73 protein-coding genes and 1 other RNA gene (1 of these 74 cut by a window edge) are annotated in these 56,365 nt (G+C 24.1%); 13 read left to right on the top strand and 61 right to left on the bottom strand.

Features of this window, described 5'->3' with window-relative positions; translation table 11 throughout:
* From H0H59_RS01805 to menB, 5 genes are all read right to left on the bottom strand, one after another.
* Window positions 1-1,020 (bottom strand): AMP-binding protein (locus H0H59_RS01805; RefSeq protein WP_317167909.1); only part of this gene is annotated, 1,020 nt, incomplete at its 3' end.
* Window positions 1,002-1,967 carry an enolase C-terminal domain-like protein gene (locus H0H59_RS01810; protein WP_238785010.1) on the bottom strand — a complete coding sequence of 322 codons (966 nt, stop codon included), beginning with the start codon at window positions 1,965-1,967 and terminating at the stop codon, window positions 1,002-1,004. The genes H0H59_RS01810 and H0H59_RS01805, both read right to left, overlap by 19 nt.
* 132 nt (window positions 1,968-2,099) lie before the next feature.
* Window positions 2,100-2,795, bottom strand: a complete 696-nt coding sequence (locus H0H59_RS01815) for a metal-dependent hydrolase (RefSeq protein WP_185861932.1) — start codon at window positions 2,793-2,795, stop codon at window positions 2,100-2,102.
* A 9-nt stretch (window positions 2,796-2,804) separates the two neighbouring features.
* Window positions 2,805-3,707, bottom strand: coding sequence for a 1,4-dihydroxy-2-naphthoate octaprenyltransferase (menA, locus tag H0H59_RS01820; RefSeq protein WP_185861933.1), 903 nt, complete (start codon window positions 3,705-3,707; stop codon window positions 2,805-2,807).
* Window positions 3,704-4,534 (bottom strand): 1,4-dihydroxy-2-naphthoyl-CoA synthase, encoded by an 831-nt coding sequence (gene menB / locus H0H59_RS01825; RefSeq protein ID WP_185862424.1) that lies wholly within the window; start codon window positions 4,532-4,534, stop codon window positions 3,704-3,706. Before menB ends, menA begins: the two co-directional genes overlap by 4 nt.
* 61 nt (window positions 4,535-4,595) lie before the next feature.
* Here menB and H0H59_RS01830 point away from each other — a divergent pair, with 61 nt between their 5' ends.
* Window positions 4,596-4,997, top strand: a complete 402-nt coding sequence (locus H0H59_RS01830) for a hypothetical protein (protein ID WP_185861934.1) — start codon at window positions 4,596-4,598, stop codon at window positions 4,995-4,997.
* Here the strand turns inward: H0H59_RS01830 and nhaD are convergent.
* From nhaD to rplM, 39 genes are all read right to left on the bottom strand, one after another.
* The gene (gene nhaD, locus H0H59_RS01835) at window positions 4,980-6,251 is read right to left on the bottom strand and encodes a sodium:proton antiporter NhaD (protein WP_185861935.1); all 1,272 of its coding nucleotides are present in this window, start codon (window positions 6,249-6,251) and stop codon (window positions 4,980-4,982) included. The two genes, H0H59_RS01830 and nhaD, sit on opposite strands and share 18 nt — an antisense overlap.
* A gap of 19 nt (window positions 6,252-6,270) precedes the next feature.
* Window positions 6,271-7,551: a phosphopyruvate hydratase gene (eno, locus tag H0H59_RS01840; RefSeq protein WP_185861936.1), complete on the bottom strand. Its 1,281-nt coding sequence runs from the start codon at window positions 7,549-7,551 to the stop codon at window positions 6,271-6,273.
* Window positions 7,544-7,987 (bottom strand): 50S ribosomal protein L17, encoded by a 444-nt coding sequence (gene rplQ, locus H0H59_RS01845; protein ID WP_185861937.1) that lies wholly within the window; start codon window positions 7,985-7,987, stop codon window positions 7,544-7,546. The genes eno and rplQ overlap by 8 nt, the downstream gene beginning before the upstream one ends.
* Window positions 7,988-7,999: 12 nt before the next feature.
* Window positions 8,000-8,998, bottom strand: coding sequence for a DNA-directed RNA polymerase subunit alpha (locus H0H59_RS01850; protein WP_185861938.1), 999 nt, complete (start codon window positions 8,996-8,998; stop codon window positions 8,000-8,002).
* A 26-nt stretch (window positions 8,999-9,024) separates the two neighbouring features.
* Window positions 9,025-9,636, bottom strand: coding sequence for a 30S ribosomal protein S4 (gene rpsD / locus H0H59_RS01855; RefSeq protein ID WP_185861939.1), 612 nt, complete (start codon window positions 9,634-9,636; stop codon window positions 9,025-9,027).
* A gap of 16 nt (window positions 9,637-9,652) precedes the next feature.
* Window positions 9,653-10,036: a 30S ribosomal protein S11 gene (gene rpsK / locus H0H59_RS01860; RefSeq protein WP_185861940.1), complete on the bottom strand. Its 384-nt coding sequence runs from the start codon at window positions 10,034-10,036 to the stop codon at window positions 9,653-9,655.
* A gap of 8 nt (window positions 10,037-10,044) precedes the next feature.
* Window positions 10,045-10,425 carry a 30S ribosomal protein S13 gene (gene rpsM, locus H0H59_RS01865; protein WP_185861941.1) on the bottom strand — a complete coding sequence of 127 codons (381 nt, stop codon included), beginning with the start codon at window positions 10,423-10,425 and terminating at the stop codon, window positions 10,045-10,047.
* Between the two features lie 9 nt (window positions 10,426-10,434).
* Entirely contained in the window at window positions 10,435-10,551 is a 117-nt protein-coding gene (gene rpmJ, locus H0H59_RS01870) for a 50S ribosomal protein L36 (RefSeq protein WP_185861942.1), read from the bottom strand.
* A 13-nt stretch (window positions 10,552-10,564) separates the two neighbouring features.
* A complete protein-coding gene (infA, locus tag H0H59_RS01875) occupies window positions 10,565-10,780 on the bottom strand; it encodes a translation initiation factor IF-1 (protein WP_014726678.1) in 216 nt (71 codons plus the stop codon).
* 43 nt (window positions 10,781-10,823) lie between these two features.
* Window positions 10,824-12,215 (bottom strand): preprotein translocase subunit SecY, encoded by a 1,392-nt coding sequence (gene secY / locus H0H59_RS01880; RefSeq protein WP_185861943.1) that lies wholly within the window; start codon window positions 12,213-12,215, stop codon window positions 10,824-10,826.
* Window positions 12,212-12,691, bottom strand: a complete 480-nt coding sequence (gene rplO / locus H0H59_RS01885) for a 50S ribosomal protein L15 (RefSeq protein ID WP_185861944.1) — start codon at window positions 12,689-12,691, stop codon at window positions 12,212-12,214. Before rplO ends, secY begins: the two co-directional genes overlap by 4 nt.
* Window positions 12,684-13,199 (bottom strand): 30S ribosomal protein S5, encoded by a 516-nt coding sequence (gene rpsE, locus H0H59_RS01890; protein ID WP_185861945.1) that lies wholly within the window; start codon window positions 13,197-13,199, stop codon window positions 12,684-12,686. Before rpsE ends, rplO begins: the two co-directional genes overlap by 8 nt.
* Before the next feature lie 9 nt (window positions 13,200-13,208).
* On the bottom strand, window positions 13,209-13,532 hold the full coding sequence (rplR, locus tag H0H59_RS01895; protein WP_185861946.1) for a 50S ribosomal protein L18: 324 nt from the start codon (window positions 13,530-13,532) through the stop codon (window positions 13,209-13,211).
* A gap of 12 nt (window positions 13,533-13,544) precedes the next feature.
* Window positions 13,545-14,090 (bottom strand): 50S ribosomal protein L6, encoded by a 546-nt coding sequence (gene rplF, locus H0H59_RS01900; protein ID WP_185861947.1) that lies wholly within the window; start codon window positions 14,088-14,090, stop codon window positions 13,545-13,547.
* 15 nt (window positions 14,091-14,105) lie between these two features.
* Window positions 14,106-14,489 carry a 30S ribosomal protein S8 gene (gene rpsH, locus H0H59_RS01905; protein WP_185861948.1) on the bottom strand — a complete coding sequence of 128 codons (384 nt, stop codon included), beginning with the start codon at window positions 14,487-14,489 and terminating at the stop codon, window positions 14,106-14,108.
* A gap of 16 nt (window positions 14,490-14,505) precedes the next feature.
* Window positions 14,506-14,775 (bottom strand): 30S ribosomal protein S14, encoded by a 270-nt coding sequence (gene rpsN / locus H0H59_RS01910; RefSeq protein WP_185861949.1) that lies wholly within the window; start codon window positions 14,773-14,775, stop codon window positions 14,506-14,508.
* A gap of 6 nt (window positions 14,776-14,781) precedes the next feature.
* Window positions 14,782-15,333, bottom strand: coding sequence for a 50S ribosomal protein L5 (rplE, locus tag H0H59_RS01915; protein WP_185861950.1), 552 nt, complete (start codon window positions 15,331-15,333; stop codon window positions 14,782-14,784).
* Window positions 15,330-15,557 carry a 50S ribosomal protein L24 gene (gene rplX, locus H0H59_RS01920; protein WP_185861951.1) on the bottom strand — a complete coding sequence of 76 codons (228 nt, stop codon included), beginning with the start codon at window positions 15,555-15,557 and terminating at the stop codon, window positions 15,330-15,332. The genes rplE and rplX overlap by 4 nt, the downstream gene beginning before the upstream one ends.
* An 11-nt stretch (window positions 15,558-15,568) precedes the next feature.
* Entirely contained in the window at window positions 15,569-15,940 is a 372-nt protein-coding gene (rplN, locus tag H0H59_RS01925) for a 50S ribosomal protein L14 (RefSeq protein ID WP_185861952.1), read from the bottom strand.
* A 2-nt stretch (window positions 15,941-15,942) separates the two neighbouring features.
* Complete coding sequence (gene rpsQ / locus H0H59_RS01930) at window positions 15,943-16,227, bottom strand: 30S ribosomal protein S17 (protein ID WP_185861953.1); 285 nt, start codon at window positions 16,225-16,227, stop codon at window positions 15,943-15,945.
* Complete coding sequence (gene rpmC, locus H0H59_RS01935; protein WP_185861954.1) at window positions 16,228-16,419, bottom strand: 50S ribosomal protein L29; 192 nt, start codon at window positions 16,417-16,419, stop codon at window positions 16,228-16,230. It abuts the gene before it with no gap.
* Window positions 16,416-16,847 carry a 50S ribosomal protein L16 gene (gene rplP, locus H0H59_RS01940; protein ID WP_185861955.1) on the bottom strand — a complete coding sequence of 144 codons (432 nt, stop codon included), beginning with the start codon at window positions 16,845-16,847 and terminating at the stop codon, window positions 16,416-16,418. Before rplP ends, rpmC begins: the two co-directional genes overlap by 4 nt.
* Before the next feature lie 15 nt (window positions 16,848-16,862).
* The gene (gene rpsC, locus H0H59_RS01945) at window positions 16,863-17,579 is read right to left on the bottom strand and encodes a 30S ribosomal protein S3 (RefSeq protein ID WP_185861956.1); all 717 of its coding nucleotides are present in this window, start codon (window positions 17,577-17,579) and stop codon (window positions 16,863-16,865) included.
* 3 nt (window positions 17,580-17,582) lie between these two features.
* Complete coding sequence (gene rplV, locus H0H59_RS01950) at window positions 17,583-17,945, bottom strand: 50S ribosomal protein L22 (RefSeq protein WP_185861957.1); 363 nt, start codon at window positions 17,943-17,945, stop codon at window positions 17,583-17,585.
* A 15-nt stretch (window positions 17,946-17,960) separates the two neighbouring features.
* Window positions 17,961-18,245 (bottom strand): 30S ribosomal protein S19, encoded by a 285-nt coding sequence (gene rpsS, locus H0H59_RS01955; RefSeq protein WP_185861958.1) that lies wholly within the window; start codon window positions 18,243-18,245, stop codon window positions 17,961-17,963.
* Window positions 18,246-18,251: 6 nt separating this feature from the next.
* Window positions 18,252-19,076 carry a 50S ribosomal protein L2 gene (rplB, locus tag H0H59_RS01960; protein WP_185861959.1) on the bottom strand — a complete coding sequence of 275 codons (825 nt, stop codon included), beginning with the start codon at window positions 19,074-19,076 and terminating at the stop codon, window positions 18,252-18,254.
* A 5-nt stretch (window positions 19,077-19,081) separates the two neighbouring features.
* Window positions 19,082-19,366: a 50S ribosomal protein L23 gene (gene rplW, locus H0H59_RS01965; RefSeq protein WP_185861960.1), complete on the bottom strand. Its 285-nt coding sequence runs from the start codon at window positions 19,364-19,366 to the stop codon at window positions 19,082-19,084.
* 34 nt (window positions 19,367-19,400) lie between these two features.
* Complete coding sequence (gene rplD, locus H0H59_RS01970; RefSeq protein ID WP_185861961.1) at window positions 19,401-20,030, bottom strand: 50S ribosomal protein L4; 630 nt, start codon at window positions 20,028-20,030, stop codon at window positions 19,401-19,403.
* Window positions 20,005-20,652, bottom strand: a complete 648-nt coding sequence (gene rplC / locus H0H59_RS01975; RefSeq protein ID WP_185861962.1) for a 50S ribosomal protein L3 — start codon at window positions 20,650-20,652, stop codon at window positions 20,005-20,007. The genes rplD and rplC overlap by 26 nt, the downstream gene beginning before the upstream one ends.
* 2 nt (window positions 20,653-20,654) lie before the next feature.
* Window positions 20,655-20,960: a 30S ribosomal protein S10 gene (gene rpsJ, locus H0H59_RS01980; RefSeq protein WP_012840772.1), complete on the bottom strand. Its 306-nt coding sequence runs from the start codon at window positions 20,958-20,960 to the stop codon at window positions 20,655-20,657.
* A gap of 2 nt (window positions 20,961-20,962) precedes the next feature.
* Entirely contained in the window at window positions 20,963-23,065 is a 2,103-nt protein-coding gene (gene fusA, locus H0H59_RS01985) for an elongation factor G (RefSeq protein WP_185861963.1), read from the bottom strand.
* Between the two features lie 14 nt (window positions 23,066-23,079).
* Window positions 23,080-23,556, bottom strand: coding sequence for a 30S ribosomal protein S7 (gene rpsG, locus H0H59_RS01990; RefSeq protein WP_185861964.1), 477 nt, complete (start codon window positions 23,554-23,556; stop codon window positions 23,080-23,082).
* 3 nt (window positions 23,557-23,559) lie between these two features.
* Window positions 23,560-23,934, bottom strand: coding sequence for a 30S ribosomal protein S12 (rpsL, locus tag H0H59_RS01995; protein WP_185861965.1), 375 nt, complete (start codon window positions 23,932-23,934; stop codon window positions 23,560-23,562).
* A 66-nt stretch (window positions 23,935-24,000) separates the two neighbouring features.
* The gene (map, locus tag H0H59_RS02000; protein WP_185861966.1) at window positions 24,001-24,828 is read right to left on the bottom strand and encodes a type I methionyl aminopeptidase; all 828 of its coding nucleotides are present in this window, start codon (window positions 24,826-24,828) and stop codon (window positions 24,001-24,003) included.
* 17 nt (window positions 24,829-24,845) lie between these two features.
* A complete protein-coding gene (gene gpmI / locus H0H59_RS02005) occupies window positions 24,846-26,363 on the bottom strand; it encodes a 2,3-bisphosphoglycerate-independent phosphoglycerate mutase (RefSeq protein WP_185861967.1) in 1,518 nt (505 codons plus the stop codon).
* A gap of 19 nt (window positions 26,364-26,382) precedes the next feature.
* Window positions 26,383-27,198, bottom strand: coding sequence for a translation elongation factor Ts (gene tsf / locus H0H59_RS02010; RefSeq protein ID WP_185861968.1), 816 nt, complete (start codon window positions 27,196-27,198; stop codon window positions 26,383-26,385).
* Window positions 27,195-27,923 carry a 30S ribosomal protein S2 gene (rpsB, locus tag H0H59_RS02015; RefSeq protein ID WP_185861969.1) on the bottom strand — a complete coding sequence of 243 codons (729 nt, stop codon included), beginning with the start codon at window positions 27,921-27,923 and terminating at the stop codon, window positions 27,195-27,197. Before rpsB ends, tsf begins: the two co-directional genes overlap by 4 nt.
* A gap of 13 nt (window positions 27,924-27,936) precedes the next feature.
* Window positions 27,937-28,326, bottom strand: coding sequence for a 30S ribosomal protein S9 (gene rpsI / locus H0H59_RS02020; protein WP_394798648.1), 390 nt, complete (start codon window positions 28,324-28,326; stop codon window positions 27,937-27,939).
* A gap of 3 nt (window positions 28,327-28,329) precedes the next feature.
* Window positions 28,330-28,776, bottom strand: coding sequence for a 50S ribosomal protein L13 (gene rplM, locus H0H59_RS02025; RefSeq protein WP_185861970.1), 447 nt, complete (start codon window positions 28,774-28,776; stop codon window positions 28,330-28,332).
* A 198-nt stretch (window positions 28,777-28,974) separates the two neighbouring features.
* On the opposite strand from rplM, the gene dnaK reads away from it, so the two are divergent.
* On the top strand, window positions 28,975-30,870 hold the full coding sequence (gene dnaK / locus H0H59_RS02030; protein WP_185861971.1) for a molecular chaperone DnaK: 1,896 nt from the start codon (window positions 28,975-28,977) through the stop codon (window positions 30,868-30,870).
* Window positions 30,871-30,890: 20 nt separating this feature from the next.
* Here the strand turns inward: dnaK and H0H59_RS02035 are convergent, their stop codons facing one another.
* The 4 genes from H0H59_RS02035 to rsfS form a co-directional block, all read right to left on the bottom strand.
* Window positions 30,891-31,556, bottom strand: a complete 666-nt coding sequence (locus tag H0H59_RS02035) for a phosphatidylserine decarboxylase family protein (protein WP_185862426.1) — start codon at window positions 31,554-31,556, stop codon at window positions 30,891-30,893.
* Between the two features lie 2 nt (window positions 31,557-31,558).
* Window positions 31,559-32,392: a phosphatidate cytidylyltransferase gene (locus H0H59_RS02040; RefSeq protein WP_185861972.1), complete on the bottom strand. Its 834-nt coding sequence runs from the start codon at window positions 32,390-32,392 to the stop codon at window positions 31,559-31,561.
* A gap of 16 nt (window positions 32,393-32,408) precedes the next feature.
* Window positions 32,409-34,349, bottom strand: coding sequence for an ATP-dependent zinc metalloprotease FtsH (gene ftsH / locus H0H59_RS02045; protein WP_394798649.1), 1,941 nt, complete (start codon window positions 34,347-34,349; stop codon window positions 32,409-32,411).
* A 66-nt stretch (window positions 34,350-34,415) separates the two neighbouring features.
* Window positions 34,416-34,727 carry a ribosome silencing factor gene (rsfS, locus tag H0H59_RS02050; RefSeq protein ID WP_185861973.1) on the bottom strand — a complete coding sequence of 104 codons (312 nt, stop codon included), beginning with the start codon at window positions 34,725-34,727 and terminating at the stop codon, window positions 34,416-34,418.
* A gap of 105 nt (window positions 34,728-34,832) precedes the next feature.
* On the opposite strand from rsfS, the gene H0H59_RS02055 reads away from it, so the two are divergent.
* Complete coding sequence (locus H0H59_RS02055) at window positions 34,833-35,591, top strand: biotin--[acetyl-CoA-carboxylase] ligase (RefSeq protein WP_185861974.1); 759 nt, start codon at window positions 34,833-34,835, stop codon at window positions 35,589-35,591.
* Here the strand turns inward: H0H59_RS02055 and H0H59_RS02060 are convergent.
* On the bottom strand, window positions 35,581-37,344 hold the full coding sequence (locus H0H59_RS02060; protein WP_185861975.1) for a YidC/Oxa1 family insertase periplasmic-domain containing protein: 1,764 nt from the start codon (window positions 37,342-37,344) through the stop codon (window positions 35,581-35,583). The two genes, H0H59_RS02055 and H0H59_RS02060, sit on opposite strands and share 11 nt — an antisense overlap.
* Complete coding sequence (locus tag H0H59_RS02065) at window positions 37,341-38,978, bottom strand: CTP synthase (protein WP_185861976.1); 1,638 nt, start codon at window positions 38,976-38,978, stop codon at window positions 37,341-37,343. Before H0H59_RS02065 ends, H0H59_RS02060 begins: the two co-directional genes overlap by 4 nt.
* A gap of 127 nt (window positions 38,979-39,105) precedes the next feature.
* Between H0H59_RS02065 and ffs the strand changes: the two genes are divergently transcribed.
* Together ffs and clpX are read left to right on the top strand one after the other, a co-directional pair.
* Window positions 39,106-39,206, top strand: an RNA gene (gene ffs, locus H0H59_RS02070) — signal recognition particle sRNA small type.
* 50 nt (window positions 39,207-39,256) lie between these two features.
* Complete coding sequence (gene clpX / locus H0H59_RS02075) at window positions 39,257-40,483, top strand: ATP-dependent Clp protease ATP-binding subunit ClpX (protein ID WP_185861977.1); 1,227 nt, start codon at window positions 39,257-39,259, stop codon at window positions 40,481-40,483.
* On the opposite strand, the gene obgE is transcribed toward clpX, so the two are convergent.
* From obgE to lpdA, 3 genes are all read right to left on the bottom strand, one after another.
* Window positions 40,480-41,460 carry a GTPase ObgE gene (gene obgE / locus H0H59_RS02080; protein WP_185861978.1) on the bottom strand — a complete coding sequence of 327 codons (981 nt, stop codon included), beginning with the start codon at window positions 41,458-41,460 and terminating at the stop codon, window positions 40,480-40,482. The two genes, clpX and obgE, sit on opposite strands and share 4 nt — an antisense overlap.
* A gap of 8 nt (window positions 41,461-41,468) precedes the next feature.
* Window positions 41,469-42,044, bottom strand: coding sequence for an adenylate kinase family protein (locus tag H0H59_RS02085; RefSeq protein ID WP_185861979.1), 576 nt, complete (start codon window positions 42,042-42,044; stop codon window positions 41,469-41,471).
* 88 nt (window positions 42,045-42,132) lie between these two features.
* Complete coding sequence (gene lpdA, locus H0H59_RS02090) at window positions 42,133-43,524, bottom strand: dihydrolipoyl dehydrogenase (RefSeq protein WP_185861980.1); 1,392 nt, start codon at window positions 43,522-43,524, stop codon at window positions 42,133-42,135.
* Between the two features lie 109 nt (window positions 43,525-43,633).
* On the opposite strand from lpdA, the gene fsa reads away from it, so the two are divergent.
* Window positions 43,634-44,293: a fructose-6-phosphate aldolase gene (gene fsa, locus H0H59_RS02095; RefSeq protein WP_185861981.1), complete on the top strand. Its 660-nt coding sequence runs from the start codon at window positions 43,634-43,636 to the stop codon at window positions 44,291-44,293.
* Here the strand turns inward: fsa and H0H59_RS02100 are convergent.
* From H0H59_RS02100 to H0H59_RS02120, 5 genes are all read right to left on the bottom strand, one after another.
* Window positions 44,265-44,594, bottom strand: a complete 330-nt coding sequence (locus H0H59_RS02100; protein ID WP_185861982.1) for a hypothetical protein — start codon at window positions 44,592-44,594, stop codon at window positions 44,265-44,267. The two genes, fsa and H0H59_RS02100, sit on opposite strands and share 29 nt — an antisense overlap.
* Window positions 44,591-45,115 carry an outer membrane protein assembly factor BamD gene (gene bamD / locus H0H59_RS02105; protein WP_185861983.1) on the bottom strand — a complete coding sequence of 175 codons (525 nt, stop codon included), beginning with the start codon at window positions 45,113-45,115 and terminating at the stop codon, window positions 44,591-44,593. Before bamD ends, H0H59_RS02100 begins: the two co-directional genes overlap by 4 nt.
* A complete protein-coding gene (locus tag H0H59_RS02110) occupies window positions 45,115-45,612 on the bottom strand; it encodes a ferritin (protein WP_185861984.1) in 498 nt (165 codons plus the stop codon). Before H0H59_RS02110 ends, bamD begins: the two co-directional genes overlap by 1 nt.
* A gap of 1 nt (window position 45,613) precedes the next feature.
* Window positions 45,614-46,507 (bottom strand): 4-hydroxy-tetrahydrodipicolinate synthase, encoded by an 894-nt coding sequence (dapA, locus tag H0H59_RS02115; protein WP_185861985.1) that lies wholly within the window; start codon window positions 46,505-46,507, stop codon window positions 45,614-45,616.
* Window positions 46,508-46,623: 116 nt separating this feature from the next.
* Window positions 46,624-46,893 (bottom strand): RNA recognition motif domain-containing protein, encoded by a 270-nt coding sequence (locus tag H0H59_RS02120; RefSeq protein ID WP_185861986.1) that lies wholly within the window; start codon window positions 46,891-46,893, stop codon window positions 46,624-46,626.
* 155 nt (window positions 46,894-47,048) lie between these two features.
* On the opposite strand from H0H59_RS02120, the gene pncB reads away from it, so the two are divergent.
* The 7 genes from pncB (at window position 47,049) to groL (ending at window position 53,746) form a co-directional block, all read left to right on the top strand.
* A complete protein-coding gene (gene pncB / locus H0H59_RS02125) occupies window positions 47,049-48,239 on the top strand; it encodes a nicotinate phosphoribosyltransferase (protein WP_185861987.1) in 1,191 nt (396 codons plus the stop codon).
* 64 nt (window positions 48,240-48,303) lie between these two features.
* Window positions 48,304-49,650 carry a tRNA (N6-isopentenyl adenosine(37)-C2)-methylthiotransferase MiaB gene (gene miaB / locus H0H59_RS02130; RefSeq protein ID WP_185861988.1) on the top strand — a complete coding sequence of 449 codons (1,347 nt, stop codon included), beginning with the start codon at window positions 48,304-48,306 and terminating at the stop codon, window positions 49,648-49,650.
* Between the two features lie 35 nt (window positions 49,651-49,685).
* Entirely contained in the window at window positions 49,686-50,936 is a 1,251-nt protein-coding gene (locus H0H59_RS02135; RefSeq protein WP_185861989.1) for a sigma-54 interaction domain-containing protein, read from the top strand.
* Window positions 50,926-51,405, top strand: coding sequence for a hypothetical protein (locus H0H59_RS02140; RefSeq protein ID WP_185861990.1), 480 nt, complete (start codon window positions 50,926-50,928; stop codon window positions 51,403-51,405). The genes H0H59_RS02135 and H0H59_RS02140 overlap by 11 nt, the downstream gene beginning before the upstream one ends.
* A gap of 15 nt (window positions 51,406-51,420) precedes the next feature.
* Entirely contained in the window at window positions 51,421-51,666 is a 246-nt protein-coding gene (gene secG, locus H0H59_RS02145; protein WP_185861991.1) for a preprotein translocase subunit SecG, read from the top strand.
* Window positions 51,667-51,785: 119 nt separating this feature from the next.
* Complete coding sequence (locus tag H0H59_RS02150) at window positions 51,786-52,064, top strand: co-chaperone GroES (RefSeq protein ID WP_185861992.1); 279 nt, start codon at window positions 51,786-51,788, stop codon at window positions 52,062-52,064.
* A 35-nt stretch (window positions 52,065-52,099) separates the two neighbouring features.
* A complete protein-coding gene (gene groL / locus H0H59_RS02155) occupies window positions 52,100-53,746 on the top strand; it encodes a chaperonin GroEL (protein WP_185861993.1) in 1,647 nt (548 codons plus the stop codon).
* Between the two features lie 90 nt (window positions 53,747-53,836).
* Here groL and H0H59_RS02160 read toward each other — a convergent pair whose 3' ends face one another.
* The 3 genes from H0H59_RS02160 to H0H59_RS02170 form a co-directional block, all read right to left on the bottom strand.
* Complete coding sequence (locus H0H59_RS02160; protein WP_185862428.1) at window positions 53,837-54,316, bottom strand: KdsC family phosphatase; 480 nt, start codon at window positions 54,314-54,316, stop codon at window positions 53,837-53,839.
* 78 nt (window positions 54,317-54,394) lie between these two features.
* Window positions 54,395-54,787 (bottom strand): DUF3276 family protein, encoded by a 393-nt coding sequence (locus H0H59_RS02165; protein ID WP_185861994.1) that lies wholly within the window; start codon window positions 54,785-54,787, stop codon window positions 54,395-54,397.
* Window positions 54,788-54,872: 85 nt separating this feature from the next.
* On the bottom strand, window positions 54,873-56,365 hold the 3' portion of the coding sequence (locus H0H59_RS02170) for an ABC transporter ATP-binding protein (RefSeq protein WP_185861995.1). 229 nt of this gene lie beyond the right edge of the window; 1,493 of the gene's 1,722 nt are visible here — the last part of the coding sequence; its start codon lies off the right edge, out of view; it ends in the stop codon at window positions 54,873-54,875.

Genomic DNA, 56,365 nt, shown 5'->3' on the forward strand with positions numbered 1-56,365 from the left:
TTTTCCAAGTGAATTTTCTATAAAATGAGAAATAAAAAAAATATTTTTAGGTTTATAAAATTTTTTTTTACCATTAAAAATAAATTCTGGAATTTTTAATAAAAAAGGAGGTCCTTCTATAATTAATATTATTTTTTCACCTAAAATTTTATCTGGAATTGAGGATATAAAAAATCGTTTATGACAAGGAATAAAAGAACTTATTTCTTTTTCTATTAATTCAGGAATAATTTTAATTCCTCCACTATTAATCATATTATCATATCTACCTATCCAAGTAAACATATTTTCAGATATCATCTGAACAATATCATTTGTTTGAACAAATGAATGCATAGAATATGGAGAAAAAATACCTAAACAATTTCTTTTATCAATACTCAAATGTACATCTTGAAATGATTTATAATAAATAGATTTATTAGATTTATTAATTTTTTTTAAAGCTATATGACCTAATGTTTCTGTCATTCCATAAGTTGAATAACAAATTGTTGAAATATTTTGTAATTTTTTTTCCAAAAAATTAGAGATAGAACATCCTCCTATTAATAAAATTTTAATATATTTTAAATATTTTAAACTAAAAAAAACTTGTAAAGGAACCATTGAAACAATATCAAAATATTCTTTTATATCCTTTAAAGGATTAGATGATGGAGGAATACAATATATTTTCCATTTAAAAATAATAGCACGAACTAAAAACATTTTAGATGCTATAAAATCTGGAGATAGACATAATAATCCTTTAATTTTTTTTTCTTTTAATTTTAAAAACTCTACAGTTCTTATAGCTCTTTCATACATATGTTTTTTTTTAAAAAATATTGTTTTAGGAAATCCTGTTGTTCCGGAAGTTGAAATTGCTAATTCAGAATTATTATCATACCAACTATTTAAAAAAGAAAAAATTGCATTTTTCCAAAAAAAATTTTTTTTATTTGGTTCGATCGAAAAATTTTTTTTATAAGAAAAATCTATCCACATTTTTTTATTTATTATATTTTTATTTTCCATTTTATAAATGGATTGTACCAAAGACTCCCTTCTTTAATTTCTAAAGGAGAACACCAATTGTTAATATATAAAATTCCTGTACTTAATCCATGAACATTTTTATTTTTATATTTTTTTTTTATAAAAAAAGTCCATTGTGCAATAGCATTCATTCCAATATTACTTTCTAAAGAAGAACTAATCCACCATTTTATTTTTCTTTTATTAGCTTCTAATATCCATTCTTTAGAGCCCTTAAATCCACCATGAATACTAGGTTTTAATACTATATATTGAGGATTAATAAAATCTAATAATTTTTTTTTTTCTTTTAATTTATTTATTCCATTTAATTCTTCATCTAATACTATAGGAATTTTTGATTCTTTACATATTTTAAACATATCTTTCCAATTTCCAGATAATATAGGTTGTTCTATTGAATCAATTATATTTAACTCATAAAGTTTATTTAAATAGAATAAAGCATCTTTAGTATTTTCGAAACAACCATTTGCATCTATACGTATTTTTATAAATGGATATTTCTTTTTTATTTTTTTTATAATAAAATATTGATAATAAAAAAATTTTTTATTAATTTTTATTTTTAAAAATGAAAATCCTTCAAAAATTATATTTTCTATATCTTTTATAGCATTTCTTTTTTTGAAAGAATTTAACCATATTAATCCATTTATGGGAATCCCTTTTTCTCCATTAAAAAATTCAGAATTATATAATATAGGAAATTTATTTTTTAAACTTAAAAAAGCTTGTTCTAATCCAAATAAAATACATGAATATGAAATATATTTATAATAATAATATATTTCCGTTTTTTTTAAAAAAATTACTTTTTTAGAAAGTATTTCTAATTCTTTTTCAAATTTTTTTAAATTTTTTAAAGCTCCTTTATCTAATAATGGATTACATTCTCCTATTCCAATTTTATTATTTTTTTTCAATATAATAAACCAAATAGTATTTTTTTTAAATATTCTATTAGAATTAAATATTTTTTCCCTTAAAAAAAAAGTTTTTTTTCTTAAAAAAAAAATATTTTATTTTCATTCATTCCATTATTAAAATTCATAATTTTAAATGTATATACTTTTCCCCATTTCTAATAAAATTAATTCTTTTCCCTTTTCATAAAAATTTTTTTTTGCTTGTTTTTTATTTATTTGAATAGCTTCAAAAGTATTATAATGAACTCCTAATATTTTTTCACATTTTAAAAAATCAGAAGCAATTATTGCTTCTTCTATATCCATAGTATATCTACCACCTATTGGTAAAATAGAAAGTTTTAATTTACCAAAATTAGGAATAATATTCATCTCATAAATTAAAGATGTATCTCCTGATATATATAAATTACCTTCATCTGTATGTAAAAGAAACCCTCCAGGATTTCCTCCATAAGTTCCATCATTAAAAACACTAGAATGAGCTGCCCAAATATATTTTAATTTTCCAAAAGGAAAAGAAATAAAAGAACCATAATTAATTCCATATGTTTTTATTCCTTTTTTTTCAAAATAATTAGATATTTCATAATTAGATATTACTAAAACATTATTGAATTTACGTGTTAATAACTCTACATCACATACATGATCATAATGTGCATGTGTCAATAATATATAATCAATTTTTTTAAAATTATTAATATATTCTAAATAATCTATTTTATTATAAATAGGATTTTTAGAAAAAAAAGGATCTATTAACAAATATTTTTCATGTATTTTTAATAAACATGTACTATGAGAAAAAAAAGTAATTTTCATGATAAAATTTTATAAAAATCCAACACCGATGCTTAATACATATAAAAAAATAATTATAACTAATTTTTTTAATTCTGAATTAAACAATTTTTTTTTATTTATATAAATTATTTTTTTAATATGAAATATTAAAAAAATAATAATTAAAATAAATAAAATACATTGATAAATAGTTTTTTTATTCAAAAAAACAAAAATACATCCTAATAAAATTGAAATAAATATAATAATAATATGATATAATTTTGCATATTTTATTCCTAACCATACAGGTATAGTATATTTTTTATTTTTACAATCATTATCCATATCTCTCATATTATTAATATTTAAAACAGCTACATTTAATAAACCTACAGATAAAGATAATAAAAACATATCCATATGTAAAGTATGAGTATATAAAAAATAACTTCCTTCTACCGAAAAAATTCCAAAAAAAATAAAAACAAATAAATCACCCATTCCTACTATATATCCGTAAGGATTATATCCTATAGAATATTTTATAGAACTATATATGCAAATAACTATTCCTATAAAATATAAAAAAAAAATAAAAATATTTTTACATGATATAGCTTGAAAAATTAACAATAATCCTGATATAAAAGATAATATAGAAAATAAATAAATAGCTTTTTTCATTTCTAAAAAAGAAATAAATCCGCATTGAATTGTCCTTTTTGGACCTATACGTTTAAAATTATCTACTCCTGTAATACTATCTCCATAATCATTAGAAAAATTAGCCAATATTTGCAATAATAAAGCAGTAATAAAACATAAAACATACGTAATAAAATCTACATTTGTTCTAGATTTAGATATAAAAAAACTTAAAGTAATTCCAGAAACCGATAAAGGTAAAGTATGAAAACGAGCTGCATAAAACCAATATTTTAATTTCATAAAAATTTTGGAAATTTTTTAAAATTTGGATCTCTTTTTTCTAAAAATGCTTTTTTACCTTCCTCTGATTCTTCCATTAAATAAAACATTAAAGTAGCATCTCCCGCCAATTGCATTAATCCATGTTGTCCATCTAATTCTGCATTTAAAGAACGTTTGATCATCCTTAAACTCATAGGACTTTTTTCCTGTATTATTTTACACCATTCAATCGTTTTTTTTTCCAATTCTTTTTGATTTACTACTTTATTAACCAATCCCATATTTAAAGCTTCTTTAGCCGTATACTCCTTACATAAAAACCACATTTCTCTTGTTTTTTTTTGACCAATATGACGAGCTAAATAAGAACATCCAAATCCTCCATCAAAAGAACCAACCTTAGGTCCAACTTGACTAAAAGTTGCATTATCAGATGCAATAGTCAAATCACAAACAACATGTAAAACATGACCCCCTCCAACTGCATATCCATTAACCATAGCAATAACAGGTATAGGAATTTCTCGTATTTTTTTATAAAAATCTAAAATATTTAACCTAGGGATTCCATTATTATCCAAATAACCTCCTAATCCTCTTGTATTTTGATCTCCACCAGAACAAAAAGATTTTTTACCAGATCCTGTAATAATCAATACATCTATATCTTTTCTATTACTACATATATCTATAGCATTTATCATTTCTTTTACTGTTTTCACACGAAAAGCATTATGACACCATGGTCTATTTATTTCTATTTTAGAAATTCCTTCCCAAAATAAAAACAAAATATCTTCATATTCCTTAATTGGAATCCAATTTATTTTTACGATAGAACTCATAATAAAATGAATTAAAAATTGATGTTTATTTTTACAAAATAAAATAAAAAAATTTATTATTATGTTCCGTAACATATTATCAGTATCTATAGGAGTAATAATAAGTATTACTGAAATACTTTTTTCTATTCAATTTATAAAAAGATGGTTTATAAAAATACAATTAATCCCATTAAAAAAATTAAAATATATTTTTGAAAAAGCACCTAATGAATTTTTTTTATTACTAATTTTATTTTATGCTTTTAGTGCTTTATTAGGTGGAATAATAACTGCATTTTTTGCAAAAAATGCAAAAAAAGCTTATGCTATATTAACTGGATTTATTCTATTTTTTATAGCCTTATTTCATATATTTTTATATACATTTCCATTATGGTTTAAAATGATAATACTCACTATTTTTTTACCTTTTTCATATTTAGGAGGAAATATTATAGAATTTTTACAAAGAAAAAAATAGAGAAATTAATAAATAAAAAAATCCAGAAATATAACCAATAAAAGCTATCCAACTAATTTTTTTTAAATACCAAAAAAAATTTATTTTCTCCATTCCCATAGCTGCTAATCCAGCAGCAGATCCTATAAGAAAAATACTTCCTCCTGTTCCAGATACATAAGCTATAAAATGCCATAAATCATGATCTTTTGGATAAGAAAACATAGAAATACTAGCAGCTACTAAAGGAACATTATCTATAATAGAAGAAATTAATCCAAATATAAACGTTGTTATTTTCCATGTATAAACTCTTTCATTCATCCAATGAGATAAATCATATAATATTCCCATAGATTCTAAAGAAGAAACAGAAAGTAAAATTCCAAAAAAAAATAAAATACTGGAAATATCTAATTTTCTAAAAATTTCATCTATAGATAAAATGGATTCTGATTTATATTTTGTATATACTATACAAAGAAGAATTCCTAGAGAAAACATCATTCCCATATATGGTGGGGATCCTGTAATAGTTTTAAAAATAGGAACAAATAACATTAAAAGTAAACCTATTTTTAACATAAAAAAACCATTTTTAATGTTTTCTTTTGAGGTTTTGTTTTTTTTTATATTAATGGATCCATTAAAAATAGGCATATAAGATGCTATAAAGGTAGAAATAAACATACACAAAATAGATGGAATGAATATTTTTTTAAAAAGATGCATTGTGGTTACTTTATTAGAAATCCATAACATTGTAGTGGTGATATCCCCTATTGGAGACCAAACTCCTCCGGCATTAGCAGATATAATAACTATTCCTAAATAATATAAACGTTCTTTATAATTAGAAACTGTTTTTCTTAAAAGAGATATTAAAACTATAGTTGCGGTAAGATTATCTATTATGGCAGATAATAAAAAAGAAACTAAACTTATTTTCCATAAAAATTTCCGTTTTTTTTTTGTATAAAAAAATTCTTTTAAAGCTTCAAATCCAGAATATTTTTCAACAACGGAAATAATAGACATAGCACCAATTAAAAAAAAAACAATTTCAGATGTTTTTCCTAAATGAAGTAATAATAAATATTTAGGATCTTTTTGAACTATGGAATAGTGATCTAAATCATAAACAGGGAAATTGAAAAACATAATTAATGACCAACAAAGAGTCGCCATTAAAATAGATGGAATGACTTTATTTAAAGAAAATAAATTTTCAAAAGTAATAAATAAATATCCTAAAATAAAAACTAAAATAATCATTTATTTTTATTGGAAAAACTTAATTCCATCCTGAATAAGAAGAATATTTTCCCAAAATATTTTCAATACGTAATAATTGATTATATTTTGAAGTTCGTTCAGAACGACAAATAGAACCTATTTTTATTTGTTCTATATTAAATGCAACAGCAAGATCTGCTATAAAAGTATCTTCAGTATCTCCAGAACGATGAGAAATAATATTTTTATACTTATTTTTTTTAGCTAAATGAATTGTTTCAATTGTTTCTGTTAATGTTCCTACTTGATTTACTTTTATAAGAATAGAATTTGCAATTTTTTTTTCTATTCCTTTATTTAATTTATTTACTTGAGTAACAAAAAGATCATCTCCTACTAATTGAATTTGATCTCCTATTTCGTCCGTTAATAATTTCCATCCATCCCAATCATTTTGATCCATTGCATCCTCAATAGATATAATTGGATATCTTTTAATTAAATAAGATAAATAATGAATATGTTCTTCTCTAGTTTTTTTTGAATTTTTTATTTTTTTTTCAAATTTAGAATAATCATATTTATTATTTGAATAAAATTCAGAAGCGGCACAATCTATCGCTATTCCTATTTCATCATAAGGTTCATAATTAGACATATGTATAGCTTCTAATATATGATCTAAAACATCTTCTATTCCATTAAAATTGGGAGAAAATCCACCTTCATCACCAACACTTGTTGATAAACCTTTTTTTTGTAAAAGATTTTTTAGTTGATAAAAAACTTTATGCCCCATTTGTATTGCTTCTAAAAAAGAATTAGCTTTTATAGGAACTATCATAAATTCTTGAAAAATTATAGGAGCATTAGAATGTTTTCCTCCATTAACAATATTTATTAAAGGGGTAGGAAGTTTGTATGTATAAACTCCTCCTATATATTTGTAAAGAGGAATTTTTAATTCATTAGATGCAGCTTTTGCTGTTGCTAATGAAATTCCTAAAATAGCATTAGATCCTAATCTTTTTTTATTAATTGTTCCATCTAATTCTAACATTAATTTATCAATACGAACTTGATCTAAAATTGATTTTCCAATTAATTCAGGAGCAATAATTTTATTAACATTTTGAACAGCTTTAAGCACTCCTTTCCCAAAAAAAATATTTTCTTTATTGTCACGTAATTCAAAGGCTTCATTTTTTCCTTTTGAAGCTCCAGATGGAATAGATGCACGTCCTAATATATTTTTATCTGTTATAACATCTACTTCTATTGTTGGATTTCCTCTTGAATCTAATATTTGTCTAGCTTGAATTTTTTTAATTTTACTCATTATTCATTGTTTTTTTTGTCGACTTTTTTTTTCGACTACGTCTTATAAATTTTATTGTTTTTTTAGATGTATAAATTTCATTAAAATCTACTAATTCAATGAAAGAAAGAGGTGCTTGATCTCCAAAACGAAATCCAGTTTTTATAATTCTAGTATATCCACCAGGACGGATACGTACTTTTTCAAAAATGTTATTAAATAATTCTGATACCGCTATTTTATCTCTTAAATATGAAAAAATATTTCTTCTTGAATGAGTCGTATTTATTTTTGATTTTGTTATAATAGGTTCTATATATTTTTTTAAAACTTTAGCTTTAGCTAAAGTAGTAAAAATTCTTTTTTTTTTAATTAAAGAAGAAGCTAAATTGGAAAGAATAGATTTACGATGTCCATATTTTCTTCCTAAAGGATTATTTTTTCTTCTATGATTCATTATATTTAAATTCTATTCTTTATTTAATTTATATTCTGATATATTCATTCCAAAATATAATTCTTTTTCTTTCATTTTACTTTCTAACTCCTCCAAAGATTTTTTTCCAAAATTTCTCATTTTTAACATATTACTTTTATTACAATTAACTAAATCTGCTATAGTTTTTATAAATGCAGTTTTTAAACAGTTTTTTGTTCGAACAGATAAATCCATATCACTTAATTTAGATTTTAATAATGTTCTCATTCGTAAAAAATCTTCATCATATTTTTTATTTTTTCTAATTTCTTCTTGTTTCTTTTTTCCTATTTTTTCATATGAAAAAATAGAAAAATATTGAATTAATATTTTGGAAGCTTCCATTAAAGCTATTTTTGGACAAATAGATCCATCTGTTTTTATTTCTAATGAAAGATTTTCAAAATCAGTTTTTTGTCCTACACGACAATTTTCTATTGTATATTTTACATTTTTAATAGGGGTATAAATAGAATCTATAGAAATAAATCCAATAATATCATTACTATTTTTTTTATTTTCTTCTGCAGGAAGATAACCTCTTCCTTCCTCAATTGTAAAACTTATTTCTAAAGGAACAGATTCATTTTTGTTGCAAATAATTAAATTTTTGTTTAAAATTTTAAATCCAGAAATGAATTTATTTAAAATTTCTCCTGTTACTTGTTTTTCATGATTAATAGAAACATTAACTGTTTCTTTATGAATTCCTGGAATTTTTCGTTTTAAACGAATTTTTTTAAAATTTAAAATTATTTCTGTAACATCTTCTACTACTCCTTCTATAGTAGAAAATTCATATTTTACTCCTTTAATTCTAATAGAAGTAACGGCAAATCCTTTTAAGGATCCTAATAATACTCTTCTTAACGCATTTCCCAATGTAATTCCATATCCAGGTTCTAATGGTTTTAAATGAAAAATTCCTTTATTATCTGAAAATTCAGACATTGCAATTCTATCAGGTTTTACAAAATCTAGAATAGCCATAATGAATATGTGTTTAAAATTAACTTCTATTTAGAATAAAGTTCAACAATTAATTGTTCTTTAATATTTTCAGGGATTTGTGTTCTTTTTGGAATAATTTTAAATATTCCAAACATATTTTTTTCATCCAAAATTAACCATTCTACCAATGGTAATCCCTTTTTTTTCTGCATAGAATCTAATATTAATGGATGTTTTTTAGATTTTTCTTTTATTCCTATTTTATCTCCTGGTTTTAATCTAAAAGATGGAATATTCACAATATAATCATTTACTACAATATGTCTATGAGAAACAATTTGACGTGCAGAAGAACGAGATGGAGCAAATTTTAATCTAAAAACTATATTATCAAGACGACTTTCACATGCTTGTAATAATAATTCACCTGTAATTCCTTTTTTTCTAGAAGCTTCAACAAATAATCTTTCAAATTGACGTTCTAATATACCATAAGTATACTTTGCTTTTTGTTTTTCTATTAATTGTATAAAATATTCTGAACGTTTTCCTCTTCTACGATTATTTCCATGTTGTCCAGATGGATATTTTCTTCTTTCAAAATACTTATCTTCTCCATAAATACATTCTCCAAATCTTCTAGAAATTTTAGTTTTTGGACCTATATATCTTGCCATATTATGTTAAAATATATTAAACTCTTCTCCTTTTAGGAGGACGACATCCATTATGAGGTAATGGAGTTATATCTTTAATTATTGTTACTACTATTCCAGAATTACTTAATGCTCGTATAGCTGCATCTCTACCTGATCCTGGACCTTTTACTTTTACTTCTACTTTTTTTATTCCTGCATCTAATCCTTTTTTTGCTACATTTTCTGCAGCCATTTGAGCAGCATATGGAGTATTTTTTTTAGATCCTTTAAAATTCATTTTTCCAGCAGAAGACCATGCTATTACTTCACCTTTTTTATTTGTTAAGGTAATAATAATATTATTAAAAGTAGATCTAATATGAGCTTCGCCCAAAGGATCTACAATAACTGATTTTTTTTTACTAGATAATTTTGCCATAAAGATTTTTATTTTGTAACTTTTTTCTTATTTGCTACAGTTTTTTTTCTTCCTTTTCTAGTTCTACAATTATTTTTTGTTTTTTGACCTCTTAATGGCAATCCTTTTCTATGTCTAGTTCCTATATAACAACCTATATCCATTAAACGTTTAATATTAAATTGAATTTCAGATCTTAGTTCTCCTTCAATTTTTATATAATTAGATATATATTTTCGTATCTTACTAAGATCATCATCAGACCATTCTTCTACTTTTTTATTTTCATCTATACCAACAAAGTGTAAAATATTTTTTGATAAACTTTTTCCTATTCCATATAAATAAGTAAGACCAATTACACCTCTTTTATATATTGGAAGATCTATTCCAGAAATTCTAACTGACATAAATAGAAACTAACCTTGTTTTTGTTTAAATCTAGGATTTTTTTTGTTAATAATGCGTAAACGTCCTTTTCTATTAACAATTTTACAATTTACAGTTCTTTTTTTTAAAGAAGCTCTTACTTTCATAATATATATATTTTTAATATCTATAAGTTATTCTTCCTCTTTCTAAATCATAAGAAGACATTTCTAATCTAACTTTATCTCCTGGTAATATTTTTATATAATGCATTCTCATCTTTCCAGATATATGAGCTTTAACAATACAACCATTTTCCAATTCAACACGAAACATTGCATTGGGAGATGATTCAATAATGGTTCCATCTACTTCAATATGCTTTTGTTTAGCCATATATGTTACAAATAATTATAAAATAATAATATACATATAAAAATTATAATTTAGTATATCTATTACTACGATTTTTCATTATCATTAATCCATCATAATGATAATTTAATAAATGAATGTTTACTTGTTGTGAAATGTCTAAAATAACTCCTACCACTATTAATAATGAAGTTCCACCATAAAATAATGAAAAATTTTGAGTAATACCAATTCTAAAAACTATAGATGGTAATATAGCTATGATAGATAATAAAATAGCACCAGGTAATGTAATTTTTGATAATATATTATCTATATATTCAGCAGTTTCTTTTCCAGGTTTAATTTTTGGAATATGTCCTCCATTTCTTTTCAAATCATCAGCCATTTGATTTACTGGAATAGTAATAGCAGTATAAAAAAAAGTAAAAATTATAACCAATATAGAAATAGTTAAATTATACCATAATCCATAAATATCTTGGAAAAGATGAAAAAAATTTTTTATTTTAATATTTTTTATATAATCAGAAAATGTTAATGGAAAAAGCATAATAGCTTGAGAAAATATAATTGGCATAACTCCCGCTGCAGTCATTTTTAATGGAATATATTGATGTTTTCTATGTCTCAATTGAGAATCTAATCCAAAAGATTTATAGTGAGAAACATATTGTATCGGAATTTTTCTAATAGCTTGAATAATTAAAATAGAAAATAAAATTACTAATAACCATAATAAAAATTCTAAAAATAAAATTATTAATCCTCCATTTCCAATTTCTAATTTACTAAAAATTTCCTTACTTATAGCACTTGGAAAACGAGCGATTATTCCGGACATAATAATTACAGAAATTCCATTTCCTATTCCTTTATCTGTAATTTTATCTCCCAACCACATTGTAAATAATGTACCAGAAGTTAGAATAATTATTCCTATAACCCAAAATATACTTTTACCATAAAAAGTATTTATATCAATTAAATAAGTAGTATTGGAAGATACTGAAGTAAATGGAATAAATTGTTGAGTTAAAGAAATAAGATATACAGGGGCTTGTATTAAGCATATTATTACTGTTAACCATCTTGTAATAAAACTAATTTGTTTTCTTCCACTTTCTCCATCTCTCTGTAATCTTTGTAAATAAGGAATAATAATACACATTAATTGTATTATAATAGAAGCAGATATGTAAGGCATAATGCCTAGAGCTAAAACAGAAGCACGATTAAAAGCTCCACCAGTAAAAGAAGATAAAATTTGCATTAATCCTTTAGATCCAGAATGAAATTTTTCCATAAAATCACTAATTCCTAAAGGATTAATTCCTGGAATAGGTATATAAGCACCAAAACGATATACTAATAATAAACTGAAAGTTATTATTATTTTTTTTTTTAATTCTTTGATGGTTAATATATTATGAATATTTTTTAAAAAAATATTCATAATATATTTTTATAAAAAAAAGCTTCTCCTCCTACTTTTTTAATAGAAAATAAAGCTTTTTTACTAAATTTATATGCATATATTTTTAATGGAGAACGAAGTTCTCCTCTACCTAAAATTTTGATTAAATCATTTTTTTTAATCAAATTATTTTTTAAAAAAATTTCTTTATTAAGAATATTTTCTTTTTTAATTCTTCCTTTATCAATATAATTTTGTATAATATCCAAATTAATTCCAATAATTTTTTTTTGTTTTTTTCTAAATCCAAATTTAGGACTTCTTCTTTGAATAGGCATTTGTCCACCTTCAAAACCTATTTTTTTAGAAAAACCAGATCGTGATTTTGCTCCTTTATGTCCTCTTCCACAAGTTCCTCCTTTTCCAGACCCTTGTCCTCTTCCTAATCTTAATTTTTTTTTTCTAGATCCATTATTTGGAGATAGTTCTCCTATTTTTATAAAATTTTTATCCATTATAAACTTCATTAATACTAATTCCTCTTTGTTTTGCTATGATATAAACATCTCTCATTTTGCTTAAAGCTTTAATAGTAGCTTTAATAACATTATGATGATTAGAAGATCCTTTTGATTTTGATAAAACATTTCTTAATCCTACAGCTTCAAGAACAGCTCTTAAAGGACCTCCAGCTATAATTCCAGTACCATTGGAAGCTGGACGAATAAGAATATGTGCTCCTCCATATTTTGCTTCTTGTTCATGAGGAATAGTCCCATTAGAAATACATACTTTACAAATATTTCTTTTAGCTTGTTCTCCTGCTTTATGAATAGCATCTGGTGCTTCTTTAGATTTTCCAAAACCATAACCTACTATTCCATTTTCATTTCCTTTTATTACGATAGCACTAAAACTAAAATACCTTCTTCCTTTGGTTACTTTGCAAACTCTTGTAACACCAACTAATTTTTCTTTTAATTCTAATCCAGTATATTTTATTTTTTTTTCTTTATCAAACATTACTTTTATCTAAAATTTCAATCCAACTTTTCTAATTCCATCAGCTAATGATTTTATTCTACCATGATATAAATATCTACCTTTATCAAATACTAATTTTTTTATTTTTAATTTTTTGGCTCTATTCCCTAATAATTCTCCTACTTCACTAGATAATTCCATTTTTGTTTTTTTATATTTATGAAATATTTTTTCTTTTGAAGAGGAATAAGTTAAAGTTTTTCTAGATATATCATCAATAATTTGTGCATATATTCCTTTATTACTTCTAAAAACAGAAATTCTAAGTCTATTTGGTTCTCCAAAAATTTTTTTCAATCTTTTTTTTTTCATAGTAAAAATTATTTATGCCGATTTTCCTGTTTTTCTACGAACTTCTTCTTTAAAATATCTTACCCCTTTACCTTTATAAGGTTCTGGAGATCTTAAAGATCTAATTTTAGCTGCTATAATTCCCAAAAGTTGTTTATCATGAGATTTTAAAATAATTATAACATTTTTTCCTTTTTCTGATTGTATAGTTATATTAACTTCTTCAGGAAGTTGCATCATAATATTATGAGAAAATCCCAAATTTAGATCCAAAATATTTCCTTCGTAAGAAGCTCTATATCCAATTCCTACTAATTCTAATTTTTTTAAAAATCCATGAGAAACTCCTATAATCATATTATTAATCAAAACACGATATAACCCATGTAAAGATTTACTTTTTTTATCTTTTTTATTTCTAACAATTAACAATTTATTTTCTTTTAAAATAAATTGCAATTTATTAGAAATTTTTAAATTTAAAAATCCCAAATTCCCTTTTACTAATATTTTATTTTCAATTATTTTAACATCCACATTTTCAGGAATAAAAATAGATTTTTTTCCAATTCTAGACATAGAAAAAATTATTTATTAATAGACATAACATAAAATTTCCCCTCCTATTTTTTTTTTTCTAGCTTGTTTATCCGTTATAACACCATTAGAAGTAGAAATAATAGCAATACCTAATCCATTTAATACACGAGGTATGTTTTTATATTTACAATATTTTCTTAATCCTGGTTTACTTATTCTAGTTATTTTTTGAATAACAGAAATTTCTTTTTTATAATATTTTAAAGCTATTTTAATTATTTTTTTTTTAGTTTCTATTTTATATCCTAAAATATATCCATTATTTAATAAAACATTAGCAATTTCTTTTCTTATTTTAGAATAAGAAGCTTCCAAAAGTTTATGCTTTACTAAGCAAGAATTTCTAATTTTAGTTAAAAAATCAGCAATTGTATCCATATAAAATTTATAATTTTTACCAACTAGCTTTTTTTACTCCAGGAATGAGTCCTTGAGAAACTAAACTTCTAAAAATAATTCTAGAAACTCCAAATTTACGCATATATCCTCTACATCTTCCAGTAATAGAACATCTATTTCTTAAACGAACAGGAGATGCATCTCTAGGTAATTTTTGTAGCAATTCATAATCTCCTGATTTTTTAAGTATTTTTCTTTTATTTGCATATTTAAGAACTATTTTTTCTCTCTTTTTTTGTCTTGCTTTAACTGATTCTTTAGCCATTTTTATTTATTTTTTTTTAAAAGGAATTCCAAAAAAAGATAAAAGTTTTTTAGCTTCCCTATCACTTTTAGCAGAAGTAACAAATGTTATATTCATTCCCATATTCTTTTTTATTTTATCAATATTTACTTCAGGATAAATTAATTGTTCTACTATCCCCATATTATAATTTCCACAACCATCAAAACTATTTTCTTTCAAACCATTAAAATCTCTTACTCTAGGTAAGGATACAACAATAAGTCTTTCCAAGAATTCAAACATTTTTATTCTACGTAAAGTAACTTTAACTCCTATAGGCATTCCTTTTCTCAACTTAAATCCAGATTCATCATGTTTAGAATAACAAAAAATAGCTTTTTGTCCTGTAATATCTGTTATTTCTTTTATAGAAAAATCTATAATTTTTTTATCTAAAACAGATATTCCAATTCCTTGATGAATTACTATTTTTTTTAATTTAGGAACCTCCATTACAGAATGATATCCAAATTCTTTTATTAAATCTGAAACTATTTTTTTTTTATAAAATTTTTGTAATCTAGGTTCGTAAATCATTTTTCTTTTTCTTTAACTTTTTTTAAGTTAGATATATGAATAGGAGCTTCTTTTTTTAGTATACCTCCTTTAGGATTTTTTACATTTGGTTTAGTATGTCTTTTAACAATATTATATCCACGAACAATAGCTTTATTTTTTTTAGGAAAAATTTTTATGACGACTCCTTCATTTCCTTTATAATTTCCAGATAAAATCAATACTTTATCTTCTTTTTTGATCATATTATTTTTTTTTACAAAACTTCTTGTGCCAAAGATATAATTTTCATATACTCTTTTTCTCTCAATTCTCTAGCTACTGGCCCAAATACTCTTGTTCCTATCATTTCTCCAGCTGTATTTATTAATACACAAGCATTATCATCAAAACTTATATAAGAACCATCTTTTCTTTTTGTCCTATTTTTTATTCTAATTACCACCGCTTTATATATTTGACCTTTTTTAACAGTATTTCCACCAGATACAGCCATTTTAACAGTAACAACTATAGAATCTCCTAATGAAGCATATCTTTTTTTAGTTCCACCTAAAACTCTAATTACCAAAACCTCTTTAGCACCTGTATTGTCTGAAACTTTACATATAGATTCTTGTTGTAACATAATTATTTAGATTTTTCTAAAATAGAAATTAATCTCCAACATTTTTTTTTACTCATAGGACGAGTTTCCATTATACTTACTTTATCTCCATTTTTAGAAATATTTTTTTCATCATGAACCATGTATTTTTTTTTCTTTATAATACTTTTTTCATAATATTTATGTTTCACTTTCTTAATTTCATAAACCATAACTGTTTTATCCATATTATCACTTATAACGATTCCTTGTCTTTGCTTTCTAATATTTCGAAATTTTTTTATAATAGGTTTATGTTCATCTATCATTTATAATTTATTTTTTTTATTTAGTTCTGTTTTTAATTTTGCTATATTTTTTCTTAAAAATCTTATTTCCATAGGATTTTTATACATTTTTAAACAATGATCAAATTTTATTTTTTGATAGTCTTCTTCGTAAATTTTAATTTTTTTAATTAAATCATTTATAGATAAAGTTTTAATATATGAATTTTTCATTTTTTTATTTCATTAGAAAAATCATTAGAAAAAATAAACCTCATTTTTATAGGAAGTTTTTGAGCGGCTAATCTTAAAGCTTCTTTAGCTACATTCATTTCTACTCCATCTATTTCGAATAATATTCTTCCAGGTTTTACCACAGAAACCCAAAATTCTACAGGGCCTTTTCCTTTTCCCATACGTACTTCTTGTGGTTTTTTTGTAGCTGGTTTATCCGGAAAAATATTAATCCATAATTTTCCTTCTCTTTTCATATATCTAGTAGCAGCAACTCTTGCTGCTTCTAATTGTCTAGAAGTAATCCAAGCTCCTTCTAAAGCTTTAATTCCATACAATCCTCTTGAAAGAAAAATTCCTTTCTTAGAATTTCCACGAATTCTTCCTTTTTGTTTTTTTTTATATTTTGTTTTTTTTGGTTGTAACATAATAAAAATTTCCCACTATCCTCTATTATTTCTTTTTCTATGAGTATGAGAATGAATAGTTTTATAATTTCTTTGTTTTTTATGTATTCCCAATAATGGGGATAATTCTCTTTTTCCATATACTTCTCCTTTCATAATCCATACTTTTACTCCTATACTTCCATAAACAGTATGAGCTACTTCCATATGATAATCAACATCTGCACGAAAAGTTCCAAGAGAAATTCTACCTTCTTTATAAGTTTCACATCTAGCCATTTCTGAACCATTTAGTCTTCCTGAAATTTGAATTCTTATCCCTAGAGCATTCATTCTCATAGCGGAAATAATAGATAATTTAATTGCTTTTTTATAAGAAATACGATTTTCTAATTGTCTAACTAAACCTTTAGATACTAATGATGCATCCAATTCTGGTCGTTTTACTTCAGATATATTAATTTGAACTTCTTTTTTAGTAAGTTTTTTTAACTCTTTTCTAACCGTATCTACTTCATCTCCACCTTTTCCTATAACAAGAGCTGGCCTTGATGTTCTAATAGTAATAGTAATAAATTTTAACGTTCTTTCTATAAAAATACGAGAAACTATACCTTTTGGTAATCTAGCTTCTATATATCTTCTTACTTTAAAATCTTCTTGTATTCTATCTTTATAATTATTACACCAACTTGATTGCCAACCTTTTATAATCCCAAGACGATTAACAATTGGATTCGTTTTTTGTCCCATAAATTAGATTTCTTTTTTTTTCTCTAAAAAAACTACAACATTACTTGATCTTTTTCTGATTCTATGACCTCTTCCTTGAGGAACAGGACGTAATCTTTTTAGGGTTTTCCCTTGATTAACTATAATTTTTTTTATATATAAATTTGTAACATTGGATTCATCATATTCTTTTTTCCAATTAGATAATAAAGAAAAAAGCAATTTTTTTAAATAAAAAGATATTCTTTTTTTACTACTATATGTAAGTATCTCCAAAGCTTTTTGTATATTTTTATTACGAATTAAATCAACAACTAATCTCATTTTTCTTGGAGAACTTCTAATTCCATTCAAAGAAGCTGAAACTGTATTTATTTGTTGTTTCATATCTTTGATATATTTTTAATTTTTAACTTTTAATTTATTTTTAGATCCAGAATGTCCTCTAAAAATACGAGTTGGAGCAAATTCTCCTAATTTATGTCCAATCATATTTTCTGTAATATATACATTAATAAATTGTTTTCCATTATGTACTGCAAAAGTTTGTCCTACGAAATCTGGTAAAATTGTAGAAGGCCTAGACCAAGTTTTAATAATATTTTTTTTTTCATATTTTATATTATTCATTACTTTTTTATACAATTTTATAGCCACGTATGGCCCTTTTTTTAAAGATCTTGCCATGATAATTTATTTTTTTCTTCTTTGTAAAATATATTTATTAGAATATTTTTTTTTAGAACGAGTTCTAAATCCTTTAGAAGGATTTCCTTTTCTATCTCTAGGTATTCCTCCAGAAGCTTTTCCTTCTCCACCTCCCATTGGATGGTCTACGGGATTCATTGCAACTCCTCTAGTTCTAGGCCTTCTTCCTAAATGTCTTTTTTTACCTGCTTTTCCATATTTTTCTAGCTGATGATCAATATTAGAGACCACTCCTATCGTAGCCATACAAGAAGTCATAACCATTCTAATTTCCCCAGAAGGGAGTTTAATAGTAGCATATTTATCATCTTTTGCAAATAATTGAGCAAAAGAACCTGCACTCCTCGCAATTCTAGCACCTTGACCTGGTCTAAGTTCTATACAGGAAATATGAGTTCCCAAGGGGATTTCACTTAAAAAAGTGGAATTTCCTACATAAAAAGGTATATTTTTACCAGAAAGAATTTTTTGTCCTACTTTTAATCCATTCATTGCTACAATATATTTTTTTTCTCCATCTTTATAATGAAGCAAAGCTATAAAAGATGATCGATTAGGATCATATTCTATAGATTTTATAACAGCAGGAATTCCAAATTTTTTTCTTTTAAAATCGATTATTCTATATTTTTTTTTATGTCCTCCTCCAAAATAACGCATAGTCATTTTTCCACGATTATTCCTTCCTCCAGATTTACATTTACCTTTAGTTAAATGTTTTTCAGGATGAGAAGTAGTAACAGAATTAAAAGAATTTACTATTCTAAAACGTTGACTAGGTGTTATTGGTTTTAATTTTTTAATTGACATTAAATTTATTTTTTCTCAAAAAAATCAATTTTTTGATTTTCATTAAATTGTACAATAATTTTTTTTATTCTATTAGTTTTTCCATAAAGAAATCCTTTTTTAGTGTATTTAGATTTGTCTTTTTTTGGATAAATCATAGTTCGAACATTTTTTACTGAAAATCCAAATATTTTTTTTATTTCTTTTTTTATTTGAATTTTATTGCAATCGATGTGGACAGAAAAAATATAACAATTTTTTTTATTTCCTTTGGAAGATTTATCTGTAATAAAAGGTTTTATTAAATTCATAATCTACATAATCTATTTTACAAATTTTTAATAATTATTTAGACAAAAACTTATGAAGTTGTTTTAAGGAATTCTCAGAAAAAATAACATATGGAAAACTTAATAGTGAAAAACAATCTAATTCATATACATTTAATAATTTAAAATTTTCTAAATTTCTAGATGATAAATATAGATTTTTATTCTTTTCTCCAAGAACCATTAATGATTTTTTATTTTTCAATTGTAAAGATTGTAATACTTCTAAAATAAATTTAGTTTTAGGTTTACTCAATTCAATATTTTCTACTATTTTTATTTCATTTTGTATTAATTTCTGCTCAAGAATAAATTTTTTTACTCTATTTTTAGTACATTTATTTAATTTGATCAAATATTTTCTTGGTTTTGGTCCAAAAACTCTTCCCCCTCCCCTAAAAATAGGATTTTTAATATCTCCTTTTCTAGAACCTCCAGTTCCTTTTTGTCTATGCAACTTTCTAGTACTTCCGGATATTTCCCCTCTTTCTTTAGATTTATGTGTTCCTTGACGTTGAGCAGATAAATATCTTTTTATTTCTAAATACATAGAATGATTATAAGATTTTTTTAAAAAAAAATCATCATTAAATTCTACTTTTTTAGTAGTGTCATTTCCCTTAATATCTAAAATTTTTAATTTCATTTTTTTTCTTAATCATTAAATATGAATTTTTATTTCCTGGAACTGCCCCTTTCAAAATTATAAGATTCTTAGAAGAATCTATTTTTAAAATTTTTAAATTTTTAACAGTTACATTTTTTCCTCCCATTTTTCCAGCCATTTTTTTACCTTTAAAAACACGAGAAGGATCTGATCCAGCTCCAATAGATCCAGGAGCTCTTGAACGATTATGTTGACCATGAGTTCTTTCACCAACACCTGAAAAATGATGTCTTTTTACTACTCCTTGAAATCCTTTTCCTTTAGAAATTCCTTTTATATCAACTAATTCTCCTTCTTCAAAAAAATTTATATTAATTAAATTCCCTAAATTAAAATGAGAAAGATTATTCTCTCTAAATTCTAATAATTTTTTTTTTGGAGATAATCCTGCTTTTTTGAAATGACCTAATAAAGATTTATTAGTTTTTTTTATTTTTTTATCATCAATTCCTAATTGAATAGAAAAATACCCATCATTTTCTATTGTTTTTATTTGAACTACATAACAAGGACCTATTTGTATAACAGTACATGGGACGTTTTCTCCATCGTCTAAAAAAATATTTGTCATTCCTATATTTTTACCTATTAATCCTGACATTTTTATACTTTTATTTCCGCTTCAACTCCACTAGGTAATTCTAACTTCATTAAAGCATCTACTGTTTTAGAAGAAGCATTATGAATTTGCAAAAGTCTTTTATGAGTAGGAAGAAAAAATTGTTCTCTTGATTTTTTATTAACATGTGGAGACCGCAATACCGTAAATATTTTTTTTTCAGTAGGTAAAGGAACTGGGCCATTCAATACTACTCCCGTAGGGAGTACTGAATTTACAATTCTTTCAGCTGATTTATCTAATAAATTATAATCATAAGACTTTAATTTAATTTTTATATCATGACCCATAACTATTTTGTTTTTTTATTACGGTTTTTTTTTTCTATAATAATATTATCTATGACATTTGAAGGAACTGTATCATAATGAGAAAACTCCATTACTGAAGTACCTCTACCAGAAGAAAGTGTTCGCAATACTGTTACATATCCAAACATTTCAGATAATGGAACCAAAGACTGAATTACCTTTATATTATTTCTGCTACTCATATTTTGAACTATTCCTCTTCTACGATTTAAATCTCCTATAACATCACCCATATTTTCTTCTGGAACAGTAACTTCCAATTTCATAATTGGTTCTAATAAAACAGGTTTAGCCTTTTTAGCAGCTTCTTTAAACCCTAATTTTCCTGCTATTTCAAAAGAAAGTTGATCAGAATCTACAGAATGATAAGATCCATCTAAAATAGTAATTTTAGCATTTTCTATTTCATATCCAGATAAAGGCCCATTTTTCATCATCTCTTTACATCCTTTTTCTATAGGTGCAATATATTCTTTAGGAATATTTCCTCCTTTTATTTTATTAATAAAGATCAATCCAGATTTATCAATATCTCCTGGCTCTAATCTAAACAAAATATCCGCATATTTCCCTTTACCTCCTGTTTGTTTTTTATAAATCTCTCTATGCTCTACTATATCTGTTAAAGCTTCTTTATATTCTACTTGAGGGTTACCTTGATTCACTTCAACTTTAAATTCTCTTTTCATTCTATCTACAATTATTTCTAAATGAAGTTCTCCCATCCCATAAATAATAGTTTGACCTGTATAATCATCTATCCTTACTTGAAAAGTTGGATCTTCTTCCATTAATTTATATAAAGCTAAACTCATTTTATCTATATCTGATTTATATTTAGGTTCAATTGCAACTCCTATTACTGGTTCAGGAAATGATATATTTTCTAATAAAATTGGATATTTTTCATCACATAAAGTATCTCCTGTTTTAATATCTTTAAACCCTACTACAGCCGCAATATCACCAGCTCCAATTTTATTTATTGGATTTTGTTTATTTGCATGCATCTGATATATTCTAGAAATACGTTCTTTACTACCAGATCTAGAATTAAAACTATAAGATCCAGATTCAATTTTTCCAGAATAAACTCTAAAAAAAGCCAAACGACCTACAAATGGATCAGTTGCTATTTTAAAAGCTAAAGCTGAAAATGGTTCATTATCATTAGGTTTTCTAGTTTCTTTTTTTTTATTTATAGGATTTATTCCTACTACATCTTTTACATCTAAAGGAGATGGTAAATATCTACATATAGCATCCAATACCGCTTGTACTCCTTTATTTTTGAAAGACGATCCACATAAAATAGGAATAACTTTCATTTTTATTGTATTCTTTTGCAAAGAAAGAATAATATCATCCTCTGAATAGTTATTAACTAAAAATTTTTCCATAATTACATCATCATGTTCAGATAAAATTTCAATTAAATGGTTATGATGATTATTCACCACTTTTTTCATTTCATTTGGAATAGGAATTTCTCTATATGTCATCCCATAATTTTTATCATCCCATATTATAGCCTTATTATATATCAAATCGATCACTCCAACAAAATTATCTTCATTTACAATAGGAATTTGTAATGGGACTGAATTAGCACCTAAAATTTTTTGTATTTGAGAACATACATTAAAAAAATCAGCTCCTTGACGATCCATTTTATTTACAAAAGCAATTCTAGGTATTCCATATTTATCTGCTTGTCTCCATACTGTTTCTGATTGAGGTTCAACCCCATCTACAGCACTAAATAAAACGACCATCCCATCTAAAACCCTCATTGATCGTTCCACTTCTACAGTAAAATCAACATGTCCTGGAGTATCTATAATATTAATTTGATATTTTTTATTTTTATACATCCATTCGCAACATGTAGCAGCAGAAGTAATAGTAATTCCACGCTCTTGTTCTTGCTGCATCCAATCCATAGTTGCTGCACCATCATGAACTTCTCCTATTTTATGATTTATCCCTGTATAAAATAAAATTCTTTCTGTTGTAGTAGTTTTTCCTGCATCAATATGTGCTGCTATACCAATATTTCTCGTATATTTTAAATCTTTTGTCATAATAATAAAAATACCTAAAATCTAAAATGCGAAAAAGCTTTATTCGCTTCAGCCATTTTGTGAATATTTTCTTTTCTTTTTACAGCTTCTCCTTGTTCTTGAAAAGCTGCCCATATTTCAAAAGCTAATTTATTTGCCATAGTTTTTTCATTTCTAATAGATGCACAAGATATTAATAATTTTATTGCTTTTGTTATTTTACTATTAGATGAAATAGGAACAGGTACCTGAATATTAGAACCCCCCATACGACGACTTCTAACTTCTATATGAGGCATTACATTTTTTAATCCTTCTTTCCATATTTCTAATGCTGATTTTTCCTCTTTTTCCTTAATTTCATTTATTTTATTCATTGCATTATAAAATATTTTATATGCTACATTTTTTTTACCATTTTTCATTAAATGATTAACAAAACGTGTAACAAGGGAATCATTAAATTTAGGATCAGGAAAATAATTTTTTACTTTTTTTCTTACTTTTCTCATTATTCATTTTTTAGTTATTTTAGCCCCATATTTACTTCTACTTTTTTTTCTTCCATTTACCCCAGCTGTATCACGAGCACCTCGTACTATTTTATATTTTACTCCTGGTAAATCTTTTACTCTACCACCTTTAACAAGTACAATGGAATGTTCTTGAAGATTATGACCTTCTCCTATTATATAACTAATAACTTCTCTTCCATTTGTAAAACGTACACGAGCTACCTTTCGCATAGCTGAATTTGGTTTTTTTGGAGTTGTCGTATAAACTCTGGTACAAACTCCTCTTTTTTGAGGACAAAATTCTAATGCAATAGATTTTCTTTTTTTTATAACTGAACTACGACCTTTTCTAATTAATTGTTGTATAGTAGGCATATTCTATATTTAAAACGCAAATTATGTTATTTAATAAAAAATTACAATTTAATTAATAAATTAAACTCAAAAATTATCAATATTAATTTTTCTATTTTGAAAAATCTTTTCTTCTAAAGAATTAATATTTAGTTTTTCATATATATAACGAAAAGTAGAAAGTAAACATGGGTATCCATCAACAATAGCAACATTATGTTCATAATGAGCAGATTTTTTTTTATCTAAAGTAGTAACTGTCCATCCATCTTTATGAAAAACAATTTTAGATGAACCTATATTAACCATAGGTTCTATAGAAAGAACGAATCCATTTTTTAATTTTATCCCATCTCCTTTTTTTCCAAAATTTGGAATTTGAGGTTCTTCATGCATTTTTTTTCCAATACCATGACCAACCATATCTTTTACCACATTATATCCATTCTTTTCAATATAAGATTGTATAGAAAAACCTATATCTCCAATACTATTTCCACTTTTACATTTAGAAATTCCAATATAAAGAGACTTTTTAGAACAATTAAGAAATTTTCTTATTTTTTTTGAAACATTTCCCACTTCAAAAGTATAAGCATGTTCTCCATAAAATCCATTCATATAAACTCCACAATCTATAGATAAAATATCCCCTTCACGTAAAGAAAATTGATTAGGAATTCCATGAACTACTTGATAATTAGGAGAAACACACAAAGTATTTGGAAAATCATATAATCCTAAAAAAGCAGGAATTCCCCCATTATCTCGTATAAAACTTTCTGCAAGTTTATCTAAATAAAGAGTATTTACGCCAGGTTTAACTTCTTTAGCTAACATACCTAATGTTTTAGAAGCTAAAAAAGCACTTTTTTTAATTAAAATGATTTCTTCAATAGTTTTTACCTGTATCAAAATACAATTATTTTTTATTATTTTTTTATAATCATAGAATTTCCATTCATAATACAAGGAATAGGCAATTTCATTAATTGTAGAATTGTAGGAGCTACATCAGATAAATTTCCAATTTTTTTTAAAAAAATATTTTTTTTTTTATCTAAAATAATAAAAGGAACTAAAGATAAAGTATGAGCTGTATGAGGACTACCATCTGGATTAATCATATAATCGGCATTTCCATGATCTCCTACTATAATAACTGTATATGAATTATTTATTGCTTGTTGAGAACAAATTTTAGTACATTTATCAACAAATTCACAGGCTTTTATTGTTTCTTTCATTTTTCCAGTATGTCCTACCATATCTGGATTTGCAAAATTCAAACAAATAAAATCTGATTCCTTTCTTTTTAACTCAGGAATAATTTTATCTACAATTTTTTTTGCACTCATTTCAGGTTTTAAATCATAAGTAGGAACTTTAGGAGATTCACATAATATTCTCATTTCTTTATCAAAAGGAATTTCTCTTCCTCCTGAAAAAAAAAAAGTAACATGTGGATATTTTTCTGTTTCAGCAATACGAATTTGTTTTTTACCTTCTTTTTCTAATACTTCTCCTAAAGTATCTGATAAACATTTTTTATTAAAAATAACATCAATATTTTTATATTTTGGATTAAAAGAGGTCATAGTTATATAACGAAATAAATTTAATTTTTTATAAAAAAAATTATTATGATATCCTATTAACAGCTCTGTTATTTGTCTTGAACGATCCGGACGAAAATTAAAACAAAAAACTACATCTCCATTTTCAATTTTTGAAATAGGAATATTTTGATCATCAACAATTATAAAAGGAGATAAAAATTCATCTGTTTCTCCTTTATCATAAGATTTTTCTATAGATAAAAAAATATCTTTAGTATAAGTCCCTTTTGAATAAACCATCGCATCATATGCTTTTTTAGTTTTTTCCCATCTATGATCACGATCCATAGAATAATATCTTCCAATAACAGAGGATAATTTTCCAACGTATTGTTTAGTTTTTTTTAAAAGTTCTTTAATATAAAAAATACTTTTTTTTGGAGATGTATCTCTTCCATCTGTGAAAATATGTATAAAAATATTTTTTATTCTTTTTTGATAAGCAATTTTAAGTAAAGCAAAAAGATGATTCATATGAGAATGAACCCCACCATCTGATAATAATCCAATTAAATGAATTTTTTTATTATAAATATTATCAAATATTGTGCTAATTTTTTTTTTAAAAATACCACTTTGAATAGAAATATTTATTTCTTCTAAACTTTGAATTGTTTTCCGTCCAGATCCTAAATTTATATGTCCAACTTCAGAATTTCCCATTTGACCTTTAGGTAACCCAACATAAGATTCTGAAGCATTTAATTTACTAAAAGGATAATTTTTACAACAAAAATCAATAAATGGAGTAGATGCTTGTTTTATAGCAGAAGAATAATTATTTTTAGAAATTCCCCAACCATCCAAAATTATTAATATTAATTTATTCATTAGTATATTATTCTTTTTTTTAAATACTTACTCTTTTAAAAAAAGTTATTTTTATACTATTATTACATTGATTTAAATATTCTTGAATAGTTATTTTTTCATTTTTTATAAATTTTTGATGAAGAAGAGTATTATCAAATACAAATTTTTTCATTTTCCCTTTAATCATTTTTTTTATTACATTTTCTGATTTTATTTCTTTTTTTACTTGATTTTTAATAATTTCAATTTCTTTTTTTATTAAAAAATTTGGAATATTATCTTCATCTATAGCTATGGGATTCATAGCTGCGATATGCATTGCTATATTTTTAGCCATAGATATATTTATTTTATCAGAAAAACCAACTAAAACTCCAATTTTATTATTGTAATGTGTATAATTCATCACAAACGTAGAATCTATTCTATCAAAAATTTTTAACTCTAATTTTTCTCCTACAACTCCTATTTTATGTACAATCATTTTTTTTATACTATTTTTTTCATCAAAAAAACTAGATAAAAAATCTTCTTTATTTTTGTATGATAATGATTTTTTAGATAAAATAGATAAAAAATTCAAAAATTCGTTATTCTTTGAAAGAAAATCCGTTTCACAACTTAGTCCTATAATAGTTCCATAAGAATAATCAAAATTTATAGTAGAAATAATAGCACCATATTCCATTTTTGAAAATGGTCTATTTATTGCTATTTTTTCTCCTTTTTTCCTTAAAATATGAATAGCTTCATCTATCTTCCCATTGGAAGTAATTAAAGCTTTTTTGCAATCCATAATCCCAATTCCTGTTATTTTTCTAAGTTTATAAATTTGAGATGCAGAAACTTTCATGATAATTTTTTATTTATAAAATTTTTTTCTTCACGTTCATTTTTATTTATGGTAATTCCATCTTGAATTGCTTTTGTTACAAATTTTAAAATAATATCTATAGATTTGGATGAATCATCATTAGAGGGAATAGGATAATGAATTTCATTAGGATTTGTATTAGTATCTACCATTGCAAAAATAGGAATATTTAATTTTTTAGCTTCTGTAAAAGCTATTTTTTCTTTATTTGGATCTACTAAAAAAATACCACCTGGGATATGGGTCATATTAGAAATACTTCCTAAATTTTTATATAATTTATTATATAATCTATTAACTAATAATTTTTCTTTTTTAGATAAAGTATTAAAAGTTCCATTTTTTTTCATTTTTTCTATACTATTCATTTTTTTAACGGATTTACGAATAGTTGTAAAATTAGTAAGGAATCCACCTAACCATCTTTCTGTTATACAAGGCATATTTATGCTTTTAGCATAAAAATATACTTTTTCTTTAGCTTGAGCTTTTGTTCCAACTAATAATATTTTTTTTCCAGTTATTGCTATTTTTTTTAATCCTTCACAAGCTTCTTTTAATTTTAAAATTGTTTTTGATAAATCTATAATATGAATTCCTCCTTTTTTCATAAAAATAAAAGAACGCATGTTAGGATCCCATTTTTTTGCAATATGTCCAAAATGAACTCCAGCTTTTAATAAATCTTCAGTATTAATTTTCATTTATAGTTTTTTTTTATCGTTTTGAAAATTGATATTTTTTTCTTGCTTTTTTCTGACCAAATTTTTTTCTCTCTACTTCTCTAGAATCACGTGTTAATAATCCTTCAGATTTTAATCTACTTCTATATTTTATATCAATCTTACAAAGCACACGAGATATTGCTAGACGTATTGCTTCTGCTTGACCATGAAATCCACCGCCAAAAACTTTAATATTTATATCAAACTGATCTAATTTATTTACAATTTTTATTGGATATAAAATTTTTTGATGAACATATTTTGGAAAATACTGATCTAATTTTTTAGAATTAATAGTAATTAATCCATTTTCTAATTTTTTTATTTTTAAATATATACGTGCAAGAGACCTTTTCCTTCTTCCTATTGAATGATATATCATAATTTAATTTGATTTGAATAAAATAGGTTTTTGAGCTTGATGATTATGTTCTGATTTTTTATATACGTGAAGATTTTTAAAAATTAAACGTCCTAAACGATTTTTTGGTAGCATTCCCTTTACAGCTCTGTATATCAAATTTCTTGAATCTTTATTAAATAAATGTTTAACAATAATTGTTTTTTTTCCTCCTGGATATCCAGTATGGTAAATATATTTTTTTTTATCCCATTTTTTTCCAGTAAGTTTAATATAATTGGAATTTATGACTATCACATGATCTCCACAATCTACATGTGGAGAAAAAAAAGATTTATGTTTACCTATTATAATTGAAGCAATTTTAGAAGAAAATCTGCCAAGAATTTGATTAGTTGCATCCATTATTATCCATGATTTTTCTATAGATTTTTTTTTAGCTGAAGCCGTTTTAAAACTTAATGAATCCATAGTAATTTATTTTATTTTGTAATATAAGAAATTTTAAAAAACTTTAAAAAAAGACTTTTTGTCATGAAAACAACTTCTTTTAAAAATTTTTTATTGTCATACATTCTCCTACTTTTATTTATAGGTTTTATTTTCATTATGGCATAATGATTGATGAGCTATTGAATGACTAATTAATATGAACAAAACGTAATAAAAATGAGTAAAATTATAGGAATAGATTTAGGAACAACAAATTCTTGTGTTGCTGTTATGGAAATTAATGATCCTATTGTTATACCTAATTCAGAAGGAAAAAGAACCACTCCATCTATAGTTGCTTTTGTAGAAGGTGGAGAAAGAAAAATAGGAGATCCTGCAAAGAGACAGGCGGTAACAAATCCACAAAAAACTATTTTTTCAATTAAAAGATTTATGGGTAGAATGTTTTCAGAAGTTGCTGAAGAATTAAAACATATTCCTTATAAAGTAATAAAAGGAGGGAACAATACACCTAGGGTAGATATAGAAAAAAGATTATATGCCCCACAAGAAATTTCTGCAATGATTTTGCAAAAAATGAAAAAAACAGCTGAAGATTATTTAGGAGAAGAAGTGAACAGAGCTGTTATTACAGTTCCTGCTTATTTTAATGATGCACAAAGACAAGCTACCAAAGAAGCTGGAGAAATTTCTGGATTAAAAGTAGAAAGAATTATAAATGAACCTACTGCAGCTGCTTTAGCTTATGGCTTAGATAAAAGCAATCAAAATAAAAAAATAGTAGTATATGATTTAGGAGGAGGGACTTTTGATGTTTCTATTTTAGAATTAGGAGATGGGGTTTTTGAAGTACTTTCTACCAATGGGGATACTCATCTAGGAGGAGATGATTTTGATCAAGTAATAATTGATTATTTAGCAAATAAATTTAAATCTAGAGAAGGGTTAGATCTTAGAAAAGATCCTATGGCTTTGCAACGTTTAAAAGAAGCTTCTGAAAAAGCTAAAATAGAATTATCCTCTTCCAATCAAACAGAAATAAATCTTCCATATATTACAGCTACGGAATCCGGTCCTAAACATTTAGTGATAACTTTAACTCGTGCAAAATTTGAACAACTATCAGAAAAATTAATACAACGTTCTATTTCTCCTTGTTTTAAAGCATTAGAAGATGCTAATTTAAACACTAAAGAGATAGATGAAGTTATTTTAGTAGGTGGATCTACTCGTATTCCAAAAGTTCAAGAAGAAGTAGAAAAATTTTTTAAGAAAAAACCATCTAAAGGGGTAAATCCTGATGAAGTAGTAGCTATTGGAGCTGCTATACAAGGAGGAGTTTTAACGGGAGATGTGCAAAATGTATTGCTATTAGATGTTACTCCTTTATCTTTGGGAATTGAAACTTTAGGAGGAGTTTTTACAAAACTTATTGAGTCTAATACGACTATTCCTACTAAAAAATCTGAAGTATTTTCTACTGCAGCAGATAATCAGTCCGCCGTTACTATACGTGTTGGACAAGGTGAAAGACCTATGTTTAATGATAACAAAGAAATAGGTAGATTTGATTTGGTTGATATCCCGCCAGCTCCTAGAGGAATTCCTCAAATAGAGGTAACTTTTGATATAGATGCTAATGGAATTTTGAATGTATCGGCAAAAGATAAAGGAACAGGTAAAGAACAATTCATACGCATTGAAACTTCTTCAGGATTAAATCAAGAAGAAATAGAAAAAATGAAAGAAGAAGCTAAAAAAAATGCTCAAAAAGATGAAAAAACAAAAATAGAAATAGAAAAATTAAATACTGCTGATAATCAAATATTTCAAACTGAAAAACAATTAAAAGATTATGAAAATAAATTATCAGAAAATAATAAAAAAAATATAAAAAATTATCTAGAACAATTGAAAAAAGCTCATTCTAAAAAAGATTTTACTGCTATTGATAGCAATATTAAAAAATTAAATGAAGCTTGGATTAATGCTTCACAAGAACTTTATACGGAAAAAAATAAAAAATCAGATAAAAAAGAAAATGGAAATGAAGGAAAAAGTAATAAAGGAAATGAAAATGTTCAAGATGTAGATTATGAAGAAGTAAAATAATGTTTGATAAAGGGAGTTTATTATGATGGAATAATGGAAATTTTAGTTTCACCTCCAGTAACTTTTTCTCCCTTTTTTATTAATATAATAGAATTTAAGGGTAATAAAACATCAACTCTAGATCCAAATTTTATAAATCCAAATTCATCACCTTTTTTTACTATAGCATTTTTTTTTGCATAAATAATAATTCGTCTAGCTATAAATCCAGCTATTTGTCTAAATAAAACTTTATTTTTTTTATTTGTTTCTACAACAATAGTTGTACGTTCATTATTTAATGATGCTTTTTTAAACCAAGCTATTAAATATTTACCTGTATGATATTTTACATAAATGACTTTTCCAGATATAGGGAATCGATTCACATGTACATTAAAAGGAGACATAAAAATTGATATACATATACAATTTTTTTTTAAAAATTCCTTTTCAAAAATTTTTTGTATTTCCACAATTTTTCCATCAGCTGGAGAAATAACGATTTCTTTTTTTTTATAATTTTTTTCAGAAAAATTTCTTTTTGGATTCCTAAAAAAAAAAATTAAAAAAATATAATGTATAATTAAAAAAATAAGTATAGAAAAAAAAATGAATCTAGAAAATAAAAAAAAAGAAAATAATATTAATAATAATAATATAATTAATGCATACAATAAAAATGTTATTCCTTCTTTGTGAATTATCATTATAATGGATTAGGATTAAAAAAATAAACAACACTAGTGACTATTGTTGCTATAATTGGAATTACAAAAATAAAACTATCTAATCTATCTAAAAATCCTCCATGTCCAGGAAACCAAATACCAGAATTTTTTACATTATAAGATCTTTTAATAGTAGATTCTACAAGATCACCAATAGTAGAAAAAATAGGAATTGTAAAAGCTAAAATTACCCAATATTTTCTTTTCCATATTTTGTATAAAAAAAAACCTAACATTAAACAAAAAAATAAACCTCCAATAAAACCTTCTACAGATTTATTAGGAGAAATAGATATGGCAATTTTTTTTTTACCCCACTTTTTTCCTATTAAATAAGATAAAGAATCATTTGTCCATATTAAAAGAAAAACACCTAAAATAAATTTTTTTCCATAATTTATAGTATAAATATAAGAAGCTAAATAAAAAGGGATAATAATATACACTAATCCAAAAATTAAATGATTTACTTGTGTTATTTTTTCTTTATGAGAATATTTTTTAGAAAAAAGCTGAATAATAAAAAAAATTATAGAATATGGAATAAAACAGACAATGTATGATATTAATCCTTTTTTTTTCAAAAAAAAATCCATTATTATAGAAAATAAAAAAAATAAAAAAGTAATTTTAATTAAAATTATATCAGTTCCTAATATGACTAAAAATTCAAATAAACAAAAAAAAGATAACATCATCATTACTATTCTAAAACACTTTTCTCCTTTTTCAATAGAAAAAATAATCAAAATAACATAAATAAACCCAGTAAGTAATCTGATTAAAAAATTAAAATTTTTCTTCTTTTTCATTTATTTTTTAAATAAATTAAGGAGAAGAAATATTACTAACAGTACTTAACATATCTCCTATTTCATCAGGAAAAGGTCTATCCCCAAATATTTTTTTCAAATCTTCTCTAAAAATAACTTCTTTTTCTAAAAGTTCATTAGCCAACATTGTTAATTTTTGTTCATTATTTTTTAATATCTTTTTAGCTCTTTGATATTGTTCCGTTATAATTTTATATATTTCTTCATCTATAATTTGAGCTGTTTTTTCACTATAAGGTTTAGAAAAAGAAAATTCATTTTGTCCTGTTGAATCATAATAAGAAATATTCCCAATTTTTTCATTTAATCCAAAAATAGCTACCATAGATTGCGCTTGTTTAGTAACTCTTTCCAAATCATTTAAAGCTCCAGTAGAAATACTACTAAAAATAATTTCTTCTGCGGATCTCCCTGCTAATAATGCACATATTTCATCCTTCATTTGTTCTGGAGTTGTTAATTGTCTTTCTTCTGGAAGATACCATGCAGATCCTAAAGATCTACCTCTTGGAACTATAGTAACTTTTACTAAAGGAGCAGCATGTTCTAATAACCAACTTATTGTAGCATGTCCCGCTTCATGATAAGCTATTCGTTTTTTTTCATTTGGTTTGATAATTTTATTTTTCTTTTCTAATCCTCCTATTATACGATCTATTGCATCTAAAAAATCTTTATTTTCTATTTTAGATCTATTTTTTCTTGCTGCAATCAAAGCAGATTCATTGCAAATATTTGCTATATCAGCCCCACTAAATCCTGGAGTTTGTCTAGATAAAAAATCTATATCGACATTATCAGATAAAACTAATTTTTTAAGATGAACTCTAAATATTTCTTTTCTTTCATTTAATTCTGGAGGATCAACTAATATAGTACGATCAAAACGTCCAGGACGTAATAATGCCTTATCTAAAACATCAGATCTATTAGTAGCTGCTAATACAATTACATTTGTATGAGTCCCGAATCCATCCATTTCTGTTAATAATTGATTTAAAGTATTTTCTCTTTCGTCATTGGATCCCGCTATACTACTTTTTCCTCTAGCTCTTCCTATAGCATCTATTTCATCAATAAATATTATACATGGAGATTTCTCCTTAGCTTTTTCAAATAAATCTCTAACTCTAGAAGCTCCTACCCCTACAAACATTTCTACAAAATCTGAACCTGATAAAGAAAAAAATGGAACTTTAGCTTCTCCAGCTACAGCTTTCGCTAATAATGTTTTTCCTGTTCCTGGGGGGCCTATCAATAAAGCTCCTTTTGGAATTTTTCCTCCAAGTTTAGTATATTTTTTAGGATTTTTTAAAAATTCTACTATTTCTTGAACTTCTTCTTTTGCTCCTTCTAATCCAGCTACATCTTGAAATGTAATTTTTACATTATCATTTTCATCAAATAATCTAGCTCTTGACTTTCCTATATTAAATATTTGTCCACCAGCACCCCCACCTGTAGATCCAATTCTCTTAAAAATAAAAATCCAAAAAATTACTAGCAATATAAAAAAAATACCATAATCAAAAAAAAATTTTGTAATTGTATATTCTTGCTGATTTTTAAAATCAATAATAGTATTCAGATTATACTTTTTTTTATATTCTTCAAATTTTTTTTGAAAAAATTGTAAATCTCCTATTTCAAATTCATATTTCAATAATAGTGGAATAACTCTATTTTCATTATCATTATTTTGAGCATAATTTATTCCATTAGATAAAATTTTTTTTTTCAAATAAACATATACTATTTCTCTATGTTTTATTATAATTTTTTGTACTTTCCCCTTTTCTAAAATATCAAAAAAAGTATCTTGATCTATTTTTTTAGGATTAGAAAAAGAAGATTTAAAAAAAAATATACCCAAAAATATAGCAAATATAACTGCATATACCCAAAAAAAGTTATTTTTACTTTTTATTTTTCTCATAAGTATTCTTCATGATTATTTAACTTAAAAATAAAAACCAAATTTTTTTTATGGTTGTCATGTATTTTAACTCCAAAGATTTTCTATATTATAATGCAATCTTGCCTTTTTTTGAAAAATATGTACTACAATAGAAATATAATCCACGAGTATCCATTCTCTGTTTTTTAATCCTTCTATATGCCAAGGTTTTTTTTGTAATTGTTTAATTGTAATTTGTTCTATTGATTCAGATATAGCATATACTTGATTATGAGAACTACCATTACAAATAACAAAATAATCACAAATAAAATTTTTTCTATTTTTTAAATTTAAAACAGTGATATCTTCTCCTTTAACCATTTTAATTCCTTCTATAATCTTATTTAAAAGCAAAACAAAATTATTTTATTGTTAAATAAACATTTATTCTTTTTATATTTCAAAAACAAAAATAAAGTTTTCACTTTAAAGAAATTATATTTTTCAATATAAAATATTTTGAAAAAATTTATTTGGCCCATAGATTTAATTTTATTAAAAGAAGTTAATTCTACAAATCAATATGCTAGAAAATATACTCATAAAAAAAAAAATTGGATAGTAGTTTGGGGTATAAATCAAACTAAAGGAAAAGGAATAGAAAAAAATTTATGGTATACAGAAAAAGAAAAAAGCTTGACTTTTAGTATTGTTTTTAACCCTATTCATATTTTTCCTATTCATAAAAAATATATCATAAATGTCATTACAAGTAATGCTATTCATAAAATTTTATCAAAATACAACCATAAAAAAAAAATTTGGATTAAATGGCCTAATGATATTATTTCAGATAATAAAAAAATTGGAGGAATTTTAATAGAAAATAACATAAAAAATAAAAATATTTATACCATTATTATTGGAATAGGGTTAAACGTTTATCAGCTAAAATTATCTGAAAAAATGAATATTATTTCTTTAAAAGAAATTTTTAATATTAATTTTAAATTATATAATCTTTTATATGAAATAATATTTTTTATACAAAAAGAATATTTTTTATTCTTAAAATATGGAGAAAATTTTGTAAGAAAACATTATATCAATAATCTATATTTAAAAGATATAATTTCTTTTTTTTATATTTTTCGAAAAAAAAACTATGTTCAAGGCATTATACGATCTATAACAAATCAAGGTTTTTTAATAGTGGAATTCAATAATAAAAAATACCATTTTTTTTCTCAAAAAGAAATAAAATTTTTTATTCCGTAATTTTTTTATTTATTATTTCTTTTATCATTGTTCTCCAATGAGTACGTTTTTTTAATTTTTTTTTTTGAATTTTCATCATAATTTTTTGTTCATCTAACATAAACTCTTTAATAAAAAATAAAAAACAAATATTAATAATGTTAGAAGTAAAATAATATAGAGATAGACCAGAAGCATAACTATTTATAAACAATAACATTAAAATTGGCATTAAATATAATATAAAATTTATATCAGGAATAGAACTATTATCATCTTGTGAAAGATCTTTTTTTCCATTATTGCTTAATTTTGTATAAACTAATAAAGCTAATGAATATAATAAAGTGAGTAAACTAACGTGATTTCCATAAAAAGGAATAAAAAAAGGTAATTTAAAAATAGAATCATATGATGTTAAATCTTCTACCCATAAAAAAGATTTTCCTCTCAAATTTATTATAGTAGGAAAAAATTTAAACAACGAATAGAAAATAGGAATTTGAAATAATGTAGAAATACATCCAGACATTGGATTAATTCCTACTTTTTTATACAGTTCCATCATTTCTCGTTGTTTTTTCAAAGTATCTTCATTATTTATATATTTTTTATTTAACTCTTTTATTTCTGGACGAATCAATTTCATTATTGCACTTAATTTATATTGTTTATAAGTAATTGGAAATAATATAAGTTTCACTACAATAGTCATTAAAATAATAATAAGACCATAATTCAAATTTGTTTTTTCTAAAAATTGAAAGATTATTAAAAAAAAATATTTATTAATCCATTTTAAAAAACCCCATCCAAATGGAATAATATTTTCAAATCCATTTTTATATTCTTTTAAAAAATTAAAATCCAAAGGACCAAAATAAAAACGAGAAGAAAAATAAAATTCTTTATTTTTTTTTGTGTTATTTATTAATGTGTGAAATTGAATTTTTTTTAGAAAAATTCCTGAATAACAATTTTCAGATCTAACATAAATATTTTTTAATGTTTTATTGGGAATAAATATAAAAGAAAAAAATTGTTGTTTATTAGCGATCCAATTTATATTGGATATATTTTTTTCCTCTGTTTTTTTTTCAGATAAATATTTTACAGACGTCGAATTATTAACAGAATAATATACTTGAGTATATGAATTTTCCCAATTTCTATCCTTCTCCAAAGAGAATATTTTTTGTTCCAAATTTATAGAAACAGATTTACTAAAAGGAAAACAATTTATAGTTCTGGCATAAAAACCAATATGGTATTGATTATCTTTACCCATGATATATATATAATCTAAAAATCCTTTTCCATAAGGATTTTTAGCTCTCATAATAAGAATATTAACTCCCTTTTTATTTTTTAAAAAAAAAGGTTTAAAAATTAAATTTTTTGTATTAATACTTAAACCTTTTTTATTAGAAAAAGACATATCATATAAGAGACTAGAATTTTTTACCAAAAAAAGATTTTTTGAATGAAATGCTAAAGTACCATCATAAGCTTTATATTTTTTTAAAAAAACTTCACGAATCATCCCTCCTATACGAGAAATTTTCAATTTTAAAACATTATTTTCTAATAAAAAAGAACCATTTTCCCCCCTTTTTTTTTCTTCTAAAAGAATAATTTTTTTTGAAATATAAAATTTTTTATTATTATTTTTTTTGGGTTCTTGATTACTAAAAAAATAAGTAAAAACTGTTAAAATAAATAGTATAAGAAATAGTCCTATCATAGAACTATAATCTAATTTTTTATCCTTCATATACAAGAAGAATTCTGGATATTAAAAAATTTATAATTTTTAGAAACTTGTACAAAGTTAGTAAATAAAGGATGAGGATTTGTTACTGTACTTTTATATTCTGGGTGGTATTGAACTCCCAAAAAAAAAATATGATTTTCCAATTCCAAAGCTTCTACTAAACCTGTATCTGGATTTATTCCAACAGCTTTCATTCCAGCATTTGAAAAATATTCTAAGTAACTATTATTAAATTCATATCTATGACGATGTCTTTCAAATACCTCTTTTTTACCTCCATAAATAGAAGATATTTTTGATCCTTCTACGAAAGAACATTTCCAATTTCCTAAACGCATAGTTCCTCCTTTATGAGTTAATTTTTTTTGTTTTTTCATTAAACTTATCACTGGATGAGAAGTATATGGATTTGTTTCGTAACTTTCTGCTTTTTTAAATCCTAATACATTTCTAGCAAATTCTATAACAGCAATTTGCATACCTAAACATATACCAAAAAATGGTATTTTATTCTCTCTTGCATATTTTGCAGCAAGTATTTTTCCTTCTATTCCTCGATTACCAAATCCTGGAGCTACCAAAATTCCTGAAATACCATCAAAATATTTTTTAATATTTTTTTCTTTTATCGTTTCCGAATAAATCCATTTTATTTTAACATAAGTTTCATTTTCCGCTCCTGCATGAATTAAAGCTTCTGTTATTGATTTGTAAGAATCATGTAAAGAAACATATTTTCCAACTAATGCTATTTGTGTTTCATATTTTGGATTCTTATATTTTTTTACAAAAAAATTCCATTTTTTTAAATTTGGAGACAAAATAGTAGATAAATTCAAATTATTTAACACCACTTTATCAAAATTTTGTAAATGCAATAAAAAAGGAATTTCGTATATAATTTTAGTATCAATTGATTCTATAACATGTTTTGGTTTTACATTACAAAATAAAGCTAATTTTTTTCTAATATTTTTAGATATATGTTTTTCTGTTCTACAAACAATAATATCTGCTTGTATCCCATTTTCCATTAAATTACGAACAGAATGTTGTGTTGGTTTCGTTTTAATTTCTCCAGTTACTGTTACGTACGGTAACAAAGTTAAATGAATAACTAATCCGTTAAATTTACCTAATTCCCATTTTAATTGACGTACAGATTCAATATATGGTAAACTTTCTATATCTCCGACAGTCCCACCTATTTCTGTAATAATAATATCAGAATTTTTAGATTTTCCAACTTTTTTAATACGTCTTTTAATTTCATCAGTTATATGAGGAATAACCTGGACCGTTTTCCCTAAATAATTTCCTTTTCTTTCATTATCTATAACTGTTTTATATATCAATCCAGATGTTACATTATTTTCTTTAGTAGTAGGTTGATTTAAAAATCGTTCATAATGTCCTAAATCTAAATCTGTTTCTGCTCCATCTTCAGTAACAAAACACTCTCCATGTTCATAAGGATTTAAAGTTCCTGGATCTATATTAAAATAAGGATCTAATTTCATAATTGAAATTTTATATCCCCTAGCTTTTAATAACATTCCTAACGAAGCCGAAACGATTCCTTTTCCTAAAGATGAGGTTACCCCTCCTGTAACAAAAATATATTTTATCCCCATTATGAAGAATATAAATTAACAATTTTTTTTATAAAAAAGTTAATTATAACGAATAAATTTTATTTCACAGAATGTGAATTTTTAATAATAAGAATTTATGATTTTTTTTTTATATTTACCAAATATGGAGCAAGTTCTACACAATCAGCTCCCTATAAATCCTCCAGGGTGGGAACACAGCAAAGGTCAATAGGTTGTAGCGATGTGATGTAGTTTTGCTTGCTCCTTTAAAAAACATAGTAACTTTTAAAAATATAGTAGCTATGGAATAAAAATTTATGGAAGACTTATTAAAATGTAATTTTTGTGGTAGAAAAAAAAATGAGATAACTTTTCTTATATCTGGAATAAATGGACATATTTGCAATTATTGTATAGAAAAAACTTATTCCATAATTCATAAAAAATTTTCAATAAAAAATGATGAAAAAATAAATGTACCTACCATAGAAATAAAAAAACCTAAAGAAATAAAATCATTTTTAGATAAAAATGTAATAGGACAAAATGAGGCTAAAAAAATAATTTCAGTAGCTGTATATAATCATTATAAACGGATTATTCAAGGGGATGTTTCAAAAAATAAAAATGAAAATACAGAAGAAAATGTAGAAATAGAAAAATCAAATATATTGTTAATTGGAAATACTGGAACAGGAAAAACATTATTGGCAAAAAGTATATCAAAACTTTTAAAAGTTCCTTTTGCAATAGCTGATGCTACCACTTTAACTGAAGCAGGATATGTAGGAGAAGACGTAGAATCTATTTTAACAAGATTATTACAATCAGTTAATTATGATATTCATTCTGCAGAAAAAGGAATTATTTTTCTAGATGAAATAGATAAAATATCTAGAAAAAATAATAATCCTTCTATTACTAGAGATGTTTCTGGAGAAGGAGTTCAACAAGCTTTACTTAAAATATTAGAAGGGTCAGTCATAAATGTACCTCCACAAGGAGGGAGAAAACATCCAGATCAAAAAATGATTCAAATAAATACTGAAAATATATTATTTATAGCTGGAGGGACTTTTGATGGAATAGAAAAAATTATTTCTGATAGAATTGAACAAATATCTATAGGTTTTTTAACTAAAGAAAAACAAAAAGAAAAAAATAATAATTATTTTTTAAAAAATATTATAGCTATAGATCTTAAAAATTTTGGATTAATTCCTGAACTTATAGGAAGATTTCCTGTAATAACTTATTTAAATCCATTAAATAAAAATATGTTAAAAAAAATATTGGTAGAACCTAAAAATGCTTTAATAAAACAATATAAAAAATTATTTTATATGGATAAAATATCTATGAATATAACAGATGAAGCATTGGATATTATAGTAGATAAAACTTTTCAATTAGGAATTGGAGCTAGAGGATTGCGAACTTTTTGTGAAAAAATATTTTTAGATTATATGTTTAATATAGAAAATATACAACCTATTTTAAATATAGATAAAAATATTGTTTTGAAAAAACTTTCTTTTTCTTAATTTTTTATTAATTCCCATAGTTTTTTTTTAAGTTCTATTAATCCTTCTTTTGTAAAAGAAGAAAAAAATATAATATCTAAATTAGAAAATATTTTTTTTATTTTATTTTTTGTTTCTGAAGAAATTAAATCTGATTTAGAAATTGCTAATAATCGTTTTTTCTTTAAAAGACTTGAATTAAATTTTTTTAGTTCATTTAGTAAAATAAAATATTCTTTTTTCTTATTTTTTGTTTCTGAAGAAATTAAAAACAATAAAATAGAATTTCGTTCTACATGCCTTAAAAAATAATATCCCAATCCTTTTCCATCAGATGCTTTTTCTATAATTCCAGGAATATCTGCTATTATAAAAGAATTAAAATCCATTTTTACCGCACCTAAATGTGGTTCTTTAGTAGTAAAAGCAAAATTTCCTATTTTTGGTTTAGCTTTTGTTATAACAGAAAGCAAAGTAGATTTTCCTACATTAGGAACTCCTATAATACCTACATCTGCTAAAATTTTTAATTCTAAAAAAATCCAATAACCTTTTGTTTTCATTCCTGGTTGTGCATAATAAGGAGATTGATTAATTGAATTTTTAAAAAAAGAATTTCCTTTTCCCCCTTTTCCTCCTTCAAATAAAATTTTTTTTTGAAAACTTTTATTAATTTCTGTTATAATATTTTTTTTTTGATCTTTAACTATAGTTCCTATTGGAACTTCTATTAATAAATCTTTTCCATTAGATCCAGTTATATTATTCCTTTTTCCAGAAAATCCTGATTTTGCGATCCAATGTTTATTATATCTTAAATGAAAAAAAGTATGAATATGATAATTTCCTTGAATAACAATATTTCCTCCTTTTCCTCCTGATCCTCCATCTGGTCCTCCTTTAATTATATTTTTATCTCTATAAAAATGAATACATCCAGCTCCTCCATCTCCACTTTTACAATAAATTTTTATAAAATCAATAAAATAATTTTTCATAGTTTTTATTATAAATTCATTATTTTTTTTTCTATAAAAAAAGAAATTTTTTTTATGGGGAAAGAAGCATTTAATTTTATAATATTTTTTCCATATTTATCATTATTCCAAATAAAAGCCGTTTCTTTATTATATTCTTCAATTCTTTTATTAACTGTAATAATATCCGTATCATCATTACGATGACTTATTTTTCCTCTTTTTAATAATCTATTTATTATTAATTTTTCTTGAATAAAAAAATGAAAAATAATATTTATATTTCCTAAATAAAATTTTTTTAATATTTCTTTTAAAGATAAAATTTGATTTTTAGTTCTAGGATATCCATCATAAATAATTCCTTTAGCATGAAAATGTTTTTGAACTTCTATATTCAACATTTTTGTGGTTATAAAATCAGGAACTAATATTCCTTTATTTATATAACAACTAGCAAGTTTTCCTAACTTCGTTTTTTTTTTAATATTATCTCTAAATATCATACCAGTAGATAAGTGTATAAAATCAAATTTTTTTGCTATTATTTGAGCTTGAGTTCCTTTTCCACATCCTGGAGGACCAAACAATATAATGTGTATCATAAAAAAAATTTTTATTATAAATCTTTATGTAAAAAAAAATACACTATAAAGTAAGGTTATGGTATAGTGCAATTATTATATGCAATTATTATAAATGAATAGCTTTTCCATAAGCATGAGCTATGGCTTCTAAAATAGATTCACTTAATGAAGGATGAGGATGTATACTTCCTAAAATTTCATAACTAGTTGCTTCTAATTTTCTAGCAACTACTACTTCAGAAATCAAATCCGTAACGTTATTTCCAATCATATGACAACCTAACCATTCATCATATTTTGCATCAAAAATTACTTTAACAAAACCATTAGTATTTTCATCAGAAATCGCTCTTCCAAGAGCACTAAATGGAAATTTACCTACTTTTATTTGAAATCCTTTTTTTTTAGCCTCTTTTTCAGTATAACCTACTGAAGCTATTTCAGGAAACGAATAAACACATTTTGGAACATTATTGTAATCTATATTATGACAATTCAACCCTTTTATATTTTCAATGCAATTTATTGCTTCATGTGAAGCAACATGAGCTAAAGAAGGAGTTGAAATTACATCTCCAATAGCATAATATCCATCTATATTTGTCCTATAATTCTCATCTACAACTATAAATCCTTTTTCAATCTGAACGCCTATTTCTTTTAATCCAATTAATTGAATATTAGGAATAATTCCTATAGCATATAATACGATATCTGTTTCTAAAATAATATTACCTATAGAAGTTTTAACATCCATAGTAATAATACCATTATTATGATTTATTTTTTTTATAGAAGAAGATGTATAACTTTTTATTCCCATTTTTTCAAAAGAATATTTCAAGTAATCAGATATTTCATCATCTCCATTTGGAAAAAGTTTTGGACAAATTTCTATAATAGTAACTTTTGTCCCCATAGAATGATAAAAATAAGCAAACTCTAATCCAATAGAACCAGAACCTATAATAATTATTCTTTTTGGTAATGAAGATAAAGAAAGTGCTTCTCTATATGTTATGATTTTTTCTCCATTATATTGAAACTTTTTTTCTATTTTAGGAATAGCTCCAGTAGCAATAATAATATGTGTAGCCGAATACTCGCCTATATTTTTTTCATTTTTTAAAACATCAATTTTTTTTTGTTTTTTTAATTCAGCAGTTCCATGAATAACATGAATTCCATTTTTTTTCATTAAAAATGAAATTCCTTTTTTTATTTTATCTACTACATTTCTACTTTTAGAAATAATTTTAGGATAATCTATTTTAATTTGATGATTATTTATTCCAAATAAATCTCCATTTTTTTTGATAGATTCTAATATTTTTGCATTTTTTAAAAGAGATTTGGTAGGAATACAGCCCCAATTTAAACAAATTCCTCCAAGAGATTCTTTTTCTATTATAGCTGTTTTCATTCCTAATTGTGCAGCACGTATAGATGCTACATAACCACTAGGGCCGCTTCCCAAAACAATAATATCAAAATGCATAATAATTTAAATCTTATAAAATGTTAAATTTACAGATTTTATAGAAAAAAAAACACAATTCGTAATTATAATAAAAATATTATAAATTTGCACTAAATATAGGATGTATATGAAATTTTTTATAGATACAGCTAATTTAGAAGAAATTAATAAAGCTAGATTGTTAGGAATATTAGATGGAGTAACAACAAATCCATCTTTAATTGCAAGGGAATCTATTTTTAATCAAAAAGAAATTGATAATCATTATATATCCATATGTAATCTTTTAAAAAATGAAGAAGATGTAAGCGCAGAAGTTATTAGTAATAATTATACAGAAATGATTAGAGAAGGGGAAAAACTTTCCCTTTTACATCCAAAAATTGTAGTAAAAATACCTATGACAGAAAATGGAATTAAAGCTATAAAGTATTTTTACAAAAAAAAAATTAAAACTAATTGCACTCTTGTTTTTACTCCCGGACAAGCTATTTTAGCGGCAAAAGTAGGAGCTTATTATGTTTCTCCATTTATAGGAAGAATAGATGATATATCTTATAATGGATTAAATATTATAAAAGAAATAAAAAATATATATGATAATTATCATTTTAAAACAAAAATATTAGCTGCTTCTATACGTAATCCTTTACATATAATAGAATGTTCAAAAATTGGTATTTTTGCTATAACTTCTCCTATAAATGTTATAAAAACTTTATTATATCATCCGTTAACAAATATAGGATTAGATAAATTTATAAAAGATTACAATAAGAAATTTTAATTTTTTTTTCTAATAAATATTGTATAGAAATAGATGTAGCTTTTGGAAGTTTTTCATAAAATTTTGATAACTCTATTTGTTCCTTATTTTCAAAAATTTCTTCTAAATTATTTTTATGCATAAAATTAAATTCCTCCAATTTATTGTCTAAATCTTCCTTAATTTTATCGTTAATTTTTTTACTTATAATCTCTAATATGCATATAGTTTCATATATATTTTTTTTTAAAATTTTTTCTAATTTTACACGATCTATCGTTTCCGTATTTATAGAAGCATTAATACCACTAATAAAATTCATATATTTTTTAATTTTTTATATAAAAATTTTAATTTTTTTGCATTAGATAAATGAGAAAAATATTTCATATATTCTTCATAAGACCTAAAAAAATCCTTTTTTTTAGATAATTTATATTGAGATAAACAAATTTTATATAAAATTTGTTCCTTAAAAAAACCATCTGGAAAATTTTTTATAAGATTTTTAAAATAAATTAAAGAAACCTGATATCTCCCCATTAAAAAATAAGAATCCGCTATATTATAATTTTTATCTTCTATTTTTTTTAATAAATCGTTCAGCAATCTATAAGCTTCTTTAACATTACAACTATTTGGATATTCTCGAATAAATTGATTAATTTTGTTAATAGCAACACAAGTTTTTGTTTTATCTAAATCAAAATTTATAGAAGAATAATAATAATTTTTCCCACTTTTAAATAAATCTTCTTCATTTTTATTTATATCAGAAAAAATTAAACAACCATTAAAAATAGTTATAATTATTATTAACAATAAAATAATTCTAAAATTCACTATTTTTTTATATGAATATTTTTAATATCTCTGTCCAATAAATACAAACCTCCTCTATCTTCTCCTATTAACTCCATTTTGTCTAAAACCATTCTAATTAAAGCTTCCTCTTCTATTTGTTCTTCTACATACCATTGTAAAAAATTATATGTAAAAAAATCTTTTTCTTTTAAAGATAATTCTACTAAAAGGTTTATTTTATTGGATATTTTTTTTTCATGTTCAAATAATTTTTTAAATAATTCTTTTAAAGATCCATATGTAATTTTTTTAATGCAAACATTATCTATAACTACGTTTCCTCCTCTTTTATTAATATATCTTATTAATTTTAACATATGCATTCTTTCTTCATGAGAATGATCATATAAAAATTCACATATTCCTTCAAAACCTTTTTTTTCTACCCAAGATGCCATAGACAAATATAATTGAGAAGACTCATATTCTCTATTTAATTGTTTTATTAAACCTATTTGTATTTTATCACTAAACATGTCAATTTATGCTATGATTTCTTATTTTTTTCAATAAATGTAGCATTTTCTTTTTTAAAGCAGGTGTTCCTATTAATAAAGGTAATCTAACATAGCTATTACATATTCCTATTATACTTAAAAAAGTTTTTATCCCTGTAGGATTTCCTTCCTCATAAATAAGATCTATCATTTTAATTATTTTATAAAAAATAGAAAAAGCTTCTTCCACTTTATTATTTTTTGCGAAGGATACCATTTTAGAAATAGAAGAAGGGAACCCTTGAGCAATTACGGAAATAACGCCTTCTCCTCCTCCTAATAAAACAGGTAAAGTTATAAAATCATCTCCTGATATAACACTAAAATTTTTTGGTTTTTTTTCAATAATTTTATAAGATTGTAAAATATTTCCAGAGGCTTCTTTTATTCCTATTATTTTTTTTTTATTAGCTAATCGCAAAACAGTTTCAGGAAGAATGTTAGATCCTGTTCTTTTGGGAACATTATAAATAATAATATTTATTTCTGTATAATTAATTATAGATACAAAATGCTGATAAATACCTTCTTGAGATGGTCTATTATAATAAGGAGAAACGGATAAAATAGCATAAAAATCGGATGAATTTTTAATTTTATTTATTTCTTTAATAACATTTTTTGTATTGTTTCCTCCTATTCCTAATATTAAAGGAAGTTTTTTATAATTTGCGCTTTGAATACATTGAATAACATCTTGTTTTTCTTCTTTTTTCAAAGTTGCTGTTTCAGCTGTTGTTCCTAATGCAACTAAATAATCTACTTCATTGTCCTCCACGTATTTTACAAGTTTTTCAATACCATTGAAATCTATTTTTCCATCCTTTTTAAAAGGAGTAACTAACGCTACACCTGTTCCATATAATTTTTTCATAAATTACTACATTATGTGATAAATTATGTGATAAATATTTATTTGAAATATCATTAATTATTATTTTAAAAAACAGATGTAAGCGTGCATAAAAAATTAAAATAATAAAATGAATATCAATATCTTTTTGTTCTTGGCCTAGCTGCAGAAACAATAATATTTCTTCCCATAAATTCCGTTCCATTTAATTTTTCTATAGCTTGTTTAGCATTTTCTTCATTAGACATTTCTATAAAACCGAAACCTTTACTTCTTTTATTTGAGGTAGACTCATCAAAAATTATTTTAACATGAGTTACTTCGCCTATAGATTCAAAATATTTCTTTAATTCTTGTTCTGTCATATCATAAGATAAATTACCTACGTATAATTTCGTATTGTCCATATTAAAAATAAATTGTTTTAAAAGCAAATTTAGATAAATATTTTTTCTAAAAAAGAAAAATGTATTACTTAAACTTATTAAAATTAAACGGGGTTATTGATATTTTTTATCTTAAATAGATAAATTTTTTTCATGAATTATAAAGAACAATTTTAATGAAAAATTCTTTTATTGTATCATCATTATTGGATAATGATTTTTATAAATTTACCATGCAAAATGCTGTGATAAAATTATTTCCATTAGTAAAAGCTAAGTATAAATTTATCAATAGAGGTCAACATTCTTTTCCAAAAAATTTCGATAAAATTTTAAAAGAAAATTTGAATAAAATGGCTTATTTAAAGCTTTCAAATGAAGAAAGAACTTACTTAGAAAAGTTTTGTCCTTATTTAGATTCTTCCTATTTAGATTTTTTAGATAAATATCAATATAATCCAAAAGAAGTAAATATATCTCAAAAAGGAAAAAATATACAAATGAATATTGAGGGGGCATGGAGTAGCACCATATTATGGGAAGTCCCTTTAATGGCTATCATTTCTGAATTATATTACAAATTAACAGGAGCTATTCCTATATCAAATAAAAAAATTATAATTTTAACTAAAAAAAAAATAAAAAAATATAAAAAATTAAATGTAAAAATTGGAGAATATGGGACAAGAAGAAGATTTTCTTATCAAGTACATAAATTAATATTAAAAATATTAATAGAAGAAGGATATCCTATTTTTATTGGAAGTAGTAATGTACATTTTTCTCATATTTACTCCATAAAACCAATAGGGACTTTAGGTCATGAATGGATCATGTTTCATGCAGCAAAATATGGATTTAATATAGCAGATCGGATAGCAATGGAAAATTGGATAAAAATTTATAAAAAAAATTTAGGAATTGCTTTATCTGATACATATACATCTCCAATTTTTTTCCAAAATTTTAATAAAAAACTAGCTAATACTTTTAAAGGAGTTCGACATGATAGTGGAGACCCCATTTCTTTTATAAAAGAAACCATTAAACATTATAAAAAATTTAAAATAAATCCTATTAAAAAAAAAATTATATTTTCTGATAATTTAAATCCATGTAAAGTTGCTAATATTTCTTCTTTTTGCAAAAAAAAAATTAATCCTTATTTTGGAATAGGAACTCATTTTACTAATGATGTAGGCCTTTCTCCCATGAATATGGTAATAAAAATGGATAAGACACTTCCAGTTATAGAAAAAAAAAATAAAAATAATTGGATTTCAGTAGTGAAACTTTCTAATGTTGAAGAAAAATCAACTGGAAAAAAAAATATGATTTTTTTAGCAAAAAAAAATCTTCATTTATAACAAACATTTTTATTTATTATGACATAATGACATTTTATTTTTTACCTTTATTAAAAATTATGTAATGAAAAAAAATAAAACAAAATTATTTTACATAGAAAACTATGGATGTCAAATGAATGTATCCGATAGTGAAATCATTACTTCTATTTTATTAAAAAATGGATATGTATTATCCGAAAGTTTAGAAAAAGCAAATATTATTTTATTAAATGCTTGTTCTATTAGAGAAAAAGCAGAATTAACTATAAAAAAAAGATTAGAACAATTACAATATCTTAAAAAAGAAAAAGATAAAAAAACTATATTTGGAGTTGTAGGTTGTTTTTCAATACCAATAAAAAACTTTCTTTTTAAAGAAAAAATAATAGATTTTTTGGTAAATCCTGATTCTTATAAAGAAATATCTAATATTATTTCTTATGCAATGATGGGTAAAAAATATTTTTTTATTGAAAATAAAAATGAGACATATGCAGATATAATTCCATTTCATTTAAATAAAAATAAGATAACAACATTTTTAAGTATAACAAGAGGATGCAATAATATGTGTACGTTTTGTATCGTACCTTTTACTAGAGGAAGAGAAAAAAGTAGTAATCCATATTTTATAATTAATGAATGTAAACGTCTGTATAAAAATGGATATAAAGAAATTACTCTTTTAGGACAAAACGTTGATTCTTATCGATGGAATGAAAATTTTTTAAATGAAAATATAAAAAAAATAGAAATAGATTTTTCTAATCTTTTATATTTAATAGCTAAAGAAATTCCTTTTATGAGAATAAGATTTTCTACATCTAATCCTCATGATATGTCGGATAAAGTATTAAAAGTCATTTCTAAATTCCCTAATATTTGTAAACATATTCATTTACCTGTTCAATCTGGAAGTAATAAAATACTAAAATTAATGAATAGAAAGTATACACGTGAAAAATATCTTTCTTTAATTCATAAAATTAAAACTATAATACCTGAATGTTCTATATCTCATGATATTATTACAGGATTTTGTAATGAAGAAGAAAAAGATCATAAAGATACTATTAGTTTAATGAATGAAGTAAAATATAATTATGGATATATGTTTTACTATTCTTCTAGACCTGGGACTTATGCATATAGAAAATTAAAAGATAATGTACCTATTAATGTAAAAAAAAAACGATTAAAAGAAATTATAGATTTACAAAAAAAACATTCATTTTTTAGAATGAAAAAATACTTAGGAGAAGTACAAGAAGTTTTAATAGAAGGGGAATCTAAAAAAGATTCTCAATATTGGTATGGAAGGAATACACAAAATATTGTTGTAGTTTTTCCAAAAAAAAATAATAAAATAGGAGACATCGCTTTTGTAAAAATAACAAAAACCACATCTGCTACTTTAATAGGAAAATAGAAAAAATCTTTTTAAGATGTAAAAAAATAAAAACAATGGAATCTATCCAAAATATAAAACAAAAATTTGGAATTATTGGATATGATTATGCTTTACATAGAGCCTTAGAAAAGGCAATACAAGTAGCCCCTACTGATATTTCTGTTTTAGTTCTTGGAGAAAGTGGAGTAGGAAAAGAATTCATTCCAAAAATTATTCACCAATATTCTTGTAGAAAACATCATTCTTATATAGCTGTTAATTGTGGGGCAATTCCAGAAGGAACAATAGATAGTGAACTTTTTGGACACGAAAAAGGTTCTTTTACAGGCGCTACTAGTATGCGAAAAGGTTATTTTGAAGGAGCTAATGGTGGAACTATCTTTTTAGATGAAGTAGGAGAATTACCTTTAACTACACAAGTACGTCTTCTTAGAATTTTAGAATCTGGAGAATTTATTAAAGTAGGGTCTTCTAATATTCAAAAAACCAATATACGTATTGTAGCGGCTACTAATTTAAATATGATAGAGTCTATACAAAGAGGAAAATTTAGAGAAGATTTATATTATCGTCTTAATACAGTACAAATTAATGTACCACCTTTACGTTTTCGTAAAAACGATATAAAATTTTTATTTAAAAAATTTTCTAATGATTTTGCTGAAAAATATAATATGCCACCTGTAACTCTTACAGATGAATCTATAAAATATTTAGAAAATTATTCTTGGCCAGGAAATATTAGACAATTAAAAAATCTTATAGAACAAATTTCTGTAGTAGAAACAAAACGTGAAATTCAAGAAAAAAAATTAAAAGAATATATTCCAGAAAATATTCCTTCAATATCTTTTTCTCATTCTTCCCATGAAACATTCTTTCATGATTTCTCTAGTAGAGAAAGAGACTTTTTTTATAAAATTTTATTTGATATGAAAAAAAATTTAAATAATTTGAAAGATATTACTTTTCAATTAATAAAAAATAATAAAAATTCTAGATTTTTTGAAAAAAATCAACAACTTATGGAAAAAGTTTTTGGAAAAATGATTCGTAATAGTGATAATTCTATTTTTCAATTAGAAGATTCATCTAAATCTTCATCCGAAGAAGATTTAGATTATGAAGAAGTAGAAGAAGATTCTTCAAAAAATGAATCCACTTCTTTTTCTTTACAAAGAAAGGAAGTAGAATTTATTCAAAAAGCACTAAAAAAAAATAATGGAAAAAGAAAACAAGCAGCAAAAGAATTAGGAATTTCAGAAAGAACATTATATAGAAAAATTAAACAATATGGTTTATAAAAAAAATTTTTTATTGTTTATTTTATTTTTTTTTTCCAGTTGTTATCATCCTTCTATTTCATCTTTTTTTGATATAAAAAAAACAATAGAAATAGGAGAATTTTCAGAAAAAATAAATATTCCTAGAAGATCTATTTCTTTTGATTTCAAAAGATATATTGAAGATTATATAATGAAACATCGTCCTTCAAATTTAGTTTTAAGAAATGGAGATGTTGTTTTAGAAGGTATATTTTTAAAATATGCAATTTATCCAGGAAAAAATTATCCATTAAAAAAAATTCAAATTACGGCAAAAATATACTATAAAGATAATTTTGAACCAGAAAAAAGTTGGGAGCAATGTTTTGTTATTTCAGAAGAATTTTATCATAAAAAAAATTTATTTTTAAAAAAAACTATTGATAAAATTATAGAAAAACTAACAATTCAAGTATATCATCAAATTTTTAGTGATGATAATTGGTAATTATTTGGTAATTATATGGAAAATATATTGACAACTATATTTGGATTTTTTATTATAATGGCATCTCTATTGCTTATATTAATAATTTTAATACAAAATCCTAAAAAAGAAAGTATTCATCAATCTTTTATGGATAAAAATTTTAGATTTTTTGGTATTAAAAGAACAAATACATTTTTGGAAAATGTCACTTGGTTTTTATCCATTATTATATTTTTTTTAATTTTATTTTTTAATTTAATCCTTAAATCAAAATATTGAATATAATATGTCATTATGACATTAAATATTACTTAAATGAAAAAAAAACGAGTATTTTTTATTTGGCATGTTTTTGGCTTTGAACGATTAGTATCGTTAACCTTAAAAATTATTTAAATATGGTGGAAGTAAAAATTAAACCTTTAGCGGATCGTGTTCTTGTACAACCTGATCCTGCTGATACAAAAACAGCTTCAGGAATAATAATTCCTGATACAGCAAAAGAAAAACCACAAAAAGGAACTATCATAGCAGTAGGAAAAGGAAAAAAAAATGAACCTATGACTCTAAAAGAAGGAGATAGAATTTTATATGGAAAATATTCTGGAACAGAATTAAAATGGGAAGGTGAAGAATATCTCATAATGCGAGAATCTGATGTAATAGCTATCATATGATCATATTTGTTAATTTATTTAAAATCTAAAAAATTATGGCAAAAGATATTAAGTTTGATATTGAAGCAAGAGATAAACTAAAAAAAGGAGTAGATGCATTAGCTAATGCCGTAAAAGTTACTTTAGGACCAAAAGGTCGTAATGTAGTATTACAAAAATCATTTGGAGGGCCTCAAGTAACTAAAGATGGAGTTACTGTAGCTAAAGAAATTGAATTAGAAGATCCTATAGAAAATTTAGGAGCTCAAATGGTTAAAGAAGTAGCTTCGAAAACTAATGATGTAGCAGGAGATGGAACAACAACGGCGACCGTATTAGCTCAAGCTATTGTTAGAGAAGGATTAAAAAATGTAGCAGCTGGAGCAAATCCTATGGATTTAAAAAGAGGAATAGATAAAGCTTTGGCAGTAGTCATTTTAGATTTGAAAAGACAATCTAGAGAAGTTGGAGGAAATACAGAAAAAATAAAACAGGTAGCTTCTATTTCTGCAAATAATGATGAAAAAACTGGGGCTTTAATAGCTGATGCTTTTGAAAAAGTAGGAAAAGAAGGAGTTATTACAGTGGAAGAAGCCAAAGGAACAGATACATCGGTAGACGTTGTTGAAGGAATGCAATTTGATAGAGGTTATCAATCTCCATATTTTGTAACAAATACTGAAAAAATGATAACAGAATTTGATCAACCTCAAATTTTATTATCTGATAAAAAAATAGCGGCAATGAAAGATTTATTGCCTATATTAGAACCTGTTGCTCAATCTGGAAAACCTTTACTTATCATTTCTGAAGAAGTAGAAGGAGAAGCTTTGGCAACATTAGTAGTAAATAAAATTCGTGGAACTTTAAAAGTTGCAGCTATTAAAGCCCCTGGATTTGGTGATAGAAGAAAAGCTATGTTAGAAGATATAGCAATTTTAACAGGAGGAACCGTTATTTCTGAAGAAACAGGAAGTAAATTAGAAGATGTAAAATTAAATATGTTAGGTAAAGCAGAAAGAGTTCTTATAGACAAAGATAATACCACAATTGTTAATGGAGGAGGAAATAAAAAAGAGATAAGAGCACGTGTAGATCAAATTAAAGCACAAATAGAATCTACAACATCAGATTATGATAAAGAAAAATTACAAGAACGTCTTGCTAAATTAGCTGGAGGAGTCGCTGTACTTTATGTTGGAGCTGCATCTGAAGTAGAAATGAAAGAAAAAAAAGATAGAGTAGACGATGCTTTAAATGCTACAAGAGCTGCTGTTGAAGAAGGAATAGTAGCAGGAGGAGGAGTAGCTTTAGTTAGAGCTATTAAGTCTTTAGATCATAATATAAAAGGAGATAATCCAGATCAAGACACTGGAGTACAAATAGTAAGAAGATCTTTAGAAGAACCTTTACGTCAAATTGTAGCTAATGCTGGAGGAGAAGGTTCTGTTGTTGTAGCTAAAGTAGCTGAAGGTAAAGGAGATTTTGGATATGATGCTAAAATTGGAGAATATAAAAATATGATTTTGGAAGGAATTATAGATCCTACTAAAGTAGCTAGAGTTGCATTAGAAAATGCAGCTTCAGTATCCGGAATGTTGTTAACTACTGAATGTGTAGTTACAGAAATAAAAAAAGATGAAATAAACACAACACCTCCAATGCCTGGAGCTGGAGGAGGTGGAATGGGAGGAATGATGTAAATAAAAAAAAATAGTGTCTTTTCTTGGACACTATTTTTTTTATTTAAAACCAATTTTATAGTGTCTTTTCTTGGACACTATTTTTTTTATTTAAAACCAATTTTTTTGAATCTTCAATGTTTGCTCAATAACATCTCTTACGCATCCTCTTCCTCCTTTTTTTGGTGAAATATATTTAGATATATCTTTAACTTCTTGAACTGCATCTATTGGAGAACAAGGTAATGCTACAGATTTCATAATTTCAATATCCGGAATATCATCACCCATATAAAGAATTTTATTTTTGGTTAAATTTAATATGTTACAATATTCATCTAAATATCTTTTTTTATTATCGACACCTTGATAAATATAGCGAATATTCAAACCTCTTAAACGTCTAAAAACCATTAAATCGGAGCCTCTTGTAATAACACATAAATTATACCCCTTTTTTTTTGCTAATTGCATAGCATATCCATCTTTAGCAAACATTTGACGAACCATATTTCCATCTGGAAATAAATTTAAAGTGCAATTTGTTAATACTCCATCTACATCAAATATAAAAGTATTAATATCATTCATTATATTTATATAATTTCCACCCATAACATCAAAACATTTCCTTAAAATAATTTTTAAGGACACTAAATATAAAATTTTTTATATATCTTCAAAATTAATATTTGTAAAATCCTTTACTTCTGATGTTTTTTTTTGAGATTCTTTAATTTCTTGATTATATGTAGTATGGTTTTTAAAATCTTTTTGATGACGCTCCGAAATTACTTCTCTTCCTTTTTCATTTATAATAAATCGAATCATATCATCAAGTATACTTTGAAATTTTGAGAAATCTTCTTTATATAAATATATTTTATGTTTTTTATAAGTTACTTCTCCTGATTCAGAAAAATTTTTCTTACTTTCAGTGATAGTTAAATAATAATCACCAGCTCTTGTTTCTCTTGCATCAAAAAAATACGTACGACTACCAGTTTTTAGAGTTCGTGAACAAATTTCATTTCTTTCTTTAATGTTTTCTTTTTCGTCCATTTCAAAAAAATATTACTATATAAGCAAATCTAAAGAAAAAAAATGGTCCATACTATTTTTAGGAGGATTATTTTTTTTTTAAAATTTATAAAAAAATATTATGATTTTTTATTTTTGATATCTTTCCATTTTTTAATACAATAAATAAATCAAAATCAGATATATAAGAAATATCATGCGTAATAATAATGATAGTGCTGTTTTTCATTTTTTTTTTGATACAATGAATAATTAATTTTCTAGTTTTTTGATCTATAGCAGAAAAACTATCATCAAATATAAGAATTTTTGGATTTCTTATAAGAGCTCTTGCTATACATATTCTTTGTTTTTGTCCTCCAGATAAAGTAATTCCTCTTTCTCCTATAACTGTTTCATATCCATTTTTAAAATTTAATATATCATCTTCTATCATAGCTTTTCTAGCCGCATCATACACATTATATGGACAAACTTTTTTTATACTTCCTAAAGCTATATTATTATAAATAGAATCTGAAAATAAAAAAGATTCTTGTGGAACATAACCGATATGATTTCTAAAATCATATAAATTATGATTTTTCAAAGATAAATTATCCACTAATATTTCACCTTTATGTGGATCATATAAACGTGATATTAATCTACCAATAGTAGTTTTTCCAGATCCTGTTTCTCCTGTTAAAATTAAAGTTTCTCCCTTCATAAGGGTAAAAGATATTTTATTAATTATATGATTTTTAGTTTTTATTTTATTTTCATCAATAAAACTAACATTTTTAAATTGAACAGTGCCTAAAATTTTTTTTTTTATCAAATTTTTATTAAATATTCTTGGTTTTTCTTTTAAAAATTCACTTATCCTAATTTGTGATACTTTAGCTTTTTCTACAATAGAGACTACCCATCCTAATATAATAAAAGGAAAAATTAAAATATTAATATATGTAAAGAATTCAGCAATAGTTCCTATTTCTTTTATTTCTCCTTCAAAATATTTTTTTCCTCCAAAAAAAAGAATTAATAAATGACTAATTCCTATAAAAAATATAATAAAAGAAGATAAAATAGTATCAATTTTTGTTAATTCTATATTTTTTTTTTGATATTTTAAAACGATTTTTTTGTATTTTTCCTGAAAAAAAGGTTCAACAGCAAACGATTTTATAACATGAATTCCAGAAAAAGTTTCTTGAATAAAAGAACATATAAAAGACTGATAATTTTGTACCTCCTCACTTTTTTTAGTAATAAAAATGCTAATACAATAAATAAAAATAAAAAGAATAGGAATGGGAAATATTACATAAAAAGTTAATGTTTTATTAATTCTAAACATTTGTATAAAAACCATAAAAAAAAGAACCATAAGATTAACAAAATACATTATTCCAGGACCTATATATTGCCTTATAAAAGAAACATCTTCCGTAAGACGATTCATTAAATCTCCTGTAGAATTTTTTTTATAAAAAGACAAATTTAATTTTTGATAATGTGAAAAAATTTCATTTTTTATATCAAATTCTATCATTCTAGATGTTGTAATAATACATTGACGCATGTGATATTTTACAAATCCTCCTATAATTGGAA

Source organism: Blattabacterium cuenoti (genome assembly GCF_014251715.1).
In the GTDB taxonomy this organism is placed as follows: domain Bacteria; phylum Bacteroidota; class Bacteroidia; order Flavobacteriales; family Blattabacteriaceae; genus Blattabacterium; species Blattabacterium cuenoti_M.

What these genes read in the sequence shown, in the direction of transcription:
- dnaK (WP_185861971.1), top strand. Translation starts at nt 28,975, where the DNA reads ATGAGTAAAATTATAGGAATAGATTTAGGAACAACAAATTCTTGTGTT.
- secG (WP_185861991.1), top strand. Translation starts at nt 51,421, where the DNA reads ATGGAAAATATATTGACAACTATATTTGGATTTTTTATTATAATGGCA.
- H0H59_RS01830 (WP_185861934.1), top strand. Translation starts at nt 4,596, where the DNA reads ATGTTCCGTAACATATTATCAGTATCTATAGGAGTAATAATAAGTATT.
- eno (WP_185861936.1), bottom strand. Translation starts at nt 7,551, where the DNA reads ATGAGTAAAATTAAAAAAATTCAAGCTAGACAAATATTAGATTCAAGA.
- H0H59_RS02120 (WP_185861986.1), bottom strand. Translation starts at nt 46,893, where the DNA reads ATGGACAATACGAAATTATACGTAGGTAATTTATCTTATGATATGACA.
- rplX (WP_185861951.1), bottom strand. Translation starts at nt 15,557, where the DNA reads ATGATCAAAAAAGAAGATAAAGTATTGATTTTATCTGGAAATTATAAA.
- rplO (WP_185861944.1), bottom strand. Translation starts at nt 12,691, where the DNA reads ATGGATAAAAATTTTATAAAAATAGGAGAACTATCTCCAAATAATGGA.
- obgE (WP_185861978.1), bottom strand. Translation starts at nt 41,460, where the DNA reads ATGAAAAATTATTTTATTGATTTTATAAAAATTTATTGTAAAAGTGGA.
- rpsL (WP_185861965.1), bottom strand. Translation starts at nt 23,934, where the DNA reads ATGCCTACTATACAACAATTAATTAGAAAAGGTCGTAGTTCAGTTATA.
- rpsS (WP_185861958.1), bottom strand. Translation starts at nt 18,245, where the DNA reads ATGGCAAGATCTTTAAAAAAAGGGCCATACGTGGCTATAAAATTGTAT.
- H0H59_RS02040 (WP_185861972.1), bottom strand. Translation starts at nt 32,392, where the DNA reads ATGAAAAAGAAGAAAAATTTTAATTTTTTAATCAGATTACTTACTGGG.
- tsf (WP_185861968.1), bottom strand. Translation starts at nt 27,198, where the DNA reads ATGAAAGTTTCTGCATCTCAAATTTATAAACTTAGAAAAATAACAGGA.
- rpsE (WP_185861945.1), bottom strand. Translation starts at nt 13,199, where the DNA reads ATGTTTGATAAAGAAAAAAAAATAAAATATACTGGATTAGAATTAAAA.
- rplF (WP_185861947.1), bottom strand. Translation starts at nt 14,090, where the DNA reads ATGTCTAGAATTGGAAAAAAATCTATTTTTATTCCTGAAAATGTGGAT.
- rplQ (WP_185861937.1), bottom strand. Translation starts at nt 7,987, where the DNA reads ATGAATCATAGAAGAAAAAATAATCCTTTAGGAAGAAAATATGGACAT.
- fusA (WP_185861963.1), bottom strand. Translation starts at nt 23,065, where the DNA reads ATGACAAAAGATTTAAAATATACGAGAAATATTGGTATAGCAGCACAT.
- lpdA (WP_185861980.1), bottom strand. Translation starts at nt 43,524, where the DNA reads ATGCATTTTGATATTATTGTTTTGGGAAGCGGCCCTAGTGGTTATGTA.
- secY (WP_185861943.1), bottom strand. Translation starts at nt 12,215, where the DNA reads ATGAATATTTTTTTAAAAAATATTCATAATATATTAACCATCAAAGAA.
- nhaD (WP_185861935.1), bottom strand. Translation starts at nt 6,251, where the DNA reads ATGATTATTTTAGTTTTTATTTTAGGATATTTATTTATTACTTTTGAA.
- pncB (WP_185861987.1), top strand. Translation starts at nt 47,049, where the DNA reads ATGAAAAATTCTTTTATTGTATCATCATTATTGGATAATGATTTTTAT.
- rplM (WP_185861970.1), bottom strand. Translation starts at nt 28,776, where the DNA reads ATGGATTCATTAAGTTTTAAAACGGCTTCAGCTAAAAAAAAATCTATA.
- H0H59_RS02135 (WP_185861989.1), top strand. Translation starts at nt 49,686, where the DNA reads ATGGAATCTATCCAAAATATAAAACAAAAATTTGGAATTATTGGATAT.
- rplD (WP_185861961.1), bottom strand. Translation starts at nt 20,030, where the DNA reads ATGAAATTAAAAATTTTAGATATTAAGGGAAATGACACTACTAAAAAA.
- rpsD (WP_185861939.1), bottom strand. Translation starts at nt 9,636, where the DNA reads ATGGCAAGATATATAGGTCCAAAAACTAAAATTTCTAGAAGATTTGGA.
- rpsH (WP_185861948.1), bottom strand. Translation starts at nt 14,489, where the DNA reads ATGGATACAATTGCTGATTTTTTAACTAAAATTAGAAATTCTTGCTTA.
- H0H59_RS02065 (WP_185861976.1), bottom strand. Translation starts at nt 38,978, where the DNA reads ATGGGGATAAAATATATTTTTGTTACAGGAGGGGTAACCTCATCTTTA.
- H0H59_RS02140 (WP_185861990.1), top strand. Translation starts at nt 50,926, where the DNA reads ATGGTTTATAAAAAAAATTTTTTATTGTTTATTTTATTTTTTTTTTCC.
- clpX (WP_185861977.1), top strand. Translation starts at nt 39,257, where the DNA reads ATGGAAGACTTATTAAAATGTAATTTTTGTGGTAGAAAAAAAAATGAG.
- H0H59_RS01850 (WP_185861938.1), bottom strand. Translation starts at nt 8,998, where the DNA reads ATGGCTATTCTAGATTTTGTAAAACCTGATAGAATTGCAATGTCTGAA.
- rpsC (WP_185861956.1), bottom strand. Translation starts at nt 17,579, where the DNA reads ATGGGACAAAAAACGAATCCAATTGTTAATCGTCTTGGGATTATAAAA.
- rplN (WP_185861952.1), bottom strand. Translation starts at nt 15,940, where the DNA reads ATGTTACAACAAGAATCTATATGTAAAGTTTCAGACAATACAGGTGCT.
- rpsG (WP_185861964.1), bottom strand. Translation starts at nt 23,556, where the DNA reads ATGAGAAAAGTAAGAAAAAAAGTAAAAAATTATTTTCCTGATCCTAAA.
- rpsK (WP_185861940.1), bottom strand. Translation starts at nt 10,036, where the DNA reads ATGGCAAAATTATCTAGTAAAAAAAAATCAGTTATTGTAGATCCTTTG.
- rplC (WP_185861962.1), bottom strand. Translation starts at nt 20,652, where the DNA reads ATGTCAGGATTAATAGGTAAAAATATAGGAATGACAAATATTTTTTTA.
- H0H59_RS02110 (WP_185861984.1), bottom strand. Translation starts at nt 45,612, where the DNA reads ATGTTTAGTGATAAAATACAAATAGGTTTAATAAAACAATTAAATAGA.
- menA (WP_185861933.1), bottom strand. Translation starts at nt 3,707, where the DNA reads ATGAAATTAAAATATTGGTTTTATGCAGCTCGTTTTCATACTTTACCT.
- infA (WP_014726678.1), bottom strand. Translation starts at nt 10,780, where the DNA reads ATGGCTAAACAAAAGCATATTGAAGTAGATGGAACCATTATTGAATCA.
- rpsN (WP_185861949.1), bottom strand. Translation starts at nt 14,775, where the DNA reads ATGGCTAAAGAATCAGTTAAAGCAAGACAAAAAAAGAGAGAAAAAATA.
- rpmC (WP_185861954.1), bottom strand. Translation starts at nt 16,419, where the DNA reads ATGAAAAATTCATATATTAAAACTTTATCTATAAATGATTTAATTAAA.
- rpsQ (WP_185861953.1), bottom strand. Translation starts at nt 16,227, where the DNA reads ATGATAGATGAACATAAACCTATTATAAAAAAATTTCGAAATATTAGA.
- H0H59_RS02060 (WP_185861975.1), bottom strand. Translation starts at nt 37,344, where the DNA reads ATGAAGGATAAAAAATTAGATTATAGTTCTATGATAGGACTATTTCTT.
- rplE (WP_185861950.1), bottom strand. Translation starts at nt 15,333, where the DNA reads ATGATTTACGAACCTAGATTACAAAAATTTTATAAAAAAAAAATAGTT.
- H0H59_RS02085 (WP_185861979.1), bottom strand. Translation starts at nt 42,044, where the DNA reads ATGATACACATTATATTGTTTGGTCCTCCAGGATGTGGAAAAGGAACT.
- rpsI (WP_394798648.1), bottom strand. Translation starts at nt 28,326, where the DNA reads ATGATATATCATTCAATAGGAAGAAGGAAAAGGTCTCTTGCACGTATA.
- H0H59_RS01815 (WP_185861932.1), bottom strand. Translation starts at nt 2,795, where the DNA reads ATGAAAATTACTTTTTTTTCTCATAGTACATGTTTATTAAAAATACAT.
- miaB (WP_185861988.1), top strand. Translation starts at nt 48,304, where the DNA reads ATGAAAAAAAATAAAACAAAATTATTTTACATAGAAAACTATGGATGT.
- rplR (WP_185861946.1), bottom strand. Translation starts at nt 13,532, where the DNA reads ATGAAAAAAAAAAGATTGAAAAAAATTTTTGGAGAACCAAATAGACTT.
- H0H59_RS02150 (WP_185861992.1), top strand. Translation starts at nt 51,786, where the DNA reads ATGGTGGAAGTAAAAATTAAACCTTTAGCGGATCGTGTTCTTGTACAA.
- rpsM (WP_185861941.1), bottom strand. Translation starts at nt 10,425, where the DNA reads ATGTCAGTTAGAATTTCTGGAATAGATCTTCCAATATATAAAAGAGGT.
- H0H59_RS02165 (WP_185861994.1), bottom strand. Translation starts at nt 54,787, where the DNA reads ATGGACGAAAAAGAAAACATTAAAGAAAGAAATGAAATTTGTTCACGA.
- rplW (WP_185861960.1), bottom strand. Translation starts at nt 19,366, where the DNA reads ATGAATTTAATAAAACCTTTTATTACAGATAAATCTTCCAAAGGAAAT.
- groL (WP_185861993.1), top strand. Translation starts at nt 52,100, where the DNA reads ATGGCAAAAGATATTAAGTTTGATATTGAAGCAAGAGATAAACTAAAA.
- ftsH (WP_394798649.1), bottom strand. Translation starts at nt 34,349, where the DNA reads ATGAGAAAAATAAAAAGTAAAAATAACTTTTTTTGGGTATATGCAGTT.
- rplB (WP_185861959.1), bottom strand. Translation starts at nt 19,076, where the DNA reads ATGTCAATTAAAAAATTAAAACCAATAACACCTAGTCAACGTTTTAGA.
- dapA (WP_185861985.1), bottom strand. Translation starts at nt 46,507, where the DNA reads ATGAAAAAATTATATGGAACAGGTGTAGCGTTAGTTACTCCTTTTAAA.
- rpsJ (WP_012840772.1), bottom strand. Translation starts at nt 20,960, where the DNA reads ATGGGTCATGATATAAAAATTAAATTAAAGTCTTATGATTATAATTTA.
- rpsB (WP_185861969.1), bottom strand. Translation starts at nt 27,923, where the DNA reads ATGAAAATTAATACTGAAGATTTATTAAAAGCTGGAGTTCATTTTGGA.
- H0H59_RS02100 (WP_185861982.1), bottom strand. Translation starts at nt 44,594, where the DNA reads ATGAATTTTATTAGTGGTATTAATGCTTCTATAAATACGGAAACGATA.
- rplV (WP_185861957.1), bottom strand. Translation starts at nt 17,945, where the DNA reads ATGAAACAACAAATAAATACAGTTTCAGCTTCTTTGAATGGAATTAGA.
- fsa (WP_185861981.1), top strand. Translation starts at nt 43,634, where the DNA reads ATGAAATTTTTTATAGATACAGCTAATTTAGAAGAAATTAATAAAGCT.
- menB (WP_185862424.1), bottom strand. Translation starts at nt 4,534, where the DNA reads ATGAGTTCTATCGTAAAAATAAATTGGATTCCAATTAAGGAATATGAA.
- gpmI (WP_185861967.1), bottom strand. Translation starts at nt 26,363, where the DNA reads ATGAATAAATTAATATTAATAATTTTGGATGGTTGGGGAATTTCTAAA.
- rpmJ (WP_185861942.1), bottom strand. Translation starts at nt 10,551, where the DNA reads ATGAAAGTAAGAGCTTCTTTAAAAAAAAGAACTGTAAATTGTAAAATT.
- rplP (WP_185861955.1), bottom strand. Translation starts at nt 16,847, where the DNA reads ATGTTACAACCAAAAAAAACAAAATATAAAAAAAAACAAAAAGGAAGA.
- H0H59_RS02160 (WP_185862428.1), bottom strand. Translation starts at nt 54,316, where the DNA reads ATGAATGATATTAATACTTTTATATTTGATGTAGATGGAGTATTAACA.